This window comes from Vibrio sp. T20 (assembly GCF_007858795.1).
Lineage (GTDB): Bacteria > Pseudomonadota > Gammaproteobacteria > Enterobacterales > Vibrionaceae > Vibrio > Vibrio satsumensis.
Genome location: NZ_VFEB01000252.1, coordinates 1 through 57,671 on the forward strand (window position 1 = coordinate 1; position 57,671 = coordinate 57,671).

At 44.8% G+C, this 57,671-nt stretch carries 44 protein-coding genes and 1 pseudogene (1 of these 45 running past the window's edge); 17 read left to right on the top strand and 28 right to left on the bottom strand.

Translation table 11 applies throughout. The features are described from left to right. The coding region (locus tag FTW16_RS22735) for an iron-containing alcohol dehydrogenase (RefSeq protein WP_409994460.1) at nt 1–1,072 on the top strand (1,072 nt) is incomplete at its 5' end. Between the two features lie 375 nt (nt 1,073–1,447). Here FTW16_RS22735 and FTW16_RS22740 read toward each other — a convergent pair. From FTW16_RS22740 to FTW16_RS22750, 3 genes are all read right to left on the bottom strand, one after another. Beyond that, nucleotides 1,448–2,230 (bottom strand): hypothetical protein, encoded by a 783-nt coding sequence (locus FTW16_RS22740; protein ID WP_146492544.1) that lies wholly within the window; start codon nt 2,228–2,230, stop codon nt 1,448–1,450. 348 nt (nt 2,231–2,578) lie between these two features. Further along, nucleotides 2,579–3,592: a LacI family DNA-binding transcriptional regulator gene (locus FTW16_RS22745; RefSeq protein ID WP_146492546.1), complete on the bottom strand. Its 1,014-nt coding sequence runs from the start codon at nt 3,590–3,592 to the stop codon at nt 2,579–2,581. A 94-nt stretch (nt 3,593–3,686) separates the two neighbouring features. Then, nucleotides 3,687–6,758: a GH116 family glycosyl hydrolase gene (locus FTW16_RS22750; protein WP_146492547.1), complete on the bottom strand. Its 3,072-nt coding sequence runs from the start codon at nt 6,756–6,758 to the stop codon at nt 3,687–3,689. Nucleotides 6,759–6,822: 64 nt separating this feature from the next. On the opposite strand from FTW16_RS22750, the gene FTW16_RS22755 reads away from it, so the two are divergent. Further along, nucleotides 6,823–7,770, top strand: coding sequence for an aldose 1-epimerase (locus FTW16_RS22755; protein WP_146492548.1), 948 nt, complete (start codon nt 6,823–6,825; stop codon nt 7,768–7,770). A 107-nt stretch (nt 7,771–7,877) separates the two neighbouring features. Here the strand turns inward: FTW16_RS22755 and FTW16_RS22760 are convergent, their stop codons facing one another. The 10 genes and pseudogenes from FTW16_RS22760 to FTW16_RS22810 all read right to left on the bottom strand — a co-directional run bounded on the left by FTW16_RS22760 (nt 7,878) and on the right by FTW16_RS22810 (nt 20,508). Further along, a complete protein-coding gene (locus FTW16_RS22760; RefSeq protein ID WP_146492549.1) occupies nt 7,878–10,292 on the bottom strand; it encodes a GH36-type glycosyl hydrolase domain-containing protein in 2,415 nt (804 codons plus the stop codon). A 108-nt stretch (nt 10,293–10,400) separates the two neighbouring features. Continuing rightward, nucleotides 10,401–11,492 carry an ABC transporter ATP-binding protein gene (locus FTW16_RS22765; protein ID WP_019826228.1) on the bottom strand — a complete coding sequence of 364 codons (1,092 nt, stop codon included), beginning with the start codon at nt 11,490–11,492 and terminating at the stop codon, nt 10,401–10,403. Next, nucleotides 11,492–12,841: a GH1 family beta-glucosidase gene (locus FTW16_RS22770; protein ID WP_029405709.1), complete on the bottom strand. Its 1,350-nt coding sequence runs from the start codon at nt 12,839–12,841 to the stop codon at nt 11,492–11,494. The genes FTW16_RS22765 and FTW16_RS22770 overlap by 1 nt, the downstream gene beginning before the upstream one ends. 17 nt (nt 12,842–12,858) lie before the next feature. Next, nucleotides 12,859–13,707, bottom strand: a complete 849-nt coding sequence (locus tag FTW16_RS22775; protein ID WP_017061568.1) for a carbohydrate ABC transporter permease — start codon at nt 13,705–13,707, stop codon at nt 12,859–12,861. 46 nt (nt 13,708–13,753) lie between these two features. Continuing rightward, complete coding sequence (locus FTW16_RS22780; RefSeq protein WP_146492551.1) at nt 13,754–14,740, bottom strand: carbohydrate ABC transporter permease; 987 nt, start codon at nt 14,738–14,740, stop codon at nt 13,754–13,756. 67 nt (nt 14,741–14,807) lie between these two features. After that, on the bottom strand, nt 14,808–16,055 hold the full coding sequence (locus FTW16_RS22785) for an ABC transporter substrate-binding protein (RefSeq protein WP_060980939.1): 1,248 nt from the start codon (nt 16,053–16,055) through the stop codon (nt 14,808–14,810). An 18-nt stretch (nt 16,056–16,073) separates the two neighbouring features. Beyond that, entirely contained in the window at nt 16,074–17,081 is a 1,008-nt protein-coding gene (locus FTW16_RS22790; protein ID WP_146492552.1) for a LacI family DNA-binding transcriptional regulator, read from the bottom strand. Between the two features lie 578 nt (nt 17,082–17,659). Next, on the bottom strand, nt 17,660–18,943 hold the full coding sequence (locus FTW16_RS22795) for a carbohydrate porin (protein WP_146492554.1): 1,284 nt from the start codon (nt 18,941–18,943) through the stop codon (nt 17,660–17,662). 373 nt (nt 18,944–19,316) lie between these two features. Next, a pseudogene (locus FTW16_RS22805) lies at nt 19,317–19,529 on the bottom strand (prolyl oligopeptidase family serine peptidase); the annotation flags it as partial. Nucleotides 19,530–19,590: 61 nt separating this feature from the next. Beyond that, a complete protein-coding gene (locus FTW16_RS22810; RefSeq protein ID WP_009846145.1) occupies nt 19,591–20,508 on the bottom strand; it encodes a LysR family transcriptional regulator in 918 nt (305 codons plus the stop codon). A 235-nt stretch (nt 20,509–20,743) separates the two neighbouring features. Between FTW16_RS22810 and FTW16_RS22815 the strand changes: the two genes are divergently transcribed. The 3 genes from FTW16_RS22815 to FTW16_RS22825 all read left to right on the top strand — a co-directional run bounded on the left by FTW16_RS22815 (nt 20,744) and on the right by FTW16_RS22825 (nt 26,870). After that, nucleotides 20,744–22,438, top strand: coding sequence for an L-lactate permease (locus tag FTW16_RS22815; RefSeq protein WP_146492556.1), 1,695 nt, complete (start codon nt 20,744–20,746; stop codon nt 22,436–22,438). 279 nt (nt 22,439–22,717) lie between these two features. Continuing rightward, nucleotides 22,718–23,857, top strand: a complete 1,140-nt coding sequence (lldD, locus tag FTW16_RS22820) for an FMN-dependent L-lactate dehydrogenase LldD (RefSeq protein ID WP_102478988.1) — start codon at nt 22,718–22,720, stop codon at nt 23,855–23,857. A 157-nt stretch (nt 23,858–24,014) separates the two neighbouring features. Further along, nucleotides 24,015–26,870, top strand: coding sequence for an FAD-binding and (Fe-S)-binding domain-containing protein (locus FTW16_RS22825; RefSeq protein ID WP_146492557.1), 2,856 nt, complete (start codon nt 24,015–24,017; stop codon nt 26,868–26,870). 134 nt (nt 26,871–27,004) lie between these two features. Here the strand turns inward: FTW16_RS22825 and FTW16_RS22830 are convergent, their stop codons facing one another. Both FTW16_RS22830 and FTW16_RS22835 read right to left on the bottom strand, forming a co-directional pair. Next, a complete protein-coding gene (locus FTW16_RS22830; RefSeq protein WP_102299817.1) occupies nt 27,005–27,247 on the bottom strand; it encodes a hypothetical protein in 243 nt (80 codons plus the stop codon). 24 nt (nt 27,248–27,271) lie between these two features. Beyond that, entirely contained in the window at nt 27,272–28,141 is an 870-nt protein-coding gene (locus tag FTW16_RS22835; RefSeq protein WP_146492559.1) for a GyrI-like domain-containing protein, read from the bottom strand. 115 nt (nt 28,142–28,256) lie between these two features. On the opposite strand from FTW16_RS22835, the gene FTW16_RS22840 reads away from it, so the two are divergent. From FTW16_RS22840 to FTW16_RS22850, 3 genes are all read left to right on the top strand, one after another. After that, nucleotides 28,257–29,405 carry a PLP-dependent aminotransferase family protein gene (locus FTW16_RS22840; RefSeq protein WP_146492560.1) on the top strand — a complete coding sequence of 383 codons (1,149 nt, stop codon included), beginning with the start codon at nt 28,257–28,259 and terminating at the stop codon, nt 29,403–29,405. 301 nt (nt 29,406–29,706) lie between these two features. After that, nucleotides 29,707–30,696: a rhodanese-related sulfurtransferase gene (locus tag FTW16_RS22845; protein WP_146492562.1), complete on the top strand. Its 990-nt coding sequence runs from the start codon at nt 29,707–29,709 to the stop codon at nt 30,694–30,696. 156 nt (nt 30,697–30,852) lie between these two features. Next, nucleotides 30,853–31,110 (top strand): YdcH family protein, encoded by a 258-nt coding sequence (locus FTW16_RS22850; protein WP_009846137.1) that lies wholly within the window; start codon nt 30,853–30,855, stop codon nt 31,108–31,110. A gap of 90 nt (nt 31,111–31,200) precedes the next feature. Here FTW16_RS22850 and FTW16_RS22855 read toward each other — a convergent pair whose 3' ends face one another. Both FTW16_RS22855 and FTW16_RS22860 read right to left on the bottom strand, forming a co-directional pair. Continuing rightward, complete coding sequence (locus FTW16_RS22855) at nt 31,201–32,463, bottom strand: sensor histidine kinase (RefSeq protein ID WP_146492563.1); 1,263 nt, start codon at nt 32,461–32,463, stop codon at nt 31,201–31,203. Beyond that, a complete protein-coding gene (locus tag FTW16_RS22860) occupies nt 32,435–33,103 on the bottom strand; it encodes a response regulator transcription factor (protein WP_146492564.1) in 669 nt (222 codons plus the stop codon). The genes FTW16_RS22855 and FTW16_RS22860 overlap by 29 nt, the downstream gene beginning before the upstream one ends. Before the next feature lie 84 nt (nt 33,104–33,187). Here FTW16_RS22860 and FTW16_RS22865 point away from each other — a divergent pair, with 84 nt between their 5' ends. The 3 genes from FTW16_RS22865 (at nt 33,188) to FTW16_RS22875 (ending at nt 37,919) form a co-directional block, all read left to right on the top strand. Next, nucleotides 33,188–34,360 (top strand): DUF5666 domain-containing protein, encoded by a 1,173-nt coding sequence (locus tag FTW16_RS22865; protein WP_146492566.1) that lies wholly within the window; start codon nt 33,188–33,190, stop codon nt 34,358–34,360. 150 nt (nt 34,361–34,510) lie between these two features. Then, on the top strand, nt 34,511–34,990 hold the full coding sequence (locus FTW16_RS22870; RefSeq protein ID WP_261383516.1) for a GNAT family N-acetyltransferase: 480 nt from the start codon (nt 34,511–34,513) through the stop codon (nt 34,988–34,990). 247 nt (nt 34,991–35,237) lie between these two features. Further along, the gene (locus FTW16_RS22875; protein ID WP_146492567.1) at nt 35,238–37,919 is read left to right on the top strand and encodes a hypothetical protein; all 2,682 of its coding nucleotides are present in this window, start codon (nt 35,238–35,240) and stop codon (nt 37,917–37,919) included. Nucleotides 37,920–38,035: 116 nt separating this feature from the next. Here FTW16_RS22875 and manA read toward each other — a convergent pair whose 3' ends face one another. The 6 genes from manA to FTW16_RS22905 all read right to left on the bottom strand — a co-directional run bounded on the left by manA (nt 38,036) and on the right by FTW16_RS22905 (nt 45,341). Further along, nucleotides 38,036–39,241, bottom strand: coding sequence for a mannose-6-phosphate isomerase, class I (gene manA, locus FTW16_RS22880; protein ID WP_146492689.1), 1,206 nt, complete (start codon nt 39,239–39,241; stop codon nt 38,036–38,038). Nucleotides 39,242–39,534: 293 nt separating this feature from the next. Beyond that, a complete protein-coding gene (locus FTW16_RS22885; protein ID WP_146492568.1) occupies nt 39,535–40,875 on the bottom strand; it encodes an MFS transporter in 1,341 nt (446 codons plus the stop codon). Nucleotides 40,876–40,883: 8 nt separating this feature from the next. Beyond that, nucleotides 40,884–42,380, bottom strand: coding sequence for a signal transduction histidine-protein kinase/phosphatase UhpB (gene uhpB / locus FTW16_RS22890; protein WP_146492569.1), 1,497 nt, complete (start codon nt 42,378–42,380; stop codon nt 40,884–40,886). Further along, complete coding sequence (gene uhpA / locus FTW16_RS22895) at nt 42,380–42,988, bottom strand: transcriptional regulator UhpA (RefSeq protein ID WP_017061545.1); 609 nt, start codon at nt 42,986–42,988, stop codon at nt 42,380–42,382. Before uhpA ends, uhpB begins: the two co-directional genes overlap by 1 nt. A 217-nt stretch (nt 42,989–43,205) precedes the next feature. Then, complete coding sequence (uhpT, locus tag FTW16_RS22900; RefSeq protein ID WP_146492571.1) at nt 43,206–44,600, bottom strand: hexose-6-phosphate:phosphate antiporter; 1,395 nt, start codon at nt 44,598–44,600, stop codon at nt 43,206–43,208. 402 nt (nt 44,601–45,002) lie between these two features. After that, nucleotides 45,003–45,341: a DUF1840 domain-containing protein gene (locus FTW16_RS22905; RefSeq protein WP_146492573.1), complete on the bottom strand. Its 339-nt coding sequence runs from the start codon at nt 45,339–45,341 to the stop codon at nt 45,003–45,005. Nucleotides 45,342–45,655: 314 nt separating this feature from the next. Here FTW16_RS22905 and FTW16_RS22910 point away from each other — a divergent pair, with 314 nt between their 5' ends. After that, nucleotides 45,656–46,846 carry a GGDEF domain-containing protein gene (locus FTW16_RS22910; protein WP_146492690.1) on the top strand — a complete coding sequence of 397 codons (1,191 nt, stop codon included), beginning with the start codon at nt 45,656–45,658 and terminating at the stop codon, nt 46,844–46,846. A gap of 25 nt (nt 46,847–46,871) precedes the next feature. Here the strand turns inward: FTW16_RS22910 and FTW16_RS22915 are convergent, their stop codons facing one another. Beyond that, nucleotides 46,872–47,156, bottom strand: coding sequence for a hypothetical protein (locus FTW16_RS22915; protein ID WP_146492574.1), 285 nt, complete (start codon nt 47,154–47,156; stop codon nt 46,872–46,874). 158 nt (nt 47,157–47,314) lie between these two features. Between FTW16_RS22915 and FTW16_RS22920 the strand changes: the two genes are divergently transcribed. After that, nucleotides 47,315–48,187: a pirin family protein gene (locus FTW16_RS22920; RefSeq protein WP_065583562.1), complete on the top strand. Its 873-nt coding sequence runs from the start codon at nt 47,315–47,317 to the stop codon at nt 48,185–48,187. Nucleotides 48,188–48,416: 229 nt separating this feature from the next. Here FTW16_RS22920 and FTW16_RS22925 read toward each other — a convergent pair whose 3' ends face one another. Next, nucleotides 48,417–48,698 carry a pyrimidine/purine nucleoside phosphorylase gene (locus tag FTW16_RS22925; RefSeq protein WP_146492576.1) on the bottom strand — a complete coding sequence of 94 codons (282 nt, stop codon included), beginning with the start codon at nt 48,696–48,698 and terminating at the stop codon, nt 48,417–48,419. A gap of 307 nt (nt 48,699–49,005) precedes the next feature. Between FTW16_RS22925 and FTW16_RS22930 the strand changes: the two genes are divergently transcribed. Together FTW16_RS22930 and FTW16_RS22935 are read left to right on the top strand one after the other, a co-directional pair. Then, entirely contained in the window at nt 49,006–49,470 is a 465-nt protein-coding gene (locus tag FTW16_RS22930; protein WP_146492578.1) for a DUF2850 domain-containing protein, read from the top strand. A gap of 426 nt (nt 49,471–49,896) precedes the next feature. Continuing rightward, nucleotides 49,897–52,437 (top strand): glycosyl hydrolase family 18 protein, encoded by a 2,541-nt coding sequence (locus FTW16_RS22935; protein WP_146492579.1) that lies wholly within the window; start codon nt 49,897–49,899, stop codon nt 52,435–52,437. A 122-nt stretch (nt 52,438–52,559) separates the two neighbouring features. Here the strand turns inward: FTW16_RS22935 and FTW16_RS22940 are convergent, their stop codons facing one another. Together FTW16_RS22940 and FTW16_RS22945 are read right to left on the bottom strand one after the other, a co-directional pair. Continuing rightward, nucleotides 52,560–53,408, bottom strand: coding sequence for an alpha/beta hydrolase (locus FTW16_RS22940; RefSeq protein WP_017065066.1), 849 nt, complete (start codon nt 53,406–53,408; stop codon nt 52,560–52,562). Nucleotides 53,409–53,633: 225 nt separating this feature from the next. Continuing rightward, complete coding sequence (locus tag FTW16_RS22945; RefSeq protein WP_008216752.1) at nt 53,634–54,227, bottom strand: TetR/AcrR family transcriptional regulator; 594 nt, start codon at nt 54,225–54,227, stop codon at nt 53,634–53,636. 163 nt (nt 54,228–54,390) lie between these two features. Between FTW16_RS22945 and FTW16_RS22950 the strand changes: the two genes are divergently transcribed. Both FTW16_RS22950 and FTW16_RS22955 read left to right on the top strand, forming a co-directional pair. Continuing rightward, a complete protein-coding gene (locus tag FTW16_RS22950; RefSeq protein WP_146492581.1) occupies nt 54,391–55,347 on the top strand; it encodes an AEC family transporter in 957 nt (318 codons plus the stop codon). A 123-nt stretch (nt 55,348–55,470) separates the two neighbouring features. Beyond that, nucleotides 55,471–56,511 carry an acyltransferase gene (locus FTW16_RS22955; RefSeq protein WP_146492583.1) on the top strand — a complete coding sequence of 347 codons (1,041 nt, stop codon included), beginning with the start codon at nt 55,471–55,473 and terminating at the stop codon, nt 56,509–56,511. Nucleotides 56,512–56,925: 414 nt separating this feature from the next. On the opposite strand, the gene FTW16_RS22965 is transcribed toward FTW16_RS22955, so the two are convergent. Continuing rightward, on the bottom strand, nt 56,926–57,671 hold the 3' portion of the coding sequence (locus tag FTW16_RS22965; protein ID WP_146492584.1) for a 6-pyruvoyl trahydropterin synthase family protein. It continues 133 nt past the right edge of the window; only the last 746 of its 879 coding nucleotides appear in the window; its start codon lies off the right edge, out of view — the gene reads right to left on this strand; the stop codon is at nt 56,926–56,928.

A 57,671-nucleotide genomic window follows, 5' to 3' on the forward strand; every position in this document is an offset into this window, starting at 1 on the left:
AATCCTTGCTCTAGGTGGCGGCTCTCCAATGGATGCGGCTAAGATCATGTGGGTTATGTACGAGCACCCAGAAACTCACTTTGAAGAACTAGCAATGCGCTTTATGGATATCCGTAAGCGTATCTACAAGTTCCCTAAAATGGGTCAAAAAGCTGAACTGGTATGTATTACTACTACTTCAGGTACGGGTTCTGAAGTTACTCCATTCGCTGTTGTAACTGACGATAAGACTGGCGCTAAGTACCCACTAGCTGATTACGAAATTACGCCAAACATGGCTATCGTTGATGCTAACCTAGTTATGAACATGCCTAAGTCTCTAACAGCGTTCGGTGGTTACGATGCAGTAACTCACGCTCTTGAAGCTTACGTATCTGTTCTAGCGAACGAGTACTCAGACGGTCAAGCTCTACAAGCACTTAAGATGCTTAAAGAGTACCTACCATCTAGCTACAAATATGGTGCACAAGACCCAATCGCTCGTGAGAAAGTACATAACGCAGCAACGATTGCTGGTGTAGCGTTTGCGAATGCTTTCCTAGGTGTGTGTCACTCAATGGCTCACAAAATTGGTGCTGAGTTCCACCTTCCACACGGTCTTGCTAACGCGCTACTTATCTCAAACGTTGTACGTTACAACGCGAACGATAACCCAACTAAACAGACTGCTTTCTCTCAATACGACCGTCCACAAGCACGTCGTCGTTACGCAGAAGTTGCTGACCACCTAGGCCTAAGCCAAGCTGGTGACCGCACTGCACAGAAGATTGAGCGTCTACTGACTTGGTTAGAAGAGCTTAAGAAAGACCTAGACATCCCACTATCTATTAAAGAAGCGGGTGTTAACGAAGCTGACTTCATCGCTAAACTAGATGAGCTTGCGGTAGAAGCGTTTGATGACCAATGTACTGGTGCAAACCCACGCTACCCTCTAATTACTGAGCTAGGTGATGTTCTAAGTGCTTCCTTCTATGGTTCAAAATACCTAGAAACGCCTTTAGAAATGAACGTAGATAAAGAAGGTATTGTTAAAAAAACCAAGCCTGAAAACAAAGAACTTGTTCAAGTTTAATACAACGTAGCATCATAAACTCTATGCCCATAGATTATTGGTTTTTCTATGGGCTTTAACTTAGTAGTATCAGTTCATATCATGATGGATTGTGGTAGATCATTTAATTCTGCCCCCTCTTTAGAGACTTTTGTTATTAGCTATCGTAAGGCAAGCCCACATTAACAGAATGTGAATGAGTAAAAGCACTAACAAGAAAAGGGGCAAATATGAGTTACCGATTTAACTAATTTACTAGATTGTGGATTGGCTGATGAAACGTTAAGCAGTAAACGACACCACCACTCAACTTATTTAGAATTGAACTGTAAGCACTAAATTCAACTTGAACTGAGAATGCCAATCGTTGCAAATCTGTCTTATCGATTTACTAGGTTACTTTGTATTACGTACCCATTTCTTACCATCTTCTAGTGAACGCTTAATCTTTTGGGATTTAGAAAGCTCACTAACTGCTTTGGTGAAATCTGACTCCGACAAACCAAGCTTGTTTTGAAGTTCGGCATCTAAATAAGTAGGAAGCTTTAGGGCTGCATATATTTTGGCTTCAGGTGAGCCAGTCATTGATTTTGTGATTACAGTTTGTGGTTTTGTGACTACAATTTTCTTACGATCCCATGAAGCTCTTGCATGTTTACCTTCACCTTTCGGTAGATCTTTTCGGGCGATTAGCTGCCCTTCAAACGTAAAGTCGGAGGATATTTTTACAATTAGAAGCTTATTAAAGTTTCCAGCGCGTTTCACTTTCACTTCTTCTTTATTCTTTTCAGGAGAAATCGTTTTTATTTCGATGAAGTCATTTCCTAGCTTTCCGTCAGACCCTTTAGTATGTGGTTTATGCCGCTTAATCCCATAGTTAACTTCGGCATATAACTCTCCTAATTCCCCCCAAATCTGCAAATAACGATTTGTAAACTCGTAGAAAGCTTCGGCATTATCCACCAGATCCTCAAAGATCACCTTTAACTTGGGGTTAACTTTGGATAACTCTGAATTGAAATTACTATCAGTCGCCTCCCATTCTTTAGGAGATAACCCTAAAGCATGTAGATCTAGGTTAATATCATATGGGTTATACCCGCAAGCTGCTGCGTCACTTATCTGATCAGCGCTATAACCTTCATTATGCATGTCATGTAAATGATCCCAGTCACCCATTTGACCTCCTCATAGCTAAAACTGTATGTAAATGCCTCGCGCTTTACAGACGCAACTCTTCCGTATCTACGTTTTTATTATTTTGCTGTCGTCTATTGTCATACTCAATAAATATAATGCTATTGTGTGAATCGAAAGCGATATTCGTAAGAAGCCTACCAAAAATATCTGTATAACTTTCGTACATATGGATTGGTTTAATTTATTCTATTCTAGAACGTTCGAAGGGCTCCGTTCGGCGGAGCTAAGAATAATGGGGTAGAAGTGTTTTAGCATTCCTGCACCATGGTTCGCATTGACATCAATACTAATCATCACGGGCGCACCACCTTGATGCTTGTCTTGAAATTAACGATACAATGACTTGGTCGACTCTCTGACGATTAGATCAATGGGTGGTAAACGAGCTTCATGTCGCTCGCCAGATAACAAGTTCAAGATCGACTGAGCACACACCTCGCCAATCTCTTCAATCGGCTGCCTCAAAGTCGTCAATGCTGGCGTGAAATACTTCGACGTTGGTAAGTCATCAAACCCTATTACTGACACATCTTCTGGCACTTTGTACCCGTGATCATGGAGCGCCTTAATCGCCCCATAAGCCGTTTGATCATTGGCTGCGAACAGAGCAGAAAAATGAATCTTCGACTCGATTAATTCCACGGTTTTCTCATAGCCACTTTCACTACTGAAATCCCCTTGCTTGACGAGCTTTGGCATCACCTTAATGCCCGCTTCTTGAAGCGCTTTCTTATAGCCTTCAAAGCGGTTACCTGCGTCTGGCTGGCTAGAAAGCCCTTTGATATGAGCAATATTCACGTGCCCCTGTTGGAGCAAGTGGAGGGTTGCCATGTAACCACCCAACACATTATCAATGTTAATTGAGCGAACATTATCTGCAACCATGTCATAGCCCACTGCAACAACCGGAATGTCTTGCGCATACTTAGCGATGTCCTCTTTGGTAATGCTGCCTGTCACGATGATCATGCCATCGACATTACTCTTAGCTAAATACTCCAAGGCATGTATTTCGAGCTTTTTTTGCCAATGCCCGGTAGCTATCACTAACGAATAGCCTTGAGCTATCAGGGTTTTCTCCATGTCGTTAAGAATACGACTGGTATAAGGGCTATCAGGATGCTGCACCAATACACCAATCGTTAATGAACGGCGATTAATGTTTTCCTGCATTTGAAAATTCGGCTTATAGCCGGTGTCTTTGATTGCCTGCTCGATATTCTGGCTTTTATCATCCGACACATAGGTTGTTCGATTAAGAAAACGAGAAACCGTGCTTGGAGAAACGCCAGCTAGCCTCGCTACATCGTATACGGTGGTTTTTTTAGTTTTAGTGCGCATCTCAATACCCTAACCCAATGACATTAAGGGGAGCCCTAAAGCTCCCCATCAGTTTCAACTCAACATTGCTTAAGGTGAAACTCATACTATTTAATTAATATAAGTAGGCGAAAATCATCCCCGGTCGGAAGTAGCGACCCGCGGTATATTTCAAACCTGTGCTCAGAAGCCACTTATGAAGAACCGTAGCTTGATCCGCTGAAATTTCACCTTGTACCATATTAACAAATTTATCATTGTCTTTCGTCAAACTAGGATTAACCCGACCGTCAGACAGCACACAGTTTTGCAATTTAAGTGCATTAATCCACTTTTTCGCATCACTTTGTGACAATTTAAAAGACTCTGAAAGATCTTTCTCATCAAATGAGACTGAACAGTTGAACCCTTCTGGTGCGGCAAATGGAATTTTTGAATAGTCATACAGCGCGGTATACACGGTATCCATTAATGTTTCTGCTTGCTGCGATTTGCCCGCTAAACTCAACGCTGTCGCGACACTAAATTGCACGCCAATCCACACGTCTTGCGCCTGAAAAGCCTCATGTGGAGAACCATCCGCGAGCGTCATATTCGCCACCCCAAGTTTAGGGCTGTTAATCTCGAAGTTATGTTTATAAACATAGTCCAATGCACGCTGAATGCGCTGTTGCGGGAAAATACCCTCTAGGCCAATCAGTTTGAGATAACTATCGGCAAGCAGCGCATCACCAAAGCTATTGTCTGAATCGGGTACCAAGTCTAGATATTCTTGCGTGAAAGCTTGAGGTGCCGTTTCACTCAACAAACGTTTCTTGGAGACACGTTGAGCTACCTTACCGATGTTTATCGAAGTATCGGTTTGTAGATAGTCGTTAAGCATATTCTTATCAGCAATCGCATCACCCGTTAAAACCAACCCCAGAGTTTCCAAAGCTTGGTAGCCTTCACCGGTGAGATGCTTGGCTTGGACAGGCGTCACGAAGAAGTGGTAATAACCCTCTTTCTCATCCCACAAGCTCTGCTCAACCGTGGCTAATGCCTTTTTAGAACGTGTTAGGTAGTCCGAACCCAGATCGTCTTCACCCATTAATTGTGCAAGTTCACTCGCGGCTTGAAGGCCAGCAACCCAGAGGCTCGCACAGTAAATAGAGATACCATGTGAAGCGAGGTTATCGAAGGTATCGTCAGTACCTCGAGTGAGTGGTAAATCATCGCCCTCAGCAATCAAGTTCGATAAGAAATCGATGCTCTCTGTAACGGCTTGCCAGCACTCTTTAACCACTGACATATCTTGTGTGTTTTGGTAATGACGGTACACCATCAGAATGTATTTCGGTGCTAAGTCCTTCCATTCCTTAACATTATGCCAGCTATATGCGTCAGGCTGAATGTCGAACGGGCTACCCAAATCGTGGATTACTGCACCTCGAATCGCACGCACACCTTGGTACTTTTCATCAATCAATTCAGCATTCGGTGTCGCTTCATATTCCCAGTAGCGGCGCTGAGTAAAGTCTTCGGCCAAAATGGCTTTTGAGAACTCTTTCATCACGCAGCCATCAAGTTCAGGTAGCAAATAGAGCAATGAAAATGATCCGTAGAAATACACATCCAAAGAGTTAAAGAATGGGTAATCAACACACTCTTTCACTAGGAACTTATCTTCTTTATCCCATACTGTTGATTCAGCAAGGAATGATAGTGAGTTCATCGCCATCGTCGCATAGCGCAGTGCTGATTCAGGCTGTGATATCTTACTCTGAGCTTGCTCTAGGAAAGCAGTCTGCTGCTCAACGAGCTTCTGCTCAATCACCTCAAGCTTTGGCAAGACATCTTCTAACATAGGTAAGGCAGGTTTAGCTTGAGGGTAGAATTGCGTATAAGCCTTCTCCGAGTTCCAGCCATTAAGCATCACTTTGCTATGTGCCATCACTTGTGCAAAACGCAGGTCTACAGACTCACCCGGCTCCAATTCAACCTGTACCACAACAAGTGCGCTCAATGCTTCGCGCCCTGTGTAAATGCCAGTTTGGAATTCAGCGTTAGTGCGGCCGGTTTTCAATGCGAACTCGGTTTGCTGGGTCACTTTCGAAGTATAAAGCGTTGGCTTAACAGACACCGATACCTTGCCCGACTCCATCAAACGGTTTTCGGCTTGAACACCAAACACCACCTCACCCTCAATGTCACTTTGATAAGGGGACTGACTTGTGAGCTGAACACCAGTAAAACCGTAGCTTTCACCATTAAGCTTCACCGCTTGATGCTGCTGATCAATCGGGTTTTGAGACAAGGTACACGCCGAATCTTGAATCCCATCACGACCTTTCCGGTAGGTTGAACCGATCAAGTTTTGTAGAGGTTGAGCAAGAGTAATCACGCGTGTTTGCTGTGATTGGTTAGTAAGTTGGAAGTGGTTCCAGTGCATCGGCAAAGAACAGAGGCGTTTATCCTCCTTAACGATCGGCGAGACTACCTTTCGCTTTATATTAATACCATCAAAACTATTATATTGATATTCAGCTAATGGATATAAAGCCTTATATTCTATATCGCTACCATTAACACTTTCTATATCACTATTATTTCCCGCAGTTAGTGATAACTGTCTCGCTGTACCATTTATTAATAAACCATTAAAGAAATCTAAGGCTACATATAATTGACAATCAATCGATGATGAATCGGATTCAATTAATAATGTAGTCTTATTAGAAAACTCGACATTCCACTTTATAAAGTTATCTTTATTTTCTTTATAGAAATTACCATTTTCTAATGCGGCACGAATAAGGTTAATTGCATTCGAAATATTTTCTTTATCTATCTTCTTTCCATCGAATAGCGCTGGGTAAAAATTCAGGTGCACACTAAGCTCTTGCTCGTTAAGAACTTGGATCTTTTCAGTGGTCGGCACATCCATCACTGACGCATAAAAATCATTAAAATTAATAGCTTGTTGTGAGCAGTCGACAAATATCCCTGGAATGAAACTGAAGTTTGGCGTGTTGCCATTTGGCGTCAGTGTAAATGTATTACCGATACCACCGATTGCCATGCCGGTATTTTCTGGTGTCGTAGAAATTGGCGTGTACCAAGGTTGAATAAATTCAACTGCATCACCTTTTTTACACAGGTGTTTTGAATTTCCTGAATAGCTTGTATATGGAATTTTATTATTCATTTTAAAACCGCCATTGAATATTTTTTTCTTCTTGTTAATATCTTTAAAAAATGGAGACATCAACATGTTTAAAATTATAAATGAAAAATTTGGAAATATTGACTCTGTCACATTAATAAACCACCAGCATGGTATAGAACTTCAAATAATCAATGGGTTTGGTGCTGTTATAAATAAATACATTGTAAATAACAGTCCATTCTCTTTTATTTGTGGTTATCAGAATTATGATGAACTGATCAACCAACATCCGTTCTTTTCCCGCAGTGCTAAATTATTCCCTTTTCCAAACCGTTTAAACTTAGGTCGTTACAGTTTCGAAAACCAAAACCATCAACTCCCAGCTAACTTTCCTTGGTCAAATCACGCCGTACATGGCCTGCTCTACAACCAACCTTTTTCAATCAAAAACAGCGTAGCCAATGAAGAGTCAGCCAGTGTGACGCTGCAATATCAGACGTCATCTTTGCACCCTGCTTTCCCGTTCGCTTTTAACCTTGAAGTCACCTTCACTATCGACATCACAGGCAAGCTATCTTGCTCGACAACTGTCTCTAATTGTGGTGATTTCGCCTTCCCATTCGGTGATGCTTGGCACCCTTATTTCTCGCTTGGCACTGACTTGAAACAGTGTGGGCTTACCATGTCATCTTGTGCTGAGGTCATACACGAGAACGACCTACCTAATGGTGAAAAACAGGCTTTTGACCGTTTGTCTTTGGCTGATTCCCTAACGAATCAAAGCCTAAACCACTGCTTTGAATTTGATTCAAAGACAACTAACCAACTGACTTTCACACGCTCAGATTCATCTGCCGAGATTCACTATCAACAAGATGCGAGCTACCCATTTGTTCAGCTGTACACCCCAACGAGTGAGCAAAGTATTGCAATAGAACCAATGACTTGCCCTGCCGATGCTTTCAATAACCAGATTGGCTTATTGACGCTTAGCCCGAACCAGTCTCAAACCTTCACTTGGCAATGCCAAGCTGCCTATCAACCAAAATAATCGAGCTAAACTAGAGCAACTGCTGAATGCGAAATCAGCCCCCCAGAGAGCGCATTGCTAGCGAAACGAAAGAGCAATAAAGGGCGCATAAAGCGCCCTTCTCTTTGTTAACCTAAAACTACTTCTACCGTGTGCTCGCCAGAGGTAAACACCGGTGCTTTGTTGCCTGAAATCAGATCACCATTGACCTTCATCTCAACCACGCCCTTACACACGTTATTCGGGTTCGTGACATGAATGTTGTATGTTGCACCGCGGAACTGACGACGGACTTTAAACTCAGGCCATTCAGCCGGAATACAAGGGTCCACCAGCAAGCCATCTACTTCAGGTCGAACACCCAGAATCCACTGCGTACCCGCAACGTATGTCCAAGATGAGGTACCAGACAACCATGCATTACGGCCTAGACCGAACTGTTTATGTTCGTCACCCAAGATGTTTTGTGGGTAGCAGTAGGGTTCTGACTCAAAGGTATCAATGTCGTCGTTCTTAGAAGCCGGGTTAATTTGACGGTAGTACTCATAAGCACGCTCGCCATTGCCCATTTTCGCTTCTGCGATCATCACCCACGGGTTTGAATGCAGGAAAATACCGCCATTCTCTTTCGCACCCGGTGGATATGTCGAAACGCCACCTAGTTGCGGATCAAAGCCGTTGTAACCCGGTGTTGAAAGCTTGATGCCATTGGTTGTGTTCAGCTTGTTGTAAACCGAATCTAGCGCTTGCGTCGCACGTTCTTGAGTCGCGAAACCAGAAATCACAGGCCAGCTTTGACCATTAGTGTAGATCTGCCCTTGCTCGTTCTTGTGAGAACCAATCGGCAGGCCTTGCTCATCAAAGTAACGCACAAACCATTCGCCATCCCAACCGCACTCATTCACTGTGCTCTGCATCTGTTGGTACTGATCTTTAAACTTGGTTGTTAGCTTCGCTTCACCACGCAACTCACAAAGGTCCAGCATATCGAGCAGGGCTTTGCCGTACATGTTGGCTACCATCATCGACTCAGCACCCGTTGGCAGGTTCACCGTGTCATTCCAGTCAGCAAAACCTAATAACGGTAGGCCGTGCTCACCGGTATTGGTGTAGGTAAATTCAATTGCGCGGCACAAGTGATCCCACACGGTTCCCGTTTCAATTGGGTTGCCCGCTTTGTCTTTTTGGTAGAACGGGATCTCTTTGTTCAAGAAGTCTGCATTGCCCGTTTCTTTCACATATTGAGTCACCGCGTAAATGATCCACAGATGATCGTCACCGTAGTAATCCGGGCGATCTTCTTCTTCACGTGAGTCACCCGCGTTCGCTTCCATGGTCGATGGGAAGAACTGGTGCATCGCAGAACCATTGGTGTTTTGTACCGATAGTAGACGCTCAATGAACTCACGAGCCTCTTCTGGCATATGAGTAATCACGCCCAACGTATCTTGCGAAGAGTCACGGAAACCGATACCACGTGCACCATAACCAAGCTGATACAAAGACAGGTAACGAGACCAGTTTTTAGTGGTGTGGCATTGACGTGGGTTGTGTATGTTAAGCATTGAGTTCATAGCAGGGTCTGGCGTTTCAACCTGAACCGATTGTAGGTAAGAATCCCAGTGCTCAGCCAATTCAGCGAATGCCGAATCAACCACTTGAAGATCACGGTATTTAGACAGCAAAGGCTGCGCTGCTTCTAAGCTCTGTTCTTGCGCGATCTGCACAACCGTACGTTCCGTCTGCTCTGGAGATAACCATCCTAAACGCAGATTTAGAGCACCAATGTTGTCACCACGCAAACACTCAGTATTACCAAGCTCGTCGTTTTCTAGCGCTTGCGGCGCTGCCCATGTTCCGTAGCCCAAATTACCTAGGAACGATTGGCGGTCACCATCAAAAGACGTCGCAAGGCGATCCGCTGTCATCAGGTTCACCGCGTAATCGCGCTTCATGAAGGCATACTGCTCAAGCACGGTGTGACCCGATTCTTGTTGGTGCGCTTTCAATGTCATGGTTTGTGGAACCCAATCGGCATTCAATAACTGCTTAAGTGCATCAAAGTGTGTGAACTCATACACAGGAACCACATCAACGTGCAGCGCTTTGTCTGAAATGTTGGTCACTTTGATGTCTTGCAACAATACTTGGTCGGCTTTAGGCACGAAGAACGTCGCTTCACAACGCACACCAAATGCTTCTGCAATGATGGTGGTGTAAGACAAACCAGTGTGGTTTTCAAACTTATCAAGCGGCTTCAGAGTTGGAGTGTAGAAAGGCGAGAAAATTTCTACGTTGCCCGCTTCGTCACGCACCTTAAGGTATAGGGTCGAGCCTTTGAAATCTGAATTAGGCAGCTGTGCAATGTACTTGGTAATACGGTTCAGTGCCGGGTCGCCCTTACACAACAACACGCCACCGTTGCTATCTACAATGCCACCGAAATCTAATGTGCCCACGTAGTTACACCATTTGATCGGTGTGCACGGCGTGGTTGCTACGTATTCTTTGTTTTTATCGTCAAAATATCCGAATTTCATCATCACTATCCCTAGCCCCTCCCAAATCAGGAGGAGCCAAAACAATTTGTCGTAAGTAGGTTGGTATCAGCTCGTTGGCTGACTTAAGTTGACTGGCTAGCTCGTAATTGACTAGCTCGCTAGCGAGTTCTCGCTAAGTGCGTCAAACAGGTGGAAGGCATCCAAATCCAAGTAAAGTGTCAGTTCTTTCACATCCACCTCAGCGGCTTGGGTCTCAACCATCAGCGGTTGGCCGCCAATTTCTGTTTTCAGAAGAATGCTCGCGCCTAGTAGTTCCTTGTCTTTGATTTTCACAGGGAATGGCAGCACACGGTCGTGATCCACTTGCTCGGCACGTAGGTGGATGTCTGTTGGACGAACACCAAAGTGAAGCGCGAGATTTTTAGAGGCCAGAGACTTAAAACGCTCCGGCAATGGGATATGAACATCACCAAGTTCAACGAAGTATTCACCCTCTTTTTCAATCAGCTTAGCTTCCAACATATTCATTGACGGGTTACCAATGAATTGCGCGACAAATTTGTTAGCTGGGCGTTGGAACACTTCCGTTGGTGTACCCACTTGAGCAACGTAACCGTCTTTCAGGATCACAATGCGATCTGCCAGTGTCATCGCTTCGATCTGGTCGTGTGTTACGTAGATCGTGGTGGTTTTAAGCTCGCGGTGTAGGTGTTTGATCTCTTCACGCATCACACCACGCAGTTTTGCATCTAGGTTAGATAACGGCTCGTCGAACAAGAAAACCTTAGGGGTACGAACCATCGCACGCCCCATTGCCACACGCTGACGTTGACCACCAGAAAGCTCTTTTGGCTTACGGTTAAGTAGTGGATCAAGCTCCAGCATTTTCGCCGCTTTTAGTACTTCTACGTCGATTTCCGCTTTCGGCATGCCTTTCAGTTTTAGTGCGAAAGCGATGTTCTCGTAAACCGTCATGTGTGGGTACAGAGCGTAGCTTTGGAATACCATCGCCAAATCGCGGTCTTTCGCGTCGACTTTGTTCATCAACTTGCCGCCAACTACGATGTCACCAGAGCTGATGCTTTCAAGTCCGGCAAGCATACGTAGCGTTGTCGATTTACCACAGCCAGATGGGCCAAGGAAAACCACGAATTCACCATCTTCAACCGTAAAATCAAACTCTTTGACAACTTCAACATCACCGAATGATTTTTTGATGTTCTTAAATTCTACTTTAGCCATTATCTGTTCTCCTCAGCGCGCTCTAGAAGCATATTTCGATACGCAATTGCGCTCTGTTTCAATGTTCTTTCTTGGGTGGTGTAATCAACGTGAACGATGCCAAAACGCTGGCAATAACCGAATGCCCACTCAAAGTTATCCATCAGGCTCCAAGCGAAGTAGCCATCGACTTTCACGCCAGCTTCAACGGCGTTGTGAACCGCTTCGATATGACCTTGGAAATAACGAACTCGTTGGTCGTCCATCACTTGTCCATTAACACGCTCGTCGTTACCTGCAGCACCGTTCTCTGTGATGTAGATGGGTGGCATATTTTCGTAGCGAGCATCCAAACGCGTTAGCAAATCCGTTAGGCCTTGTGGGTTGATTTCCCAGCCGATGTAAGTGTGCTCTGCGTCAGTCTGTTTCACTGATTCAATGTCGCCATTCTCGTTGAAGCGAGCGACATTGCGTGTGTAGTAGTTGATACCGATGTAATCGACTGGTGCGCTGATGATGTCTAAATCACCTTCTAAAATCATCGGCATGTTCATCGCTTGGCGCTCGACGACCAGTTGTGGGTATTCACCCTTCAATACTGGGTCGATAAACCAGTGGTAGTTCTCTGCTTCACAGTAGTCTGCGGCGCCTTGATCTTGTGGCGTTAGCGGGTAAGCTGGAGTCGCGTTAAATACCACTCCATGCTTAGCATGAGGCGCATTCTTGCGAAGAATCGGCATTGCTAAACCGTGTGCCAACATTAGGTGGTGAGATGCTAAGTAGCCCTCTTTCTCACCCTTGATACCCGGCGCATGTTCGCCCCAGCGGTAACCTAGGAACGCAGACACAAACGGTTCATTGAGCGTGGTGTATACGTCGATAGTATCGCCAAAATACTTGCTCACCACTTCTGCATATTCAGCGAATTTGTAAGATGTTTCTCGGTTTAACCAGCCGCCCTTGTCTTCAAGATATTGCGGAAGATCCCAGTGGTACAAAGTCACATACACTTTCATGCCACGAGCATGGCACTCGTCGATAATCTGACCGTAAAACTCAAGGCCTTGCTGGTTCACCACACCGTCTTGCGGCAGAATACGTGGCCATGCAATTGACAGGCGGTAAGCATCAACACCTAAACCTTGAATCATCTCGATATCTTGCTTCCACAAGTGGTAGTGGTCGCACGCCACATCACCACTGTCGCCGTTATCTACCTTACCTGGCGTCTTACAAAATGTGTCCCAGATAGACGGTGTACGACCGCCCTCTTCAACGCCGCCTTCAATTTGGTATGAAGATGTCGCGACACCGAATACAAATTCCTTACTGCGTAACTTTGAATCACTTGGAAGTTGAAATTTATTCATTGTTATAACCCTTAAACCTAACCTTTAACTGCGCCGGACGTTAAACCACTGATCATCTGCTTCGATGCAAACAGGTAAGTAATAACGAGTGGTAAAATAGAAATTGTGGTACCTAGCATTACCGCGCCCCATGGCGTATTCGGAATACCTTGAACACTTCGTAGTGCTTGTGTGATGACGTAGTTGTCAGGGTTGTTCAGCACCACAAGAGGCTGCATAAACATGTTCCAGAAGAAGACGAACTGCACGATAGCGAGTGTTGCTAGTGCTGGTTTCATCAGTGGCAGTACCACACTCCAGTACGTTCTGAACTCACCTGCACCATCCAGTTTCGCTGCTTCTAATAGCTCTTTAGGAATCGATGCAATCACGTGCTGACGCATCAAGAAGATACCAAATGGTGTGGTGGTAAACGGTAGCCATACCGCCATGTGGTTATCCAACAAGCCTAAGAATTTCACGATCATGAAGTAAGGGATCAAGCTAAGCACTGGCGGAATCGCCATTGAGCCAACCAGCATGCCGAACAACACGTTCTTACCGCGGAACTTAAACACAGCAAACGCGTAACCACCCATGCTACAAAACAGCAGCGAGATAGTGGTGCCTAAGAAAGCCACGTAAATCGAGTTAAACATCGCTTTCCAAAACGGCATGATTTCCAGCAGTTTTGCGTAGTTCACCATTAGGCTATCGCCAATCGCAAAGCTGATGCCCGAGCCGAAGATCTCCGAGCGGTCACGTGTTGAAAGCAGTGCTGACCACACAAACGGGAACACCGTAATGATTGCGGAAACAATCAGTAATATGCCGAGCATGACCATCAAGATCTTAGTCATGATGTACATGGTGCGTTCGCTTGGCATTAGGCCACTTAGTGGTGAGGTATTTGTCTTAATTGATGTCGACATCTTAATGTTCCCCTAAGCCTTTCTTACCGAAGAATAAAAATTGAACCAAAGTACAAGACGCGATGAGTGCAAACAGAAGCCATGAAATTGCTGACGCTGTGCCCATTTCTAACCATTCCCAACCCACTTTGTAGAGGTACATAGAGATAGTTAAACCAGATTGACCTGTACCACCTGTACCACGCGTTAGAACGAACGGTTCTTCAAACATTTGCAGGTTACCGATGATGGTCATGGTGATAGCAAAGAAGATGAATGGACGAATCATTGGTAGTGAAATGTTCCAGAAGCGGCGGAAGGCGTTGGCACCATCCATACGAGCAGCTTCTAAAATATCTTTAGGAATCGTCATTAAACCTGTGGTGTAAAGGACGATGTTAAAACCGGTGTATTTCCAGAAAACCATGATCGCGATAGACGGCTTCACCATAGTCGCATCGTCTAACCAACGGATTGGTTGAAAATCGTTAACCCAAGCAAATGCCCAACCAAACAGCGTGCTATCGGCCAGAGCCATTAGCGTTTGGTTAATAATTCCTGAGTTAGGAGAGTACATGTTGAAGAAAATCAGTGACGCTGCGACCGTTGATGTGATGAACGGTAGAAAGTACGCCGATGTTAGCCAGTGACGCATACGGTCACCCATTGAAACCAACATGTAAGCCACTGGAATAGCGACTAAGTGCTGAGCCACACCCGAAGTGATTGCTAGCCACAATGTGTTCTTTAACGAACGCCATAGCCACGGGTCAGTCAATGCAATGTGATAGTTCTCAAAACCAACAAACTGCATTGCGTCCATGCCCTGTACTGGGTTCCATTCGTGGAACGACAGGTAAACAGAGAACAACAGCGGGAAGATCCCAAATACAGAAAAAATGATCAGAAACGGCAGAAGGAATCCATACGGTGTAAGCGCTTTCAAATTCAGACGAGAAAAAAAGCTTTTGTCCGCAGGTTCTATCGTTGTGCTCGCTGTATGATTCATAGTAACGACCTCTTAAAAAAGGAAGCGCGTTATCCACGCTTCCTCACTTACTCAAAATAAAAACAAATTAAAGATTACGCGTACGACGCTTGATTAGACGCTCTGCCTCTTTCAATGCAGTCTCGATGTCCTTACCTTCATCAAGCACTTCCATCAATGCGTTCTCTAAAATTATAGAACGTGCTACATGGTCGCCTTGAGCTGGAGATACTGGTTTGATGTTCTGCGCCACTTCAGCAAATAGAAGACGCGCTTTCTGACCACCTAGGAATTCCATCTCTTCTTGGAACAACTCATCGTCATACGTAGTTACGTTCGCAGGGAAAGCAGCAATCGTTTCGAAGTGCTTAAGTTGAACTTCACGGTCAGTCGTCATGTATTCAATAAGAGCCCAAGCTTCATCTGGGTTATCTGATTGAGTTGGAATTGAAAGGAATGAACCGCCCCAGCTGCCGTAGATGCCATCAGGTAGGTTTTCTACTGCCCATTTACCTTTGGTTTCAGGAGCAATCCAGTTATTTAGGTGACCAAGTAACCAAGCGCCAGAAAGTTGAGTTGCAAATGTGCCATTGCGGAAGCCTTCGTACCATTCGTTAGACCAAGCCAGGATGCGACCATCTAAACCTTTGTCACGGATCTCTTTTGCTACTTCAAAAGCGTGAACAAAACGCTCTGATGTCACAACTGGGTTGCCATCTTTATCGAAGTAAAGACCTTCACCTTCAGGAACCGTTGTGAAGATAATTGCCTGTGCAACGTCTGCCGCTGAAGCAATAAGTTGTACGTTTTGCTCTTTCAGTTTTTCACCGGCAGCGATGTATGAATCCCAATCTTTGATAGCTTCTTCTACATCAATGCCCGCTTTTTCGAATACATCAGTGCGGTAATACATAACACCTGGACCAAGATCGACAGGTATGCCGTACATGTCGCCGTCAGCGCCTTTACCTTGCGCCCATGCGTAAGGTGCGAATCGCTCTTCGTATTTATCCGCACCGTAGTTTTCAGATAAGTTTACTAGACCACCAGAGCCAACGAATGGACCGATTTTCTCAACGTCGACAACAATCACATCACCAGCACCCGAGCCAGTAGCCAAGTTGGTGGTTAGCTTGGTGTGGTGGTCACCGTGGTTGTTCATAAGGTAATCAACTTTAATCCCTGTTTCCTTTTCGAAATCAGGCAGTAACACCTTCAGGCTGCTATCGAAATCAGGGAAGCCGTCGAAACGAATCTCTTTGTCAGCCGCATTAACAGCCGTTGTACCTAATCCTAAAGCAACCGCGCACGAGAGCGCTAAGGTCTTAAATTTCATGTTCTATCCTTAATGTTTTTATAGGGTAACGAGTAAATCCGATACCGAGTTTCTTGTGACCAACGTCGGCAGCAATTTAAAGTTCACGTCATGTTTGATTTTTTTAAGCTTCTGTAGAGTAAGCTGTACGGCTTCAACGCTCATCTCTTCAATAGGGAAATTAATGGTGGTCAAACTAGGGGTCAGATAGCGCGCGAAGATGGTGTTATCGAAGCCCACCAGTGATACATCTTTTGGAACAGACAGCCCCTCTTGATGCAGCACCTCAAAGGCACCGAATGCCATGTGATCATTCGAAGCAAATACTGCTGTGAAATGACACTTACGATTAATCAGCTTCTTCATAGCACTGATACCAGTCTCTTCAGTAAAGCCCGCTTCCGAGACTAAAGCTTCATCGTAAGGCACACCCGCTTCTTCCAAGGCCTTTCGATACCCCTGCAAACGCCCCCTAGCGTCTGCTTTATCTAAAGGCCCGGTAATACACGCGATATCTGTATGTCCCTTTTGCAAAAGATATTGAGTAGCGAGCAGCCCCCCGACTTCGTTATCAATATCAATACAACTCATCGCCATTTCTGGGATGAAGCGGTTAATTAAAACCACAGGGGTCCCCTGTTCTTCCAATTCAATTAAATAATCATCACTGAGCAGTTGAGTGTGAAGAATCAAAGCATCAACACGACGCCCCAACAAAAACTCCACCGACTCGCGCTGCCCTTGTTCGGTGTTCGAGCCCGCCGCAACAACAGCGTGGTAACCAAAGCGGCGTAGGTTTTCTTCTATACTGTGCAAAATGCCCGAATAGAAAGAACCGCCCAGCTCTGGAACAACAACGCCAACACTACCGGTACGACTTGACGCCAAAGCTTGTGCGATAGAGTTCGGGCGATAACCCAACTCCTTGATCGCTTTTTCAACCTTTAACTTCTTGTCATGACTCACTCTACTAGTGCCATTAATGACCCTAGACACTGTCGCCTGAGACACACCTGCATGTTCTGATACGTGTTTAATTGTCGCCACTCGAACCTCGATACTTCATTAGCTTGTAACCGCTTACAAAACGATTATTAAAGAATTAAGTCTAAGTAGAAGTGAGTGACATCACACTAAACCTCGAGCTAAAAAGGCCAGTTATGGAAATCATGAAAGCGCTTACAGATTACCTTCACGCCATGAAACTGTTTCATGGATTCATGAATCCACATTTAGTCAATTTTGTTAAAAGCCTTAGTTCAATAAAGGGATTTCAACACATCTATTGGCGTATCAAATACGATTGATATCTAGTATTTCCCATTATCGAGGCTATTGATATGCAGGGGCCACGGCGAGATAAATTAAAATAATATGAAACGAGGTATTGAAGATGTCATGGAGGGTAGAGGGAGAGGCAATCCCAAATGATAGAACAGATATTCAAGACGAAAAAAGGGCACAAAGAATGTGCCCAAGAATGGAGTTATATAACGTGCCCTAATCAATCTGCCTTTAGGGCTAAAATGGACAGTATTTACGTACTATTGAAACGCATGGATATTCGAAAGCATGGCTCTTTGAAATATGCCGAATTCAAAGAGCTGCGCTTTCTATATCGGTGATTACCACCAAGCTTCAAACATTGCGCCGAACGACAATGTATCAACATTAGTTGTCTTCACTGTGTTGCCTTTCGTTTCTACATCACCCACGGTTGTGTAGAAGCGAAGCATTGGACGGCTCCAAGGTAAACCACCTAGAGAAACGTTTTGAGACAGGGTTACTTTCCACGCGTTCTCTTCACCGTCGTCATCGTAATCAACCATGCCGTAGCCCGCTTCTAGCCATGTAGAGTGAACATCATCCCATTGGTATTGTGGACGAACGATACCAGCGTATTCCGTATTCTCGCGGTCTAGATCAGAACCAGAGTTGTCTTTGTACGACACTAAGTAATCGATGATGAAGTTGTCTGTCGCTGCATAGCTACCTTCAACGCTTGCATACAAAGTCTGGTAGTCACCTTTCAGGTCATATACTGACGAATCAGCACCGTCACCATACTTAACAACCAACTTGTTAGACTCACCCAAGCCTAAGGTCGCACCCAATAGGTATGCCGTTTCATCACTAACTTTTGGCTCACCTGCTACATCAGCTTCATCTGAAGCAAAGCCGTAGTTCGCATACAGATCTAGGTTACCGATACCAGCGTTGATGCTGTGCAGTTTTGCGGTCACAGCGTATCGACCGTTGTCGTTAACCAAACCACCTTTAACTTGGCCAACAAAGCCCATGTCTAACTTAGCACCACCGAAGTCGAAGTTGTTAAAACCAGCACCTTGACCATCGTGTGTCATCCAGAAGTAATCGTTCAAACCTTGTTGCGGACGTTGATGGAAGTCACGACCAGCCCACATGTAAAGCTCAGGCTGACTTTCAAAGACATTGGTTACACCAGCGTACATTTTTTTCATGCTTAGGCCACCGTCATCAGCCCATGCGTCAGCTTCCCAGTGGTCAGCCATAAATACGATGTCCCAGATAGCGCCGTTATCTGCTTGGAAAAGCTTAGCTAACTGAACTTCACCACCGTTAGCTTCGTTACCTAAACGACCAACAGAACGACCTGTTGTACCTATGTCTACGTAACGCTCATCACCACTTTTGTAGTGAGCGCCGTAACGAGCATAACCAGAGAAGACGATACCGTCTGGTACATTGGTTTCTGCAGTCAGAACCGCTTGTTGTTGATCATCAACATACTTGATATCACCAACTTGAGATTCCAGCTCTTGGATTCGCTGTTCCAAAGCGGCAAGATCCGTTTCTGCAGCAAAAGAAGAGATTGAAGCAAGCGAAGCCGCCACTGCGACCGTTATTGGCAAAAGCTTAAATTTTTGCATTGTAATTCCCTATTATTTTTTTGAGTTTTCATCGAACAGGGAAATATTAAGCAATGAAAGCGTTGAAAAGTTGGTCGCTGTTCACACTGATAAATTAGCTCGAGAGCCATGAAACTTTTAGAAAAACCACACCCAAAACTATTAATTTAATATCAGAAACTTAGAACATAAAGTGCGTGAAATATCAGCTTGAAATCGCTTTCATTTCATCAATAATGGCGGGGTCTATCACGGAAAGCAGTGTGTGAAAATGAGGGAAATATGGTGCAGTTTTGACTGGTTTTCATATATATGAAAAGCCTCAAAATCTATCATCAATTTTGAGGCTTTCTAGTTATCGTCAAATATCTATTTTAAATGATTCAAGATACCCCTACGGCATATCAAGAGACTCAACACCCATGTTGAACAGAGTAAATGCATAGATATCTGCAGTAAGATCGATAGCTTTACTCAATGGCATTCCAGCACCGTGACCCGCATTAACATCAATACGAACCATCACAGGTGCGCCACCTTCATGCTTGTCTTGCAGCTCAGCGATGAACTTATAAGAGTGTGCAGATACGACGCAGTTGTCATGCTCCTTCTTTTATATGCTATAACGCTATGACTCTACTCATCAAAACATGGCGAAACTCATAACATTAAAAATAGTGTGAAATCGTCAGATAACGAGTTCTGATGTGTTCAATCAATAACTTAATCTTATTGGGAGGCTGGCGCGTAAAGGGGTACACCGCATAAATACCCAACTTCTTGCCCACCAAGTCAGGGAAGATATCCACCAGCTGACCATTGCGAATATCGTGATAAACCAGACAGCGCGGCACGTACGCAACGCCATGTCCACCCAGCGCTGCTTTTCTTAATGCCGTCGCGTTGTCAGTCGAGAAAGAGCCCGAGACACGCACAATGTACTTATCGTTGTCGGTACAGCCATCTTTACTGTGCAGGAACTGCCATTCGCTAGCACCCGTTGTTTGATACGCATATTGCAAACAATTGTGCTCAACTAAGTCTTTAGGCTGCATCGGCTTACCGTTCTTGGCGATATAAGACGGCGATGCACACACCACCCATTGCGAATCCAATATATGACGAGCAATTAGGCTGGAATCTTCTAGGTATCCGGTTCTAATCACCAAGTCGAGACCATCCTCAACCAGATCGACAAAGCGATTGTTCAGAGACATATCGACCGTTAGACCTGGGTGCATATTACAAAACTCGGCAACAGCGTCTGCGAGTATCAAATCTCCGGAGATAGTAGGCACTGACATTTTGATATGACCGCTGACATTTTCACCAAAGCCTGAAACTGCGTCCATAGCCTCTTGAGCTGCCTGCTTCACATTTTTGGCTCCGTGTAACATTGCCTTGCCTGCTTCGGTCAGCGTCAATTTACGCGTAGTTCGATATAATAATTGCACACCAATCTCTTCTTCCAAACGCGCAATCCTCTTACTAACTACCGAATTTGTAAGGTTATTTTGCTCTGCCACCTTACTAAAACTACCCAGCTCTACTACCTGTGAAAACAGGATCAAATCATCTGCCCGCATCTGATTATGCCAATTTTGGAATTAATTATTTTCATTATTTCCCTATATCAATAAAAAATAAAGGGGTAAATTCACGCCAAATTAACAAAACAATTACAAAAGAGTCATTCCAATTACAAGATTCGCACCTAAATGGTTCCCGCTTAAGAGGCCAATAGCGATTCGAATGATGACGACCCATAACGTGTTATTTACTTCAAACATGAACGTTTGAAATCAGTACGAGGAAGTACCCATGAGTGAAACTCTACTAGCTCTATTGGCCTTTTCGCCAATAGTTGTTGCAGCGATTCTACTGGTTGGCCTGAACTGGCCAGCGAAAAAAGCGATGCCAGTGGCATTCGCACTAACCGTTGCTATTGCCCTATTTGCTTGGGATATGTCTAGCACTCGCGTGTTGGCTTCTGTATTCCAAGGTTTCGGCATAACCGTGTCGGTTCTCTGGATTGTGTTCGGCGCCATCTTCTTATTAAACACTTTGAAGCACACCGGAGCTATCACCACTATTCGTAACGGCTTCACGGATATATCCGCTGACCGTCGCGTTCAGGCAATCATCATTGCTTGGTGTTTTGGTTCATTCATCGAGGGCGCATCTGGCTTCGGTACACCTGCAGCTATTGCCGCTCCGCTACTGGTTGCTATCGGCTTCCCAGCACTTGCTGCGGTACTGATGGGCATGATGATCCAATCTACGCCAGTATCATTCGGCGCGGTTGGCACTCCAATTATCGTCGGTGTGAACAAAGGTTTGGACACACACAACATCGGTGAAAGCCTGATTGCTCACGGCTCTACTTGGGATGCTTACCTGCAACAAATCACGTCAAGTGTTGCGCTGATTCATGCCTCTGTGGGTGTGATGATGCCTGTGCTAATGGCAATGATGCTGACTCGCTTCTTCGGTAAGAACAAAAGCTGGACTGAAGGTTTAGACATCCTACCGTTTGCGCTATTCGCAGGTGCTGCTTTCACAATTCCTTACGCACTGACAGGTGTCTTCCTAGGTGCTGAGTTCCCATCTCTAATTGGCGGTCTGGTTGGCCTAGCAATTGTCGTTACAGCAGCAAAACGTGGCTTCCTAGTACCGAAATCAAAATGGGATTTTGAGAGCGAAGACAAGTGGCCAGCAGAATGGCTAGGTTCTCTAAAAATCGACCTTGACGACAACAATCAGAGCCATAAGAAGATGAGCATGGCGATGGCATGGGCACCTTACGTACTACTTGCTGTGACTCTGGTTGCTAGCCGTGTGAGCCCTGAGTTCAAAGGTCTACTAAAGAGCGTTAGCCTTTCATTCAGCAACATCCTTGGTGAGACAGGCGTAAGCACAGCGATTCAACCTCTGTACCTACCGGGCGGCATCTTAGTCTTCGTCGCGCTGGTTGCGGTTCTCATGCAATCTCGTAGCGCAACGCCACTGGCGAAAGCGTTCGGTGAATCAAGTAAAACACTGATTGGTGCAGGCTTTGTGTTGGTGTTCACAATCCCGATGGTACGTATCTTCATTAACTCTGGCGTGAACGGCGCAGATTTAGCAAGTATGCCTGTAACCACGGCAAACTTCGCAGCTGACCTAGTTGGCAGCGCATTCCCAGCCTTAAGTGCAACAGTGGGTGCGTTAGGTGCCTTCATTGCAGGTTCGAACACTGTTTCAAACATGATGTTCAGCCAGTTCCAGTTCGAAGTAGCGCAGACTCTGACTATCTCTAGCGCAGTTGTCGTTGCCCTACAAGCTGTTGGTGCAGCAGCAGGTAACATGATTGCGATTCACAACGTGGTAGCGGCATCAGCAACCGTTGGCTTGCTAGGACGCGAAGGTGCAACCCTACGTAAGACAATCATCCCCACGTTCTACTACTTAGTAATGACAGGCATCATCGGCCTAGTGGTTATCTACGGATTCAAAATGACCGACGCACTTATGTAAACCATAAGTCGTTACCAAAGCACTTGGCGTTAATACTCAATTCCCCGACAGCGACACCGTCTAACAAGACAGTTGATGAGTTCCGGGATGGATACTAGAACACATCAACACCCTCGGGTATTAACGCCATTTTCCCGCTTTGCAGTTACACAGCTTATTTGCTTCATAGATTCGTTGCTTCAAAGCTTAAGAAAGACAAAACACTGACTCTCAGAATTAAAGCAGCCCAAACCAAGCTCTCATAGAAGGGCAACATCCCAAGAATTTAGGACTGAAATTATGATCATATCCGCATCGACTGATTACCGCGCCGCAGCAAAAGCGAAATTACCACCGTTCCTTTTTCACTACATTGATGGCGGTTCTTACGGAGAACATACCCTACGTCGTAACACGGCTGATCTTGCTGAGATTGCGCTAAAGCAACGCGTACTCAACGACATGTCAGATCTGAATTTGGAAACCGAACTGTTCGGCGAGAAGCTAGCGATGCCAATCGCACTGGCGCCTGTTGGTTTAACAGGCATGTACGCCCGACGTGGTGAAGTTCAAGCAGCCAAAGCCGCTGACAACAAAGGCATCCCTTTTACCATGTCGACTGTGTCGGTGTGCCCGATTGAAGAAGTGGCACCTAAGATCGAACGCCCAATGTGGTTCCAACTTTACGTACTTAAAGATCGTGGCTTCATGAAGAATGTGCTTGAACGCGCAAAGGCAGCGGGCGTGACTACATTGGTCTTCACGGTTGATATGCCCGTACCCGGCGCTCGCTACCGTGACATGCATTCCGGAATGAGTGGTCCAAACGCCGCTGTTCGTCGTGTATTCCAATCTATGCGTCATCCTAGTTGGGCGGTGGATGTCGGTCTGCTAGGTAAACCACACGACCTAGGCAACATCTCTACTTATCGTGGTTCTCCGACCAAACTGGAAGACTACATCGGTTGGTTGGGTGACAACTTCGACCCGTCGATTTCATGGAAAGACCTAGAGTGGATCCGTGATTTCTGGGACGGCCCAATGGTCATCAAAGGCATTCTTGATGAAGAAGATGCAAAAGATGCCGTGAGATTTGGCGCTGACGGCATTGTGGTTTCAAACCACGGCGGCCGCCAGCTTGATGGTGTTCTATCGAGTGCCAAAGCATTACCTGCAATTGCAGACGCAGTAAAAGGCGACACCAAGATTCTGGTCGACTCTGGCATTCGTACCGGCTTGGATGTGGTTCGAATGATGGCATTGGGCGCAGATTGCACCTTGCTTGGTCGATCTTTCGTTTACGCATTAGCAGCGCAAGGACAAGCAGGTGTTGAAAACCTACTCGACCTTTACGACAAAGAGATGCGCGTTGCCATGACATTAACAGGCGCGAAGACAATCAAAGACTTAACTCGTGAATCTTTGGTGGGGCTAGATTAAATCTCCACGACTCAGATTCAGACTCATGCTTTGGTCTACTTAGGCTGAAGTTCAATCGGTGTCACAGCAATTCCACTATCATTGTGACACCGTTTAAGCACTGGACAACAAAATAAAAAACAAAACAGTGCCAAATAAGAAGCACAAGGAAGCAAAGATGGAGACAAACACATCCCATGAGCGAGTAGTAGATGCCAAAGCTTATCAGCAGCTTGAGGCTATACTGGCTCAAAAAATAGAAACGGAACGCATTGTCACGCAAGAGGCAAAGCGCTTGGCTTACGGCACCGATGCGAGTTTTTATCGCTTGGTGCCGAAAATGGTTCTAAGGCTTAAAAACTTAGACGAAGTGATATTCACCATTCAAAGCTGTCGTGAACTGGGCATCCATTTTACCTTTCGCGCGGCAGGTACCAGCCTTTCAGGACAAGCGGTTTCAGACTCGGTACTTATCACTCTGACCGACGACTGGCGCGGCCATGAGATCGTCGACAACGGCAATCAGATCATTCTTCAACCCGGTGTGATTGGCGCGGATGCCAACAAATACCTTGCCCCTTTCCAACGTAAAATCGGCCCAGATCCAGCTTCCATCAACACCTGTAAAATCGGTGGTATTGCAGCGAACAACGCCAGTGGCATGTGTTGTGGTACTGCGCAGAACTCCTATCGTACTGTCGAGAGCATGAAAGTCGTGTTGAGCGATGGCACGTTGCTCGATACCGCAGACAGTGCTAGCGTTGAGGCATTCAAGCAGTCACACAAAACCCTTTTTGAAGGCATTGTTGAACTGCACCGCCAAACCAGCTCGAATCAAGAACTCGCCGACAGAATCCGCCACAAGTATCGCCTTAAAAACACCACGGGCTACGCGCTCAATGCATTGGTCGATTACCACGACCCAATCGAAATAATCAAACACCTGATGATCGGTTCAGAGGGCACGCTAGGCTTCATCGCCGAAATCACCTACAACACAGTGATTGAACACCCGAACAAAGCCTCAGCTCTGTTGGTGTTTGCCGACATCGAACAAGCAAGTAAAGCCGTTACTACACTGTCTAAAACCCCGGTTGCTGCTGTTGAGTTAATGGACGGCAGAGCGCTACGTTCTGTCGCGGATAAACCGGGTATGCCCGCATTTATGCCGAGCTTAGATCTAGAATCGGCAGCTATTTTGGTGGAATCACACGCCAGCTCCCAGCAGGACTTAGATTTACAATGTAAATCAATTTTGGACGCATTAAACGAATACACGATTGTTGAATCTGTCCCTTTCACGTCTGATCCCAAGACTGTCGCGACGCTTTGGGGCATCCGAAAAGGCATGTTCCCTGCGGTTGGCGCAGTACGCGAAGTCGGCACGACTGTCATCATTGAAGATGTTGCCTTCCCAGTCGAGAACCTTGCGAACGGTATTCGAGAGCTGCAAGAGCTATTCGATAAATACGACTACAGTGAGGCGATCATTTTCGGCCACGCCCTAGAAGGCAACCTGCACTTTGTATTCACTCAAGGCTTTGATAGCCAAGAAGAGATCAACCGTTACGGTGGGTTCATGGATGACGTGGCCGAACTGGTTGCGGTGAAATACCAAGGTTCTCTGAAAGCGGAACACGGCACGGGCCGTAACATGGCACCTTACGTCGAGTTGGAATGGGGCAAAGATGGTTATGCCCTGATGCAACAGATCAAGGCACTGTTCGACCCAGAAAGGCTGCTCAACCCTGGTGTTATCATCAACGACAATCCAAATTCCCACATCATCGACCTAAAACCAATGCCTGCTGCCGACGACCTTGTTGACCGCTGCATTGAGTGTGGATTCTGTGAGCCTGTTTGTCCGTCTCGTACACTGACCTTATCACCTCGCCAACGTATTGTGTTGTACCGAGAGCTAAAACGCCGTCGAGAAGCAGGGGAAGAGATAGAAGCTAGCGAACTAGAGAAAACCTTTGAATACCAAGGCATCGATACCTGCGCGGCAACTGGCCTGTGTGCCGAGCGTTGTCCAGTAGGCATTAATACTGGCGACTTAGTGAAGAAGCTTCGTGTTGCCAAGTATGAGAAATTCACACCAATTGCGAAGTGGACTGCGGATCATTTCTCGACCACCACTAAACTTACCAAGGCCGGCCTCAAAACCAACCAAGTGGCGAGCAAAGTATTAGGCGCAAATACTGTCGGCAAGCTAACCAACGGCTTGCGCTCAATAACTAAAGGTGCGACACCCGTTTGGATGCATGAGATGCCGCAGTCCAACAGTCACTCGCTCACGGCTTCACCAATGACAGCCGCAACGTCGAATAACACTAAAAAAGTGGTTTACCTTCCTTCATGTGCCAGCCGAACCATGGGGCAACAGAGTGATGCGGGCGACCAACGTCCTCTTACTGAAGTAACCATGTCTCTGCTCAACAAAGCTGGTTTTGAAGTCATCCTGCCAAAAAAACTAGACGACCAATGTTGTGGTATGCCTTACGACAGTAAAGGGATGAACGACCTAGCCCAATCGAAAGCGCAACAGCTCGAAGAAGTGTTGTGGCAAGCGAGTCGTCAGGGTGAATACCCAGTCTTGATGGACACCAGTCCATGTGCCAAACGCAGTATTGAGCAGTTCACCAAGCCGTTAGAAGTTCTAGAACCGACAGGGTTTGTGAATCAATACTTGCTAGAGCACCTGACGCTTGAGCCACTGAAAGAAACCGTAATGCTGCATGTCACTTGTAGCTCTCGCCGAATGGGCTTAGAAAGTGCGATGCTAAACCTCGCTAAAGCCTGTACCGAAGAAGTGATTGTTCCAGAGCATATTCAATGTTGTGGCTGGGCGGGTGACAAAGGCTTCACTACGCCAGAACTAAATGAAGCGGCAGTCCACCCACTTAAAGAACAAGTACCGAGCAACTGTACTCGTGGTTTCAGTAACAGCCGAACCTGTGAGATCGGTTTGTCGCACCACAGTGGCATTCCGTATCAATCAATCTTGTACTTGGTGGACGAAGTGGCGCAGTAGCTTCACTCATACTGCGAGCAATGTGCTCTAGTTTAAAACGAAAAATGGCAGCCCAATCAGGCTGCCATTTCTTTATTCGGCTGAAATATATTATTGAAATAAATGCTATTAAGCGAGAGCTACAGAGCCTTATGTTATTGAGCTAAGCGCATCAACTCTTCTGGCGAGTAGTGTTCTGCCTCTGCACCTTTGGCGATTAGGTCAATCACTTGGAACTCGCTCATATCCCCAAACTCTTTGGTCAAGTAATCACGAAACGCTTTCTCATTCGGCCATTTACCTCGCACGATATAGCCCTCTTCTTTATCAAAATCTTCTGTTTCAAAGAATGAAAAATCGGTCATACCAATATTGTGGCAATACAAAACGAGATACATAATTATTCCTCAAAAACGGGGTTACTAATAAAAGCTCACAGGTAGATAGAAATCAAGCTCAAACACTTCATCCGTGTTAAGAAAGTGATTCCGATGATAATGCACATAGGCTGGAGTTGAGCGCTGTTTGAAACCAGAGGCCGGTAACCATTTTTCTAATACCATACTGATCTGTGGTAGCAGCTCACCATAACGACCATTAAGTCGAAACACGGCGTGTAACCCGCCCGGAATCACCATCTGGTTCACTACGCTTCGGTACTTAATCGGTTCATCAATCGCAATACAAGCAACATAACGACACTGATCCATTTCAACCCAAGCAGGGTTAGAGTGGTGCAAACCAAACTGACTCGAAAAATCACGCTGTTCGGAATTCGCCCACGCTTTCAATATCAACCACGCATTACGAATGGATCGGTTATAGCCTGTATGTCGAACATAGGCGGCCATGCGTTCAGGCACTTCAACGATCTTAGGTTCGGGTAATACTCGCTGCGCCACATTCAAATAGCCCGCCGCCACTTCGGGATCTTTCAAATAGGGTTTCTCTGCTACTTGTAAATCGTGCTTACGCCACTCACCTGGCGACATGTTAAAGGTCGCTTTAAACGCGCGGCTAAACGAAGACACCGAACTAAAACCACACTTACTGGCGATTTCCACCACCGAGGATGTGGTATCGAACATCAATTGATTGGCCGCATACTCCATTCGGGTGCGTCGAATGTATTGATGTAACGACTCCCCAACCACACTTTTGAACGTGCGATGAAAGTGTTGCTCTGAATACGCAGCAATCTCAGAGAGCGCTTTTGCCGACAAAGGCTGACTGATGTCTTGGTGAATATGGAACAAAACATCATTGATTCGCGATATGTGTTGACGTGACATCGTTTAAATAGCATAAATGGACATGTCTAAGAGCATAAACGGACACGCTACTTTTTACAATTGCCGTGTAATATCAAGCGATAGAATAAAAACGATAAACGACGAGACACAACACATGGAAATCGCACAGTCATTACAACAGATTCAATCATCATACATTCGAGAGATCCTCGCAGCCGCAAGTGATCCAAATGTCATCTCATTGGCTGGTGGTTTACCGGACGAGAAAACATTCCCTATCGATTTGATGAAGCCAACGCTAGAAAACCTAGCGAACATGCCTGAAGTTTTCCAATACGGTTCTACTGCGGGTTACGGCCCGTTGCTTGACCACCTGACGCAAAGCTACCAATTGCCAGAGACTCACACAGCTATGATCTGTACCGGTTCTCAGCAAGGTTTGGATTTGATTGCCCGTGCCTATGTCGATCCAGGTGATGTGGTTGTGATGGAAGCGCCAAGCTACTTAGGTGCGATGCAGGTGTTTGGCCTAGTTCAAGCAAACATCGCGACCGTGTCTCAAACTGAATTTGGCCCGAACCTAGACGAACTGGAAACGTGCTTTGCACAGCAATCACCGAAGATGTTCTATGCCGTGCCTGATTTTCACAACCCAACCGGTGTGTGCTGGGCAACAGAAACTCGTCAAAAAGTGGCTGAGCTGTGTATCAAATACAACGTGGCATTCATTGAAGATGCGCCATACCGCGAGCTACGTTTCACAGGTACGGAACTGCCGTTGGTCTCTTCATTCTGCCCTGATAACTCTATCGTTCTTCGTTCATTCTCTAAGATTGCATCGCCAGGCCTACGTATTGGTGCTGTAACAGGCAAACGTAGTTACCTTGAACCACTAATCAAAGTGAAACAAGGTGCCGACTTACACTCAAGTGTACCAATGCAAGCGCTGCTTGTTGGTCTTCTAAAACATGAAGACTTCAACGTACACATGGAAAGCATTCGCACACTGTACAAATCTCGTTATGAAGTGCTGTTCTCAGAGCTAGAAAAACAACTGCCTACAGATTGCGTGTTAAAAGCCGTAGATGGCGGGATGTTCATTTGGGTTGAAATCCCAGAGTGCGATACCTTCGAATTAGCTAAGACTTTGCTATCGAATGGCGTCGCGGTAGTACCAAGCCCAGTATTCTATCCACAGGCCGATGAAGCAAAAGCCGCACTGCGCCTAAACTTCACTAATGCCAACCCGGAAGAGTTGACGGAAGCGGTGAAACGCTTAGCGGAAGTACTTAACCAAGCGTAATCGCTGCTTAAGTAACACAGACTAGATACCAAAGCCCTGCTGTATTATTACAGCAGGGCTTTTTTGTGTAATGTCGCCTCCAAGAAAGATGGTGAAATAACTCGGTTTCTTAAATAGTAAATCCACATAACATTTGTTGATAAATAGCCCTACCTTTGGTTGGTTTTTGTCCCGTACCGCCTTAGTTATACTGCGGCTGATTTTAATAAGCCAACAGACTGAACTAAGTTGAAATACTAAGTTTTGATCAAAACAGGCAACCGCTCTGGATTTACGTTCCAGCTCGCAGAAAGGAAAAACCATGTCTCAATATGTTGTATGTGCTCTGTATAAATTCGTAGCACTTGATGATTACCAAGAAATTCGCCAGCCACTCACTGATGTTTTAGAAGCCAACCAAATCCGCGGTACTTTGTTACTTGCGAGTGAAGGTATCAACGGCACCGTTGCAGGTAAGCGCGAATCTATCGACGCTCTTCTTAAATGGTTCAAACAAGATTCTCGTTTGGCTGATGTGGTTTACAAAGAGTCGTTCAACGAAGAACAACCATTCAACCGTACCAAGGTTAAGCTTAAGAAAGAGATCGTAACCATGGGCGTTGAGGGCATCGACCCACGCCACGTTGTCGGCACTTACGTGAAACCAAACGAATGGAATGCGCTGATTTCTGATCCAGATGTGATTCTGGTTGATACTCGTAACGACTATGAAGTGGACATCGGCACATTCAAAAATGCTGTAAACCCAAACACAGAAACCTTCCGTGAATTCCCTCAATACGTTGAAGACAATCTTGATCCTAAGAAGCACAAGAAAGTTGCAATGTTCTGTACTGGTGGTATTCGTTGTGAAAAATCAACAGCCTACATGAAAGAACAAGGTTTTGATGAGGTTTACCACCTTGAAGGCGGCATTCTTAAGTATCTAGAAGAAGTACCTGAAGAAGAGAGCATGTGGGAAGGCGATTGCTACGTATTTGACGGTCGTGTTGCGGTAAACCACCAGCTAGAAAAGAGCGGCTACGATGTGTGTAACGCTTGTCGTCTGCCAATCACTGACGAAGACAAAGCCTCTGAGCACTTCGAGAAAGGCGTAAGCTGCCCTAAATGTGTTGATAAGCACAGCGACGAGCAAAAAGCGCGTTTCCGTGAACGTGAAAAGCAAGTTCAGCTATCAAATGCGCGTGGTGAAACCCACGTAGGTGGCGAAGCTGCTCATCTTATCGAGCAACGCAAAAAAGAGAAGCTTGCACACAAAGAGCAACAACGCTCTAGCAAAAAAGCGAAGTAGTATTTGCTCCTACTAAAATAACGAAGGGTATTAGCGCATCCACAATGGAACGCTAATGCCCTTTTTTGATCCTGCTCTCGCTTTGTGTTTAGGAACACATTTATCTTCAAAAATAGGCTCTATACTGAAGTTAATTAGACAAGTGAGGAAGTGCCAATGCTCAATGAAAACCATGCCTTTATCTTAGATTTCCCAGATCTTAAATTAGACATTGTTCAGCTCAACCACGACGACGAAAAATTCAAAGCAGACATGCAGAAATACCACCAACTCGACTACGACATCCGTCAGCTAGAAATCTCTGGCAGCCCTATCGATGACGACAGCATGCACAACCTCAAAGTAGAACGCATGGAGCTAAAAGACTCGCTACACAAACAGCTCACACGCCATCACGCACTTAAGATCGTATAACAACTCATATGCTAGTGTGGCTAACTTAGCCACACTACTCTCCTTCTCAATGGGTTAATTTTTTGTAATCGAAACTACCTGCTACCCAACCTAATTATCCACTGAGAAATCTAAGTAAGTACTGAATTGAAGCCCATCATCTTGAGTTTCAAAACTCCAACCCATTCGCTCACAAATTCGTTGCACAATCACTAGGCCACAACCATAGCCAGCATTGTAAGTCTCGTTGCCATCATGACGGTTAGTGATCACTAATTGAGAACCTGTCACCACAATTCCAACATCGCCAATACTGTAGCTAAACGCATTTTTAATTAAGTTATTCAATACAATAGTAATAAAGCTCTCTGGCGCATACACAGTGACAGTCTCTTTGACGTCCAGATCATAACTCGCATCCTGCTTGGCAAACAAAGGCGCCATTTCAAGCAACTGATTCTGAACTTCGACTGCCAAGTCATAGTGACCGAAATAATGCTCATCGATACTCTCTTTACCAAGCAGCAAAAACATCTCAGTCAGCACTCGCATCTGTTCACTCGCTTCTTGCAAGCGATTAATCGCTTTTAACGCAACAGGAGGTTGATTGGGTACTTTAGTTAGCAGCTCTGCCGACCCTTTTATCACCATTATCGGGGTTCTAAGTTCATGAGAAGCAAATCGATTGAACTCCTCTTCCCGCTGAAAAAAGCCTGAAATATGATTCTTCGAATCTAAAAGTGTCTGCTCAATATGTCGTGTTTCAGCGTAGGAAGTCTCGACTTTAAAAGTCGGCTGCTCAGGATGCATTTGCCCGATTTTCTTTTCTATCTGATTGAGTGGCCTCGACAGCGAGCGCACAACATAGATCCCATACAAAACCATGAAGATGGACGTTAAACCACCTAGTATGAGGGTGTAGTTGTGGAGGCTCCATTCATACTCGTCGAGGTAGTCGTCAGCGTCATCTTGAAACAAGATATACATCAACCCTTTGCCTGACGGGTGTTCGAATACGTAAAAATGTTTATCTTCCGTACCTAACAGATGTTCATAGAAGCCGGGCTGTTTGTATCGAGCTAACCAATTGGGCAGTTCACTTTCGCTCCAATAGGTTGAAAACTCATTTTCATTCGGCAACAACGCATCTTCGCCAAGCGACTGATATTCAGACGTATAACGGTTAGCTTCAGTGTCTAGCCAGTGATGGAGGCTGATCACTTCCATCTGGTTTTCAGCGATATAAATAACTGTCCAGAAAAGCCCGAACATGACCAAGGTCATCAAACCAAAGCTGCGGCGAATTTTTCGGTAGATGCTCGGGTAATCGCCGTGGCTTGAGCCGTTATGCTTTGAGTCGGTAACCTTGTCCATGAATAGTCTCTAATCGTGAATGTTCAAACCCTTTATCGAGCGCGTTACGCAGGCCATAAATATGACTTCGCAGTGCATCACTGCTTGGCGATTCATCACCCCAAACAGAATCAATCACTTCAGTTCTTGAAACAATCGCTGGTGCATGACGCATAAGGACTTTTAGTATCTTAAGCTGAATACGACTCAACTTAATAAGCCTACCTTCTCGGTATACCTCGTCGGTCTGCGAGTTGAGAGATATATCGGCAAAACTCTGCTTTCCAATATCTTGCCGTGGTCCTCGGCTTGCCAATGCGTTGAGCCTTAAACTGAGCTCTTGCATTGCGAAAGGCTTCACCAAGTAATCATCTCCGCCCGCTTGAAAGGCAGCGATTTTGTCGTCCAACCTATCTTTAGCGGTTAAAAATAGAATTGGCGTAGGGCACTGCACCTCTTCTCGTAACTTTTTGACAGCAGAAATACCGTCCAATTTAGGCATCATGATGTCCATAATAATCACGTCATAATGATTCTCAGACGCTAACTTCAACGCCGCTTCACCATGATAAGCACAATCGATCACCATCCCTTCTAACTCTAGGTAATCGGCAATGGTTTCTGCAACATTATGGCTGTCATCAACGATCAAAACTTTCATCGATTTATTTCACCTTTCTTCACGAGTGCTTCACGTTTGAGTTTATAAGATACACCCTCAATAAACTAAATAAAGAGTATATAGATGAAAAAGTTAGCGCTGATTTCGGTTGTCGGTTTAATTCTAACTGGCTGTGGCGGTAGTGACAGCAATAGCAATGGAAGCAACGATAACAACACGCAAGCTCCATCAGCAATTCAAGGTACCATTGACTCTGTTTCTGGCAACACCATTGTTGTGAATGGCTATAGCTATCAAGTAGACAGCGCCACTTACGCGGGTGAGGACGTGGCTATTGCAGACTTAGAAAAGAACATGATGGTCTCTATTTCATCTAATGCTCGTAGCGCTTCAGCTCACACTGGCGGGGCTCAAGTTGGTCTTGAACCGACCATCGTTGGTCTTATTTCAGACACCAACCACAATAATGGCACATTTAAAGTCAATGGCATCGCATTGACCTTTACAGATCTGTCACGTGAAATTGAAAATGGCGATTGGGTTATGGTCTCTTCTTTACCAACAGCGAATGCAGGTTACAAAGTACTTTCTGTTGTTAAGTTTGAGCACTCTAACTTGACAGAATCCGTTGAAGTTGAAGGGCTAATAAGCGATTTAAATGAATCGACTTTCAAACTTGGTGCTAATCTAAGTGTTGATTATTCAATTGCCCACATCGACAACGATGACAGCAGCAATGGATTATCTAACGGCCTTTGGGTTGAAGTCACTGGCTCAATGGCTGGCTCTCTATTGAAAGCAGATGAAGTGGAAGTCGAAGATTTTGATGAGATCGATAATGATACAGAAATTGAAGGTATTATTACTTGGGTAGCTAACGACAAATCATCATTTGATTTAAGCTACAAAGGTCGCTTTTTTATCAATGACAATACTCGTTACGAAGATGGTAACCAATCAAACTTGACCGTAGGTACAGAAGTCGAAGTAACAACGGAACAAGCTAACGGCGAAAATGTTGCTACCGAAATAGAATTTGAACACAACGATGATTCACAAGATTGGAATGATAATGACGTTGATTTTGAAGGTGAAGTTCAGAGCACCAATGACGAAGCATTGAGCTTTGTTATTCAAACGTTCTCTGGCAATCAAACTATCTACGTTAACCAAAATACTCACTATGAAGATGGTCTAAGTTTCGATACGTTACATGGTCAACGTATTGAGGCAGAAGCTTACAAGGTTAATAACCAGTACATAGCAAGCGAAATCGAAGCAGAAGACAACGACTAACGCATAGAACATCCTTGTTATTTAATTCAGAAGCCATGCTCTACGCATGGCTTTTTTGCATCAAAATCTTCCAAACGACAGATGAAAACTACCTTTTTAATTATGTTACTGTTTGCTTATTAAAAGGCGTTTAATAAGGAAGCAAGCAGAGTGGTAATAAAAGAAGAGAATATACAACTCCGATTCGTTCCAAGTTCCGAATTCGAAGAACTGTTTGCGTTTGTTAAGCAGGGGCTTTTCATACACGTAGATAGCGTTTTCGGCTGGGACGACGACTTTCAACATCAACGACTTTTAAACGATTACCATCCCTCTTGGTTTCATTGGGTATACCGAGGAAAAGAGAGGATTGGACTTGTGTGTTTTAAGCCTTATGACAACGCCTACCATATTCATCTGCTGATCATTTCCCCTCAATACCAAGATCAGTCTCTTGGTAAAAAAGTCATGTCACTCATCCACGAAAAAGCCCACCAAGAAGAACGAAACCAAGTCACTCTGTCGAGCTTTAGAAGTAACACCCGCGCCATCAGTTTTTATCAGGCGCTTGGCTATCAAATTGTTGATGACAGTGATGCTCACTTTATCACCTTAGCTGCAAAAGTTTATAAAATACAACTAGATATATAATAATTACAATTGATAAGTATGTAAATTACAAGCACCAAACATTCACCATAGATATCACTCGCATATATAACTCCACTAGTTAGATATGTCTCTAGAATAAATACTCCGGCTATTTCCACCACATTCCGCTTTGATACATTTCTCATCAATGGCATTCAATTTATAAATAGTCATATTTATCAATGACATTCTGCCAATTGATTCCAGAGTAGTAAATTTTTATCAATAACTTAATAGGAGAACTAACATGAATGGTCAACGTTCACTGTTAGCAGTGGCAATAGCCCTAGGGATAGCAGGATGTGGTAGCGACAGTTCAAATAGCTCCACAACTGATACTGGCGGTTCAACAGCAACTTCAGCGTCTTTAACAGCAAAGGCCGCTGATGGCTATTTGGTAGGAGCCAATGCGTGTTTGGATCTAAACAGTAATAAAGTTTGTGATAAGGATGAGCCAAGTGCCGTAACGGGTGACGATGGTTCGTTTACAATTGATAATCTAACTCAAGAACAACTTGAACAAGGTACTCTGTTGATCGAAGTGGTTGCCGGACAAACCATCGATACCGATAACCCAGGTGTCGTTCTAAGCAAGAGCTATCGCTTAACTGCGCCACCAAAATCCGCATTTATTAGCCCATTAACGACTCTGATTCAAAATGAAATCGAGAGTGGTTCTTCGTTAGAAGAAGCTAAAACAGCTATTCAAGAGAAGTTGGGGACAACACTCGATTTAACGCAAGATTATATCGAGGCCAAAAACAATAGTGACTTAGCCGATTCACAAAAAGCGGCTTTTGAAAACCTACACCGTGTTGCTCAAGTTACCGCTTCAGTCATGGCAGAGAACACGGATGCGCTATCAGAAACAGCAGCGGGCGCCGGTATTTCTGTCGAAGCACTCACCGCATTGATTAATGAAGAAGTCACTCGAGTCCTCGAGGAAGTCGTAAAAAATATTGAAGCAGCTGGAGATAGCTTCAACCCAAGCGATATTGCTGGCAGCATTAATCGCGATCACATCGCCATTGATGACTCTAATCTCGAAGATAAAGTTAAAGAAAACGAAGCAAACAAAGGTTCTAAAAAAGCCGATCTCGCTAAGCTTATCAAAACAGACGGTATCAATTGGTTTGGTGGCGATAATGACACAGGCAAAGATTTAGTGGTTGCCTATGGAACATTGAAGTCTGATTCAGATAACTCAGTGACCGAAACCAGTTATATTTATGATTACTTTGCTGAGCAATTTGTTGAGTTTGAATATACCCCTGACACAAATAACATGGTATTGGGTCAAAACGGTTGGGAAGCGAGCGATGATACCTTAACCAGCATTAAACCCAATAAAGATGGAAGCTTAACCCTAGAATCTAGAAGCTCGATTTTTAGTGAAGTTGCTAGCGCTAAGCAGTTAGATATAAGTGGACTCAATGTTCGTTCCATTATGGATCAAACGGATGATGAGAACGTTTGGTCTAACATTATGCCAGTAGGTTTAAAATTCCCCGACAACACAACCGCATACAAATTGTCTGTGGAAGATATCCACGACGACATTTATACCTTTTACAAGGGTGATTGGTGTGCAGAGTACGATCCAGAACGATATGCCGCACTCAATAACATGTGTAATGGCATTAGCGCCTTTAAGAATGGCAGCGATACATGGCTTGCCACCTTGGCATCGACTATCGCAGAAGATGAATCAGATCGTCATGACACAGCGTCTAATAATCATGCGGATTTAATTCCGATGGCAGGCACGGAAAATGGCGATATATTCGCTCAACTATTGCCTAACGGTACCGTGATTTACTATATGAGAGCATGGGATTGGGAGGCTCCTTTCTCCAAGCTTTCAGAACTCGGTTCATGGAAAGATGTGTCTATAAATGACGAGCTATTACGTCAAGTGACGATTCCTGAATCTATCCACTCACAAGCTACTTGGTCTAACTACCAAAAAGAAGATAACTCCGCTTATTTGTCTGTAGTCGAAGGCTTTGTACGTATTACCTTCAAAGAGATCGAAGAAGCTAGTAGTGAGGCTTATATCTTTGACGAAGCAACTAAACAGTTCATTTTGGATAACGCATTAACGCCACAGCCTCTGCATCCTCTGAACCTACAAGCTTGTCTCGACTCACTGCCGGATGCTGAGTTCATTGCTACAGCTAATGACGTCACGGTTTACGATGTGCAACGTACACCTATGTGGGAGCCGGAAGCAGTAACACAGAACCTAACTTATGAGTTTACCTACTTGGGTGACACTTTCTCTTGGCTGAATGATGTTACGTTAGTCACCGGACTTCCAAGTTGGATTTCTGACTTAGCAGGTAGCCTAGAAAAAACGCGTATCGATATCAAAGATTCGGAAGGTGCTTTAATGGGGTATGAGTATTCATATAGCTCTGAAGATCACTATCTAGGTCAAGAAGGCTTTAACTCTGATGACTCATTGGGATGGGGCGCGGCTAAGGTCGTATTACCACCGGTAATAGCTGACAATCAAAAAATCATCAATCAAATGGTAGATTTCGGTACCTCAACCAATGCACCGCTAACATCACAATACGACTCTTGGTATGACGAGATCAGCGGTGAATTCGGTGAAACAGAGTACCCTGGATTAAGAACCGTTTCTGCAGAGACCTCACTAAGCGACATTATCGATGCGCAAACTTACTTTCTATCCACCTTCAACTACCAAGAAACCTACCTAGGTAAAGAGGAAATCACTGTACCTGCAGGTACTTTTGCAGCATGTAAAGTAACAAGTGAGACACAGTTCGCAGACTACGGACCTATTGATACTCAAACCACCTGGGTTACAAACCGAGGTTCAATAAAGTCCACCCGTGAAGAATCTTCTTGGGGCATGTCGATTAATATGGAAGCAACAAGCTTACCTTCTATTCAATAATCGATAGATAATAAGAACAAGCCAATATGAATTTGGCTTGTTCTTTTTTGTATTAACTCTTTAAACCAAACTATCCATTCACAAAACTTGATAGCATTTCAAGCTCATCGCTTCCCCTAGTTAAACGCCCTAGCCACTCTGCCGTTACTGCTCAATTCGTAATGACCAATATAGGCTGGAATGAATACCGAGTGGCCTTTGGTGAGTGTTAAGTGTTCACCTTTCTGACTTATTAGCGTTAAATCATCATCGATTGCCATTAAAATTTCAGCGCCGCTTGTGATGATTTCTTCTTGCTTGGGGCTATGAAAGATATTGAAATCAAAGTCACTAACTGGGATATCATAGCGATCACATTGACCCAGTTTTGAGGGCGCTAACAACAAGCGTTCGAACGGGATTGGGGTGAACTCAGTGCAGGCAACCAACTCAGCGACATCAATGTGTTTTGGCGTTAAACCGGCACGTAACACGTTGTCTGAATTGGCCATAATCTCGAGTCCAGTTCCCTTAATGTAAGCATGCGGAGTGTTTGCATTCAAATACATCGCTTCACCTGGCTTCAGAGTGATAAAGTTAAGCAGCAAAACACAAAACAGACCGATATCGTTCGGGTATTGCTGGCTAAGATCAGTAATCAAAGCAAACTCAGCTTGGTCTTGGTGTGCGACTGCGTAAGTCAGAAGTTGCTCTAATGCTCGGTGTTTACGTTGGTCATCTAGAGTTAACAGATCACGAAAAAACGCTTTTAAACCCTGAGAATCAAGGTGGTTGCCAAACTCTTCAACCAAACCAGCAAGCTCGCCAGAATTCAATTTTCTGAATAGACCTAATATTTCATCGAATTCTCGAAAGCCATTCATCGCTTGATATTCAGTGATCGCGTAAACCAATTCAGGTTTGTGGTTCGAGTCTTTGTAATTGCGATGCCCTGCGTTTAGGGGAATTCTTGCTTGCTCTTCTCTCGCAAAGCCAATTTCAGCTTGGCGCTTGTTTGGGTGAACCTGAACCGATAACGCTTTTTCTGCTGCCAAGATCTTAAACAAGAACGGTAGTTCACCGAACTCCTGCGCAATATCAGTAGATAGATAAGCGGGTTTATTCTTGTTAATCAGCTCAGATAGAGGTACCAAATGTTGGTCAAGCTTGACCATTGAGCAGCCCTTCGGATGCGCTCCCATCCAGACTTCCGCTTGCGGCTCTTGTGACTCATTCTTAAAGCCAAACAGCTCACGTATCGAAGAAATACTCCCCCATGCATAATTTTGAATGGTGTTTTCCATTGGGAAAAATGAGTGTTCTGAGAAGTGGCTGAGTGACATGGCGTTTTCCATAGTGAGCCCTTTGAACATAATTCAGAGAGCTGATTTCTAATAACGTAAATAATTAGAAAGACTACAGAGAGCAGCTAGGACCCACATGAGATGAGGTCTTAGACGCAATAGGAAAAATTCTTAGAAACAGGTGAGATCGATGAAAAGCGTGAAAAGAGTCACATTTGAATATCACGAGTAGAAAGCGCTGGATAAGATAACTGCTTGTATCGCACTGGTTACAGCAGCGATACAAGCAACAATACAAACACTAGCGACTATCTTGTTATCGAGAAGGCTCCTTAAAAGCCAGAGCGAACCTCTGCACTTTTCTGAGGTGATTGAGCTTGTAGAAAAGGGAGTAGCAGTAAACCGATGACCGCAGCACAAGTAGAGATGGTAATGAAGAATCCACTCCAGCCATAAGTTTCTAGAACGAGCGCTAATGGATAACCCGAGAGTGCTGCCCCCATGTAAGCAAACAAGCCAACAAAGCCTGTCGCCGCCCCAGCAGAGTCTTTGTGCGAGCATTCTGCCGCCGCCATACCAATAAGCATTTGAGGGCCAAAAACAAAAAAGCCTACACAAAACAGCCCTGCCGCTTGAAACACAAAGTTGGTTAAAGGCATCAACCACAATGCAGAAACTGAAAGAAATATACCGATGGCAAACAAGATGTTCATTGGACCGCGGTTACCACCAAATAGCCTATCCGAACCCCACCCAGCAACAAGTGAACCAACAAAGCCACCAATCTCAAACAGAGACAAAGCTGCGTTCGCATTGATCAAACTGTAATCGTGCTCTTCGGTTAAGTATAAATTACCCCAGTCGTTGACTGCTGTTCTTACGATGTAAACCAACACATAACTAAAGGCGAGCAACCAAATATACTTATTGCTGAACACGTAGGTTTTCAGGATTTCTCGATAGCTTAACCCTTGCCCGTGGCTCTCTTGTGCCAACTCTAGATGGTCATTGCGCCACTTTCCTACCGTCGGAAGTCCCATGGTGGTGGGCTTATCACGCAAACGCCAACAAACAATCAGACCAATAAAAACGCCAATCACACCCGGCCAAATAAACCCCGCTCGCCAACTGAATTGCAGCGTCAGATAACCCACAAGAATAGGAATTAGCGCCCCACCCACGTTGTGTGCTGTATTCCAGATTGCCCAGCGAAAGCCTCTTTCGGAGCGAGAATACCAAGTCGTCAATAACTTAGAACACGATGGCCAGCCCCAACCTTGGAACCATGCATTGAGCACCCAAAGCAAGATAAAAGCCGCCAAAGAACTAGAAAAGCCAAACGCTATATTGATCAAGCCTGTCGCGATTAAGCCAAGCCCCATGAAGTAGCGCGGGTTTGAGCGATCCGATATCGTGCCTGAAATAAATTTCGATAAACCATAAGAAAGATAAAAGAGCGTGCCAATTAAGCCAATATCTCCTTTGTCCAAACCAAGATCGGTGATCATTGCGGGCGCGGCATAATTAAAGGTTTTACGAGTGAAGTAAAAACCCGCATAGCCGACATACATTCCTATCATGATGTGGAGACGCCAGTAGCGATAACTCTGGTTGACTTCATCATCTGTTAGAGCATGAGTATTTGACGTAGCTGAGCGCAGAAATCCAAACATATTCGTTCTCACACTTTAGGTAATGTAACGCTGATATTGGTACCCGAAGATGAGCCATTAGCGTTAATGGTCATCTTGCCGCCGAGCGCCTGAACACGCTCTTGCATACCGCGAACCCCCATTCCTTTGAGAAGATCTTGCGCTGTAAAACCAACGCCATTATCTGATATCTGAAGATAAGCCTGATCATCTAAAATCAGTTCAATTTTAATCTCGCTCGCACTCGCGTATTTATGGGCATTGTTTAAAGATTCTTGACAGAGTCGGAAGATAGTGACCTTGAGCGTGTCACTCAAACATGAATAATCACCTTGCCAATTTAACTGGATATCAACGCCATGGTCCGAAAACTCCATCTCCCGAATAAGCTGTTCCACGGAATCTTTTAGATCAAGATCGTCCAACATTTTAGGTCTTAGTTTTGTAAGTAGACGTTTGGTGGTGTCATAAACATTCAAAGACAATGACTCAATCGTACCCGCACAGCGAACACTCATCTCAGCGGCATCAACGCGTTTAATAATGCTTGCCTGTGTACGGATTGCCGTAATGTTTTGGCCTATTTCATCATGCAGCTCACGAGCTATATCACGACGAACCGACTCTTCTGCCGTCACTAGCTGGCGTGAAAGATTTTGATTCCTGGAAAGTTCACTTCGCAATTTCAAGTTGAGATCTTTCTGCTTTTGAACCGCTAAACCAAGTAATATACCGGTGATGGTTTGAGCAGACAGAGACAAGAGTAAGTCGGTAATTTCGAGTTTGGATGTTCCGCTGTGGGCTGCAATCAACGCGACACTATTTAACATTGTTGCAAGCAGAGCGCCTTGCCACCCGTAACGAACCGCGAGCAAGATAATAGGGATCGCCATACAGAACGGGGCGAAGCGCCTTAGTTCATCAGGCAAACTGGTTTGTATCAAAATACTGGCGACCAACAAGACGCTATATAAAGCGATGTGACGGATTTTGAACTCAACGACATTATTGATTAAGTAAGAGCTCAGTGGCGCCCACTTGTTTTGGAATAGGTAGTTCCAGACTAGATAACACATCGGTACCAGCATCAATCCGCCAGTGATACTCACCAACCACACCATGTAAACAGCCGGAACATGAGAACCCACCACGGCAACGTTAATGAATGCTGTGACCATGATTAAGCTCGCCATCACTAACAAGTGACGATTCTGGTCACCAGAATAATAACGCTTGGCAATTAGCGTAGCAGGAATACTCAATCCACTGGCGATGAGTATCGTCAGCCATTGAGGTTCATCAAGCAGTAGAGCTAAAGCAATCGCGAGCCCCCACTCTGCAATATAGATGGCAGGCCAATAGTGGGGGCGAGTGTGCAGCGTCATTCCCAGTCGAAGTGAAAACGGGAAAAGCAGAATCGCTAACTCAGGGTCATTAATGAAATAGAAGGCAATAACCCATAAACAGAACCATGCGCAGCCAGCCATAAAAAACCCACACAGGGAGGTGGCTAGGTAAGAACGCATTAGTACTGGTCTTGTGTAAACAGTTTCGCTAACTCGACGTTATTCTTAACATTGAGTTTGTCCATCGCATTGGCACGGTGTACATGCACCGTTTTATGGCTAACCCCTAGCTCTACGGCGATAGATTTTACATCGAGCCCTGTTGCCAATAACTGGCACACTTCGCTTTCTCTGCGGGTGAGCTGATTTAAAGAGGCTTTATTCTTCATGGGTGTCGCAAGCTTTATGGCGATATCAGGCGTGAGATAACAGCCACCATTTGCGCTCGTGTGTACGGCTTGGATTAACTCATCAGGGCTACAGCGCTTGCTGAGGTAACCTTTGGCTCCTAACTCTAATGACTTCTCAACCATCGCCGGAGAGTCATGAACGCTCAACATGATGCTGGCAATGCCAGATGGAATCTCTTCCAATAAGCTCAGGCCACTTTCGTCCTGCATTGAGATATCCAAGATCACGACATCAGGGTGACAGCTTGGCAATCCTAGGCGCGCTTCTGCCGCAGAGTTGAATTCACCCACGACCGTAATATCAGCTTCAAGACTGAGTAATTGAGCAAAGCCAGATCGAACAATGACGTGGTCATCAACAAGCGCAACATTAATCATGATATTAACCAAAATTAAGAGTAAGAAAGAAAAATAGCCCCAACAGGAGCTATCTAAAATTAAGTTTATTGATAGAGATGATACTGAATCGAACTAACGATTGGTATGATCTCACGTGCTTTAAACCAATAAATCACGTGAGACTATCTACCCGAAACTCTCTTTGCGACCACAAATGCGCGAGAGCAAATACACAAGAACAGGCTCACCAAACTCGCTACGCGTTTTGAGCCGCTAAATGCATTTTCTTAGCGTGGCGAATCTTCTTCTCTTCGGCAACCGCAACGAATAGCAGCAATACGATACAAATAGCCGCTGAAGTATCGAGTGCAGCAAACGTTCCTTTCCAACCCGTTAAGCCGAAAATAGGCGTTCCATCCGCAATCATACCTAGGCCAAGTTTGGCAAAGCTATCACCAATTAAGTAAGCAAATGTGCCTTTCACGCCATCCGCAACACTGATTGCTTTCTTCGGCACGAAACCTACCGCAGCAACACCAATCAGCAACTGAGGACCAAATACTAGGAAACCAAGCACAAACAGTGACGCTAGGTACATGAACTCACTCGTTGCATGCTGGTAGAACTCTAGCGAAACGATAATCAGGCCAAGCGATACACAAGCAACTAAAGCACGGCGTCCATTCGCAAGGTCTGATAAATAGCCCCACATTAGCGTGCCGACCAGTGCGCCAACTTCAAACAGTGTGAAACCTGAAATCGCGGTTTCTTTTGATAGACCTAGCTCTTGATACGCATAAACGGTAGACCATTGATCGATACCGATACGAACAATGTACAAAAAGATATTCGCGAAGCAGAGCAACCAGATCACCTTGTTTTTAAGAACATACTCAACAAAGATCTCTTTCTTGGTCATTTGATTTTCTTCAGCGGCTGTATCTTCTTCGCTGATTTCTTCACCAAACAACTCTTCAACTTTACCTAGGCCGTAGGCTTCTGGAGAGTCATTACCAAAGCGCATACCAATAAAGCCAACCACAATCGCGATGATAGATGGGAAAACGAACATACCAATCACATTGCCATCAAATAGGTAGTTAGCGCCAAACAGAGCAACACCAGCTGCACCCGCACCACCCACGTTATGTGACATATTCCAAAGACCTAAATATGAACCACGCTTGTTACGAGGCGTCCATTTAGTGATGGTTGAGTAACTTGAAGGGCCACCTGTACTTTGGAAAAAACCACTCAATGCGTAGAAGGCCACCATCATGAATAAGCTAGCGCTGCCACCACCCATACTGAAGCTGAAGCCCAACATGGCAATACCAGACAGGACAAGCATGAATGGCAGGAACTGCTTGGTGTTTTTACCATCGGCGTAATAGGAAACGACGGTTTTACCAATACCATAAGTAATTGAGAAACCAAGACCGATAAGACCTAGATCCGTCATTGATAATCCATAAGTAGAAATCATGTCGTTTTGCGCGACATTGAAGTTCTTACGGATTAAATACATGGTTAGGTAACCAATGAACACGACAAGGTAAGATTGTAGGAATGGTTTAAACCACATTTTTCTTCTAGTTTCGACCGGAAGATCCAGCGTCGGTTTTCTAACCTGATCTAGGAACTTTAACATTGTGAACTCTCTTATTTTTTCATGAGGTCTGCACGGCATAATTGCGACCATGCATTTTGTTAGTTGACCGTGAAATAATAAGGAGTCTAAAAATCGACCGCATGAGAGAGGGTCTTAGAATAACTAGGAAAAATTCTTAGTTCAGAATTGGGAGTGAAGAAAGCGTGAACAGTATCACTTTGTTTACGTTCTGTTATGTATTGATATTACGATAACAAAAATCACTCATTTCAAGGCTGACGAACCTTGTAAACAAACAGAAACAAACTAAACACTTCGCAACAAACAAAGCGCCAGTATCGGTTCATCACCGTCAATTTCCATGATATGACCGATACGGGCTCAACATTCATTCTTATTAAAATAGATGCAATAGGCTTGTTACGCTTCGAGCAAATCGTACTACAGTCGCTTACCGCTGCCGTCTTCCCACATCACTTCGCATTCATCCTTGATGGCGGCTTTTAATAATTCAACCAGTGGGAACGCTCGGCTACCGATATTAACAGACGCTTCAACAGCCTCTTCTTCATTGTCGTCACCAACATTCTCTTGCTCTACCTGCTTGCTCTGCTCAGAGGCAATCGCAACACGTAAGTTATTTAACGCTTGAGGAACCTCTGAAGCATCAATAGCACCTGGAATGGTACCGCTGTGCCCAAGCATCTTGATAAACTGAAGGCCGACTTCACCAAACATCGTGACGCTAGCATGGGCTTTACAACTAAAGGTGATTAACATAATGAGCCTCTCTTAATTTTGGTAGTTTACAAACTATGTTGAGTAACGCACTGGAAAGCAAGTAGATAATCACCAAATCGCTTCTTCTAAATCGAACCTTAAGTTACTCGTTACTAGGCAGTTTTGCACTTCCAACGACACGCATCACCGGTAATTATAGGCTGGCCATGTTTAATTCAAAACATTGATAACAGTCACACTAAAAAGACGACTAGCACTCCGCAACGGCTATTATTTAATCTACTATTAACTCCATTATCAAAATCTTTGGCATAAATCACATGAAAAGGCTCGTCGGCAGACACCTAGAAGAAATGGCGGACATACGATCCACTCGCAAACAAAAAATTGTTTACTCCTTTTCACTGACTGCCGCTGTGTTATTCATTTTCTACACTTGGGCTTATTTCCAAGGTCAGCATTACACACTGTCGATTTTCGAACTGTGTTTTGCACTTATCGCTATCTCCAATGCATTTTACGTAAAAAAAGTTATTAATCCTGAATATTCAGAATTGATCCTGAGCGGAGTCCTTCTAGTTCAAGGCCTCATCCTATTTTTGTACAGTTATGCTATTCCCGACCGGATACTTTGGCTCTACCCGATTCTGGCGGCAGTCATTTTCATTAACGATTTCAGAATTGGCATTATTTTGAGCACCTCATTTTGTGTGTTTATCAGCACCTTGATTACCGCTATGCCTAACAACTTTTCTTTACCCTTTAACAGTACCCATCGATTTATTCTTAGTTTATTTACCATGAGCTTGGTGTGTCATACATCTGCCTATTACTACACAAAAGCCGTCAGTTATATTCAACGTCTGTATAAAGAAGGCATCGAAGATCTTGCCTACAGAGACCAACTTACCGGCTTGGCAAACCGCTGGAGCTTTGAGCGCTGGGCGGCTGAAAAACTTGCGACAGTCGATAGTGAGCGATCACTTACGGCACTGGTCTTTTTGGATATTGATGACTTTAAAGGCATTAATGACAGCTACGGGCACGACGTCGGAGACAGTGTCTTGCAGCATTTTGCCAATCGCTTGAGCAACAACATTCGAACCAGAGACAGAAAAAACCATGAATACGATTATTCCATCGCGCGCTTTGCTGGAGACGAGTTTGTTTTAATGCTCTACGATGTGCCAACTCGTAAAGATTTAGACGGCATTCTAGATAGGATTTGCGGGCTGTTCGAAAGCGGTTGCCAAACAAACGAGAAAATCAAGGAATTGACGCTAAGTGTTGGGGTTTCTTTATACCCACAAGACGCTCAAGAATTACATGAACTGACTAGGTGTGCTGATAAAGCGATGTATGTTGCCAAGCATTCAGGCAAGAACCGATACGCTTATTATCACGATAATCCAGTATCGACCTTGATTGAAGAACTACCGACGAACCTAGCCTGCTTAGAATCTGATTCATCTGAACTTAAAGATTGTCTTGAAGCGCAGGTCGAAGGGAACAATGTGACGCGATTAAAAATGCGTCAACGCTAACCAGTACTATAACTCATCGGTGCTGCTAACCTGCAAGGTACATAAGCCAAAGGCTCACTAACCCAAGCATAATAATCCATATGACTTGCCGTGTTCGGTTTGGGTTATTACCTTTAGGTCGCCTCACCACTGTTTTAAAAGCGGCTTGCTTAGCCGACTGAATAAACGGCGCCTCAATCTCACGTTTTTTCACGCGGCGTTTAACCGCGCTGTTTGCAACCTCTGTAAAACGCTGACCTTGCTCCGTTGTAAAGTCGTTATCAAAACCCATCCGACCATGCCTTTCGCCATGTTTTTGCTGAACTGCCATAGCGGCCTCCTTGGCGGTCTACTCTCTACTCAAGTATAGACATAATTTCATCTTGTTACCTGTTCAAGATTTTCGAATAAGTCACTCAACGCTATGCCATCTTCTTTTTCAATCAAATTACATAAACTACAGCTATTCAAGTTTATGAGGGTTTTAAAATGACGAATGTAAGAGCAGTAGATCATGTGATTACAGCACATGCCACCTCCGACGGTGATGGCGTCAAAATCCAAAGACTCGCTGGTTTTAACAACGCACGTTTCTCTCCATTTTTGATGATTGATGAACTTAAATCGGATGAAAGCAAAGACTATGTTGGCGGCTTTCCTCCACATCCTCACCGTGGGATAGAAACGCTCACTTACATGCTGCAAGGTCACTTCCAACACAAAGACCATATGGGGAATGTTGGAGAACTGCGCAGCGGTGGCGCGCAGTGGATGGCTGCAGGTCGTGGTGTCATTCACAGTGAAATGCCAATGATGGAAGAAGGCGCGCTGCATGGTTTCCAGATTTGGATAAACCAACCTGCGACACACAAAATGCAGCCGGCGCAATATCACGACTTCCAAAGTGAAAGCATTGTGGAACATCAAAGTGAACAAAGTGGTTTGTTAAGAATGATTGCCGGAGGGTTTGAGCTGCACAACCAAACCGACGATGACTCAGAGGCTTTACGAGCTCAAGGCCCATTACAGAAAACAGGTGTGCCATTAAGCGTTGCGGATTGGCGCTCTCATTCTGGGCAAAAAGTCACGTTAGGGACTAATGTTAATCACAATGCCATGACTTACGTGTACCGAGGCAGTATTAAGATCGGCGACAAAGTCATCAACCAAGGTCAACTTGCCCAACTCACCAAAGCTGACTTGCTGTCTTTGGGTAGCTTAGAAGATTCAGGGGTACTGATTTTTTCTGGTGAACCGATTAATGAACCTGTTGTGCACTATGGTCCGTTTGTCATGAACTCGATGGAAGAGATTGAACAAACAATTCAAGACTACAACAACGGTGTGTTTGAGACTTACTGATGTCTTGGCTTTGAGTTGAGCTTTGAAGATTGAAGATTGAAGATTGAAGATTGAAGATTGAAGATACTTTGCAACGAACAACGATTTGGTCATCCATTTGATGACTACAAAAACAAGTGACACTATCCACTGCCGGTTACTATCACTTATTTAACCACGCTCCTAGAGCGTGGTTTTTTTCTATTAAATCAGAGACAAACGATGCCTGATTGAACAAATTTAGACCTGATTACAAGTACTCACATAGGTAAGCAGTCGCTTCTTTTACCTGTAGGTCGAATGAAGAGTCACCCGCAACGTCAAAATACTCACCAGATTGGTATGTCGTCCAGTCATCATCACCAACACGCTTTACAATCAAAGCACCTTTAACAACGGTCATCTTTTCTGGAGCCGCAGTACCGAACGTGTACTCACCAGCCGCCATTACACCAACACTCACATCAGCACCAGACTGGTTAAACGCTAACGACTTAACGCCACCTTCAAAGTATGTGTTTTCTTTAATCATTGTACTTCCTTGTTATCTTCAAATTGCAATTATTGAGCTCACCGAGTAAGCCTATGCGTAAATTTAGGTGATAATTGTTTTAACCAATTCGAGACCTTCCTACAAGAAATAAATACGCATAGCTTAAGCATTTCTGGAATTCGCTTTCATTGACAGCGCAAATACTGAGGGACAAGGCTAAAAATCGCCAAAGCAACCAGATTTATTGGAACATTCGATCCTGCTTCTAACTCTTAGAACAATTTTTGCAAACTAAGGTTTTAGTTAATAGAATTTAAAACAATATCAGTCGAAAAATGAAGAGATAATGGTAAAAAAGCCGACTAAAAACAGAGATCTATTTGCCAACTCGTTACTCTACGGCTTCCTATTAGTTGGCTTTATGGTTGCCCTCACCGCCGGCTATTTTGCTTACCAAGCCCACCAACAATCTGTCAGCCCAAGCAACGTCTATGGCACATGGGTAGAGATAGCGGCGCCACCTTACAACACCGATATCCTTACACTTTCAGATAAAGGTGTAATGATGAATCATCGCCTCATTGCTACCTCGTTTGACTTTGATGGCAAAATTGTCACAATCAATACAGGTTCCGGACCAACGGTTTACACCATCAGTGGCACTTATGATTCACCTCGCTTAAAGCGACTGATGCCAAGTGTGCCCTCTCAGCAATTCATCAAAGAAGGCTTCGAAGATACCGCGACGGGTGATACCCACAGTGTAATGCAACAAAGACGCGCTTCCTTAGCTGAGCAGTTCAAAAAATAACCTCACCTCTATCTTCTCAGTAAATCTATTCTCCATAAAAGTATTATCTGCAGTTATACCCTTCATATCTCCTTGTTGATCTGCCCACTCATCCAACACACTTCACTTTGTGATACGGCTTCAATTGGCGATATTTTCTTATAGTTTGTCGTATCTTTTCATCACTTAATGTTGTGAATTTTCACTTATGAGATTTTCATTCTGAAGAAGGGTTTATTTTATAAAACATGGACTCAACCTCTCACTCATTAAGCAACAGAATTGTAACAAGATACAATTTTTTAGTTGTCCATCGTAAACGGATTTATTTTCAGTTATAAAATAAAAACTCTCTCGAATACTGACTGGGAAGCTCCTTCAAAACTGACTGGAGCCGTTTATGGGGCCAATTGGTTCTCGTAACCTTCAAGGAATGAGAGAAAAAGTATGATTCGTATAAATACCTGTGCTGCAAGCATTGCTCTAGCGCTATCTGGTACAGCATTAGCTGCTCCAACAGCACCTAGCATCGACATGTACGGTTCCAACAACCTGCAGTTTTCTAAAATTGAACTCGCGATGGAAACCACATCAGGCTACAACCAGATGGTTAAATATCACGACAAAGCAAAGGTCGACGTTAAGTTCAACCAATGGAGCGGAACGTCAGGAAACACGTACAACATCTACTTCGATGGCGTGAAAGTTGCCACTGGCCCAATTACTGGCAGTCAAACCACAGCTTCATTCGAATACGGCCAAGGCGGCTTATTTGAGATGGAAATCGAAGCGTGTGACGAAACAGGCTGTGCCAAAAGTGCACCCGCTCAAATCACGATCGCTGATACTGATGGCTCACACTTAGCCCCACTTGCGATGAATGTTGATCCGAACAACAAGTCATACAACACAGATCCAAACACAGTAGTGGGTACTTACTTTGTTGAATGGGGCATCTATGGCCGTGATTACACAGTTGATAATCTACCCGCTGATAACTTGACCCATATCCTTTATGGCTTCATCCCAATTTGTGGTCCTAACGAATCAGTAAAATCGGTAGGTGGAAACAGCTACAACGCACTAATGACAGCTTGTCAGGGTGTTAATGATTACGAAGTGGTGATTCATGACCCATGGGCCGCTTTCCAGAAAAGTTTCCCTCAAGCGAGCCACGAATACAGCTCACCGATCAAGGGTAACTACGCGATGATGATGGCACTCAAACAGCGTAATCCTGATTTGAAAATCATACCATCGATTGGTGGTTGGACACTGTCAGACCCATTCTTCGATTTCACAACCAAAGCGAACCGAGACACCTTTGTGGCATCGGTTAAAAAATTCCTAAACACATGGAAATTCTATGACGGTGTAGATATTGACTGGGAATTCCCTGGCGGTGGCGGTGCTGCGCCAGATCTTGGTGACCCAGTAAATGATGGCCCAGCATACATCGCATTGATGGCAGAGCTGCGCGCAATGCTCGATGAGCTAGAAGCAGAAAATGGCCGTACTTATGAACTAACCTCAGCGATCGGTGTTGGTCACGATAAGATTGAAGACGTGAACTACGGCGATGCTATCCAGTACATGGATTACATCTTTGCAATGACTTATGACTTCTACGGTGGTTGGAACAACGTGTTGGGTCACCAAACGGCACTAAACTGCGGTAACTTCATGCGTCCTGGTCAGTGTGATGGCTCAGGTGTTGATGAGAATGGCGAACCATACACAGGCCCAGCTTACACCACTGACAACGGTATCCAATTGCTGCTTGAGCAAGGCGTTCCAGCTAACAAGCTAGTCGTTGGTACAGCAATGTACGGTCGTGGTTGGGAAGGTGTATTACCATCAACACTTTCTGATCCTAGCGACCCTATGACAGGTGTTGGTAACGGCAAACTGAAAGGTAGCTCTGCGCAAGGTGTATGGGAAGATGGCGTTATTGATTACAAAGGCATTAAAGCGAACATGCTTGGTGCGAACAACCAAGGTATCAATGGCTTCGAATACGGCTACGACGAAATGGCAGAAGCGCCTTACGTTTGGAACCGCACTTCAGGCCAGCTGATCACATTTGATGATGACCGCTCTGTAAAAGCCAAAGGCGCGTACGTTCGTAGCCTTGGCCTTGCGGGTCTATTCTCTTGGGAAATTGATGCGGACAACGGCGATATCTTAAACGCAATGCATGAAGGTCTTGCTGGCGGTACAACAGATCCTGTCAACCGCAAACCTACGGCAGCTGCAGGTGCAGACCAAGCGGTTGAAGGCCCAGCTTCTGTTTCTCTAGACGGCAGCGCTTCAAAAGACAGCGACGGTACGATTGCGAGCTACGTGTGGTCGCAAGTAAGCGGAACAGCCGTAACGCTGGCGAATGCCAATGCCGCGGTCGCAAGCTTCGATGTTGTTGAGGTTGCTCAACAAGAGACGCTGACCTTTAGTCTAACCGTAACAGACAACGAAGGCGCAACGTCAACAGACACGGTTGTTGTAACGGTAAATCCTAAAGATACAGGCCCGGTTAACACAGCACCAGTTGCAGTAGTTACAGCTCCGGCAGAAGTCAATGCGGGTGATGTAGTCGTGGTTGATGCTTCGGCTTCGAGCGATGCTGACCAAGACACATTGACCTTCACATGGGATGTGCCTGCTGGTATTGATGCGACTGTTCAAGGTTCTTCAGTGAGCTTTGTCGCGGCGGAATACACGCAAGATACAACGCTGAACTTCTCTGTAACGGTCAGCGATGGCACAGAGACATCAGTAGCGGCTACTTCAGTGAACGTTCTTAAGAAAACCACAGGCGGCGGTACGTGTACTAACGCTTGGGATTCAGGTGCGGTTTACACTAGCGGCGACCAAGTGACTCAAGGCGGTAAGGTTTGGGAAGCTAAATGGTGGACAACAGGTGAAGATCCAACAACGACAGGCCAATGGGGCGTGTGGAAAGAGATCGGCCCAGCAAGCTGTGCTAACTAAAAGTAGGGTTTAGCTAAACACCAACTAAATACCTAAAATTAAAGGCCAACCAGATAAGGTCTGGTTGGCCTTTTTAGAATTTGTTTTCTTAATTGGCGTTCTACTTGCTTGATTCGTTAAACTTAGCCAATCAAGTTATCAAAACTCTCAAACACTTGCGGGCACTTCATTACTCGCCCATGACCTTGGCCTTGAGTCGCGATCAAAGTAACGCGACCCATTTCATTAGCTGCACGCTGAGACACATCAAACTTAGTAAACTTGTCTTGCTCGTCATGAACAATGATCGTTTGAGACTCACGAAGCGCTAGCTTTCCATATGGATCCACAGACTGAATTGGGTAGTTAAACTGCTCTTCTACTTCTCCAACTACCGCCTCAAACAGTTTCATTGAGTAACCTGAACGCGCAACGCTGCCAAATAGGTTTTCTAGATAATCCAGTACAGGTGCAATCAGCAATAATGGCTTGTTTTCCAATTTAACGTGCTTGCATTCCAACGCAGAAGCGGTACCCATACTGTGACCGACCAAACCAGCTACCTCGCCCACCGAATCAAGAATGGCTTCAAGGCCGTTCACAAACGCAGGGATATGACCATGTACGCCATCGCTGCCACCATGAGCAGGATGATCGTAAGCCAAAGCCGTAAAGCCTTTAGCGGCGATATGTTCCATTAAAGGGAAGAACTGACTCGCAGTGCCAGACCAGCCATGAGTCAGCACCCAAACAGGACCCGTACCCAAAGAATAGGTTTTTAAAACACCATCACGGCCTTTAATTTCACTCTTAATCAGCCCTTGTGGATCGGCGTTTTTTTGCTCAGTTCGCATTGGAGTAAGGAGTAACTTACGCGCTGTTTTCTTTGCATGGCTCGGCGCAAGAATGTAATGCAGGTTGGTTGTTGCACCAATCAGGCTGCGCTTGAAGCTGAATTTGTTCGATGTATTGAAATAGATTTTGTCACTCATGACCGTTCCTTGTATCGCCATCATCATTGGCGGGTCGAGCTCGGCCCTAAAAAATCGAACGACCGTGCTATTTATTAATATAAAAAATGGCGATAGCGCTTTTTATGACTGCTTGCCGCCACTTCTCTTAAAATCTTTTGCAAACATTAATTAAGCAAGGTCACATGCTTTGCGAGCTCAATGGTTTGCGAACTAAATGATTTGCGAGTTAACCTGCTATATGTATTAAACCGCTTTCCAGCTAGCAATTAAGCGCTCTACACCACTCCAAAAATGGGTATGGCTCGCTTGTTGGCCTCGCAACGAATAGAACAAGTTCGCACTCAAGTAGAGACCGTATAACTCGAAGGTAGCCTGCTTAGGGTCTAAATCGGCTCTGAACTGTTTGCTCTCAACCGCTTTTGCTACCTGAATCGTCAAGTAATCAATCCACACTGAAATGGTTTTCTGCAATGCCTTCTGAATCACAGAGGTTTCACTGCCAGCGTCTTTCCATGCGTCAATAAACATGCAGCTGCCTTGGAATGAATGATTCCAACCCAGCCAGTTATCGAGCAGTTGTTTAAGCTTGGCTTCAATATCACCGTCACCGAGCTCTCTCGCCGGAATGATAACTCTTTCAGTGAATATGGCGTTGGAATATTCGAGTACAGAGAGTTGCAGGTTCTCTTTAGAGTTGAAGTGCGCAAACAAGCCACTCTTAGACATGCCACACTGCTTGGCTAGCTCGCCAATCGTCAAACTCTCAAGTCCATTTTCACTCGCAAGCGCGAATGCATGGCTCAAAATATACTCTTTAGTTATCTTTCCCTTGCTCATTATTCACCAATAATAAATCTGATACGTTACTTTTAGCACGTTCGTTCTTTTTTTCAAAGTTTTTTACTTAACTCTTGGTATTCATTTTGTCTTCTCAAAGAATTGTGGAAAAATGCGACAGTATTCAAAGGATATTGAAGTCGGCTAAATTTAAGGAAAAATAATGGACACACTTAGGGAACAGTTTGCGTTTTCGGCCTCAGTAACAGGCCCTATCTGTTTAATGCTGTTTCTTGGTGTGATACTCAAACGAATTGGACTGATCAACGACAACTTCATTGATGTCGCCTCCAAAATTGTTTTTCAAATCACCTTACCTGCGATGCTGTTCTTGAGTATTGTTCAGTCCGAACATAACTTCTCTGCCAGTAGCACCTTAGTGTTATTTGCTCTAGCTGCTAACTTCGCCTTTTTCTTAATTGCTACTCTATCCACCAAGCTGTTGTTTAAAGAGTCGAAGGACCAAGGTGTTATCATCCAGGGTGGATTTCGGGCTAATACTGGCATCATAGGTTTAGCGTATGTAGCCAATATCTACGGCAACCAAGGCGTGGCACTGGCCGCTATCTATGTCGCATCAATTACAGTGCTCTACAATATCCAAGCGGTGATTGCCCTAACTCCCAAGGGGACAGATACCGGCAATAAAGCCATTCAAGCAATCGCAAAGTCGATAACCAAGAACCCTCTTATTATCGCCATTTTCCTCGGCGTTTTCTGTTACGCATTGTCTATTCCAATCCCTAAAATGGTCACTGACGCCGGGCAATACTTGGCAAAAATGACCTTGCCTTTGGCTTTACTTTGTACAGGCGGCTCATTGGATATCAGCTCTCTCAAACAAGAGAGACTCGCGACTTGGTTTTCCTCAAGTTACCGATTAATTGTTTCCCCCTTACTTATCACATTAGCAGCATTGGCCTTAGGCTTTGAAGGTCTCGATCTGGGCCTAGTTTTCCTGATGAGTGCTGCACCAACCGCAGCCGCGAGTTATGTCATGGCACGTGCAATGGGCGGAAATGCAACGCTTGCTGCCAATATTATCGCGCTCACAACTATGGGTTCGCTTATCACTTGTACACTTGGCATCTTTGCGCTTACTGCAATGGATTTAATATAGCTGCGACAGGCTTCAAAAAACCAACACAAGCCTTGAAACAAAGGTCATAAGCCTTGATTTAGGACTAACTAGTTGGGCATAAAGACTGCTAGATTTCGTAAAAATTTTACTAAGAGATCTGATATGTCTTCCGTTCAACATACGCCTTCACAGCACATCGCCAGTATCGAGTTAGGCCGAGTGATTGCTATCTTGGCGATCATTGGTTTACACGGTCAAATGGCACTCACTTATTGGCAAATAGATGAAGTGCCTTGGATCGGTTATGTACTCAACCAAACTGCTCGTTTTGCGGTGCCTTTGTTTTTCCTAATTTCCGGTTATCTTATTCAGCCCAAGCTAACTGCATCCCCGTGGCAAACCGTCATTAATTACTCCAAACCACTGCTTAAGGTTTGGTTGGCATGGAGTATCATTTGCTTAGTGATGCCATTCAACCTCGCAAAGGTAGAAGAGTTTGGCTACCTAGGTGAGCGCCAAGGTTACTGGGGCTTTTTGATGAACACTCCACTTAACTCTTTCTTAGAGGGCGGATTGGTGCATTTGTGGTTCATTCCAGCCCTTGTTTGCGCAGTGTTGATCATCGCTTTATTGGTTGAATTGAAGCTCAATAAACTTCTATTGCCGATCGCTATTGCGCTCTATGGCTACGGTGCTTTGGCAGGAAGCTACGCAACGCTAACCGGATTAGAAGCCCCCTTCTTCACGCGCAATGGTCCGTTCTTTAGCACTTTACTCGTTACCGCTGGTTTTCTGATTCGCCAACACCAATGGCACCTATCATCAGCAAAAGCGTTGGGGTTAGTCGCTGTGGGAATGATCATCCATTTTTCAGAAGCAGCATGGTTAACCCAGTTTGATATCGCCTTTAATATTCACGATTTCTTATTTGGTACGGCTTTATGGGGGATTGGTGTGTTCATGTGGCTTTTAGCAAATCCAAACATCGGCAATTACGCTTGGGTTCGTGCCATTTCAAATCGCATGCTGGGTATCTACGTAAGCCATTTACTGATCATTATCGTATTGTTCAATGTCTGTGGAATCTTAGGCATTACGGAATTGGCAAAAGACGTTACGGTATTTTTTGGCACCGTATTGTTGAGCTTTGGGTTGGTTGCTGGAATCGAGAAAACGCCACTGCGACACGTGCTGCTTCGCTAGGGCGTGTTGACCTTTCGCGGTTAAATTTTGTTCGGATGGGGACGCCTAGTCAAAAGCGTTTTAATCGCGGCGAGGGAGAAATAGCCTAGTCATTCTAAGCAAATCTCCCTCAACAAAGAGTAAAACGCTTTTTGCGGGGGCACCCAGCTCGAACCCTTCGGGCAGCGTTTGCTGGTCATTTCTACTACGTTATCGGCTTCTCATGTAGGCTAGCTACACATCGATGCCTCTGCCTTGTATAAATACCCAGCAACTCGCTGCAAAAATCAGCTCAAAAGATCAACACGCCCTAGTGTTTGTGCCTAAAACTATCCGCTAAATCAGTTTTAAAGAGCCACAAAAAAAAAGGCAAGATAACTGAATATCTTGCCTTTCTTTCATCATATTAGAACTGAGACTCTCTCTCGTGAGGTGTTATCGGAACGCCATCGCGCCTTTACCTACCCCTTCATAAGCCACAATTTGTAGTGATTGGTTTTCTACCAAACTTGGGGTTACTTGATCCGCAATGTAGCCTGCCAGTAATTCCACCGTGGTATCGGTTGGTAAGATTTCCGTTTCGCTCTTAGCAATCGCTAGCTCAAATTCGCCTTGTGGCGCTGTGTAGCGGAAGCCATAGTGACTTTCATCATTAACACTGTTCGCTTGTTCACTCAGGTTAAGTGATGAAACTGAAACTTGGTCTTCTTTAGAGCCTAAGTAAATATCTTCCCAGCGCTGAGCAAACGCCTGCTCGCGTTGTTCATCACGTTGACCATCAACCACAATTTCGACAGGAGAACGGTGACCATGTGCGATGCGCTGGCAGTTACCGTCGTGCTTTTTCAAGCCATGGGTATAGTGGTAAAACGCACCATTAATGTTTTCATGGCGAAGGGTGATCTCTAACCCTGTGACGTTACTTGGTAGGTTATCGCGAAGAATATGATAAACATGAGCGGTCACACTCTCGATGGTGACCGCTTCAGCATCAATCAAACAGTATGCTTCATCAGGGCAGTGCAGGTGCAGGCTTTTATCACCACGCAACACATCCACCTTAGAGTAACCGGCTTTGCTCGCCTGATACACGATTGCAGCGCTTTTCATTGGCAGCAGTAAGCGGTGGTCAACATGTTGATCAACCAGCTGTTTGATCTGCTTTTTGACCTTACTAAAAT

What these genes read in the sequence shown, in the direction of transcription:
- FTW16_RS22905 (WP_146492573.1), bottom strand. Translation starts at nt 45,341, where the DNA reads ATGTTAATCACCTTTAGTTGTAAAGCCCATGCTAGCGTCACGATGTTT.
- uhpA (WP_017061545.1), bottom strand. Translation starts at nt 42,988, where the DNA reads ATGATTAATGTTGCGCTTGTTGATGACCACGTCATTGTTCGATCTGGC.
- FTW16_RS22770 (WP_029405709.1), bottom strand. Translation starts at nt 12,841, where the DNA reads ATGAATAAATTTCAACTTCCAAGTGATTCAAAGTTACGCAGTAAGGAA.
- FTW16_RS22755 (WP_146492548.1), top strand. Translation starts at nt 6,823, where the DNA reads ATGTTTAAAATTATAAATGAAAAATTTGGAAATATTGACTCTGTCACA.
- FTW16_RS22910 (WP_146492690.1), top strand. Translation starts at nt 45,656, where the DNA reads ATGGCGGACATACGATCCACTCGCAAACAAAAAATTGTTTACTCCTTT.
- FTW16_RS22865 (WP_146492566.1), top strand. Translation starts at nt 33,188, where the DNA reads ATGAAAAAGTTAGCGCTGATTTCGGTTGTCGGTTTAATTCTAACTGGC.
- FTW16_RS22780 (WP_146492551.1), bottom strand. Translation starts at nt 14,740, where the DNA reads ATGAATCATACAGCGAGCACAACGATAGAACCTGCGGACAAAAGCTTT.
- FTW16_RS22945 (WP_008216752.1), bottom strand. Translation starts at nt 54,227, where the DNA reads ATGAGCAAGGGAAAGATAACTAAAGAGTATATTTTGAGCCATGCATTC.
- uhpT (WP_146492571.1), bottom strand. Translation starts at nt 44,600, where the DNA reads ATGTTAAAGTTCCTAGATCAGGTTAGAAAACCGACGCTGGATCTTCCG.
- FTW16_RS22840 (WP_146492560.1), top strand. Translation starts at nt 28,257, where the DNA reads ATGGAAATCGCACAGTCATTACAACAGATTCAATCATCATACATTCGA.
- FTW16_RS22740 (WP_146492544.1), bottom strand. Translation starts at nt 2,230, where the DNA reads ATGGGTGACTGGGATCATTTACATGACATGCATAATGAAGGTTATAGC.
- uhpB (WP_146492569.1), bottom strand. Translation starts at nt 42,380, where the DNA reads ATGCGTTCTTACCTAGCCACCTCCCTGTGTGGGTTTTTTATGGCTGGC.
- manA (WP_146492689.1), bottom strand. Translation starts at nt 39,241, where the DNA reads ATGTCACTCAGCCACTTCTCAGAACACTCATTTTTCCCAATGGAAAAC.
- FTW16_RS22875 (WP_146492567.1), top strand. Translation starts at nt 35,238, where the DNA reads ATGAATGGTCAACGTTCACTGTTAGCAGTGGCAATAGCCCTAGGGATA.
- FTW16_RS22850 (WP_009846137.1), top strand. Translation starts at nt 30,853, where the DNA reads ATGCTCAATGAAAACCATGCCTTTATCTTAGATTTCCCAGATCTTAAA.
- FTW16_RS22925 (WP_146492576.1), bottom strand. Translation starts at nt 48,698, where the DNA reads ATGATTAAAGAAAACACATACTTTGAAGGTGGCGTTAAGTCGTTAGCG.
- FTW16_RS22845 (WP_146492562.1), top strand. Translation starts at nt 29,707, where the DNA reads ATGTCTCAATATGTTGTATGTGCTCTGTATAAATTCGTAGCACTTGAT.
- FTW16_RS22775 (WP_017061568.1), bottom strand. Translation starts at nt 13,707, where the DNA reads ATGCCAAGCGAACGCACCATGTACATCATGACTAAGATCTTGATGGTC.
- FTW16_RS22950 (WP_146492581.1), top strand. Translation starts at nt 54,391, where the DNA reads ATGGACACACTTAGGGAACAGTTTGCGTTTTCGGCCTCAGTAACAGGC.
- lldD (WP_102478988.1), top strand. Translation starts at nt 22,718, where the DNA reads ATGATCATATCCGCATCGACTGATTACCGCGCCGCAGCAAAAGCGAAA.
- FTW16_RS22920 (WP_065583562.1), top strand. Translation starts at nt 47,315, where the DNA reads ATGACGAATGTAAGAGCAGTAGATCATGTGATTACAGCACATGCCACC.
- FTW16_RS22785 (WP_060980939.1), bottom strand. Translation starts at nt 16,055, where the DNA reads ATGAAATTTAAGACCTTAGCGCTCTCGTGCGCGGTTGCTTTAGGATTA.
- FTW16_RS22855 (WP_146492563.1), bottom strand. Translation starts at nt 32,463, where the DNA reads ATGGACAAGGTTACCGACTCAAAGCATAACGGCTCAAGCCACGGCGAT.
- FTW16_RS22815 (WP_146492556.1), top strand. Translation starts at nt 20,744, where the DNA reads ATGAGTGAAACTCTACTAGCTCTATTGGCCTTTTCGCCAATAGTTGTT.
- FTW16_RS22930 (WP_146492578.1), top strand. Translation starts at nt 49,006, where the DNA reads ATGGTAAAAAAGCCGACTAAAAACAGAGATCTATTTGCCAACTCGTTA.
- FTW16_RS22765 (WP_019826228.1), bottom strand. Translation starts at nt 11,492, where the DNA reads ATGGCTAAAGTAGAATTTAAGAACATCAAAAAATCATTCGGTGATGTT.
- FTW16_RS22810 (WP_009846145.1), bottom strand. Translation starts at nt 20,508, where the DNA reads ATGCGGGCAGATGATTTGATCCTGTTTTCACAGGTAGTAGAGCTGGGT.
- FTW16_RS22885 (WP_146492568.1), bottom strand. Translation starts at nt 40,875, where the DNA reads ATGTTTGGATTTCTGCGCTCAGCTACGTCAAATACTCATGCTCTAACA.
- FTW16_RS22750 (WP_146492547.1), bottom strand. Translation starts at nt 6,758, where the DNA reads ATGAATAATAAAATTCCATATACAAGCTATTCAGGAAATTCAAAACAC.
- FTW16_RS22915 (WP_146492574.1), bottom strand. Translation starts at nt 47,156, where the DNA reads ATGGCAGTTCAGCAAAAACATGGCGAAAGGCATGGTCGGATGGGTTTT.
- FTW16_RS22795 (WP_146492554.1), bottom strand. Translation starts at nt 18,943, where the DNA reads ATGCAAAAATTTAAGCTTTTGCCAATAACGGTCGCAGTGGCGGCTTCG.
- FTW16_RS22825 (WP_146492557.1), top strand. Translation starts at nt 24,015, where the DNA reads ATGGAGACAAACACATCCCATGAGCGAGTAGTAGATGCCAAAGCTTAT.
- FTW16_RS22835 (WP_146492559.1), bottom strand. Translation starts at nt 28,141, where the DNA reads ATGTCACGTCAACACATATCGCGAATCAATGATGTTTTGTTCCATATT.
- FTW16_RS22830 (WP_102299817.1), bottom strand. Translation starts at nt 27,247, where the DNA reads ATGTATCTCGTTTTGTATTGCCACAATATTGGTATGACCGATTTTTCA.
- FTW16_RS22940 (WP_017065066.1), bottom strand. Translation starts at nt 53,408, where the DNA reads ATGAGTGACAAAATCTATTTCAATACATCGAACAAATTCAGCTTCAAG.
- FTW16_RS22935 (WP_146492579.1), top strand. Translation starts at nt 49,897, where the DNA reads ATGATTCGTATAAATACCTGTGCTGCAAGCATTGCTCTAGCGCTATCT.
- FTW16_RS22860 (WP_146492564.1), bottom strand. Translation starts at nt 33,103, where the DNA reads ATGAAAGTTTTGATCGTTGATGACAGCCATAATGTTGCAGAAACCATT.
- FTW16_RS22745 (WP_146492546.1), bottom strand. Translation starts at nt 3,592, where the DNA reads ATGCGCACTAAAACTAAAAAAACCACCGTATACGATGTAGCGAGGCTA.
- FTW16_RS22955 (WP_146492583.1), top strand. Translation starts at nt 55,471, where the DNA reads ATGTCTTCCGTTCAACATACGCCTTCACAGCACATCGCCAGTATCGAG.
- FTW16_RS22760 (WP_146492549.1), bottom strand. Translation starts at nt 10,292, where the DNA reads ATGATGAAATTCGGATATTTTGACGATAAAAACAAAGAATACGTAGCA.